General features: G+C 41.2%; 40 protein-coding genes (1 of these 40 running past the window's edge). 12 read left to right on the top strand and 28 right to left on the bottom strand.

Going from position 1 to position 57,671, the window contains the following annotated elements:
• The 3 genes in view from RM553_RS11620 to moaA are tightly spaced (each overlapping or abutting the next) and all read left to right on the top strand, a layout consistent with a single transcriptional unit that may run on beyond the window.
• Positions 1-245, top strand: partial view of a molybdenum cofactor biosynthesis protein MoaE gene (locus RM553_RS11620; protein ID WP_311535101.1) — the 3' portion only. It extends 196 nt beyond the left edge of the window; the window shows 245 of its 441 coding nt (coding positions 197-441); its start codon lies off the left edge, out of view; its stop codon occupies positions 243-245.
• Positions 246-1,160, top strand: coding sequence for a bifunctional molybdenum cofactor biosynthesis protein MoaC/MoaB (gene moaCB, locus RM553_RS11615; protein WP_311535100.1), 915 nt, complete (start codon positions 246-248; stop codon positions 1,158-1,160).
• Positions 1,153-2,160, top strand: a complete 1,008-nt coding sequence (moaA, locus tag RM553_RS11610; protein WP_311535099.1) for a GTP 3',8-cyclase MoaA — start codon at positions 1,153-1,155, stop codon at positions 2,158-2,160. The genes moaCB and moaA overlap by 8 nt, the downstream gene beginning before the upstream one ends.
• A gap of 740 nt (positions 2,161-2,900) precedes the next feature.
• Here moaA and RM553_RS11605 read toward each other — a convergent pair.
• The 17 genes from RM553_RS11605 to susR all read right to left on the bottom strand — a co-directional run bounded on the left by RM553_RS11605 (position 2,901) and on the right by susR (position 33,985).
• Positions 2,901-4,343 (bottom strand): rubredoxin, encoded by a 1,443-nt coding sequence (locus RM553_RS11605; protein ID WP_311535098.1) that lies wholly within the window; start codon positions 4,341-4,343, stop codon positions 2,901-2,903.
• Positions 4,340-7,861, bottom strand: coding sequence for a molybdopterin-dependent oxidoreductase (locus tag RM553_RS11600; protein ID WP_311535097.1), 3,522 nt, complete (start codon positions 7,859-7,861; stop codon positions 4,340-4,342). The genes RM553_RS11605 and RM553_RS11600 overlap by 4 nt, the downstream gene beginning before the upstream one ends.
• A gap of 127 nt (positions 7,862-7,988) precedes the next feature.
• On the bottom strand, positions 7,989-9,410 hold the full coding sequence (locus RM553_RS11595) for an MFS transporter (RefSeq protein WP_311535096.1): 1,422 nt from the start codon (positions 9,408-9,410) through the stop codon (positions 7,989-7,991).
• 370 nt (positions 9,411-9,780) lie between these two features.
• Entirely contained in the window at positions 9,781-10,437 is a 657-nt protein-coding gene (locus RM553_RS11590; protein ID WP_311535095.1) for a response regulator transcription factor, read from the bottom strand.
• 51 nt (positions 10,438-10,488) lie between these two features.
• Complete coding sequence (locus RM553_RS11585; RefSeq protein WP_311535094.1) at positions 10,489-12,291, bottom strand: sensor histidine kinase; 1,803 nt, start codon at positions 12,289-12,291, stop codon at positions 10,489-10,491.
• A 10-nt stretch (positions 12,292-12,301) separates the two neighbouring features.
• Positions 12,302-12,883 (bottom strand): DUF4202 domain-containing protein, encoded by a 582-nt coding sequence (locus tag RM553_RS11580; RefSeq protein ID WP_311535093.1) that lies wholly within the window; start codon positions 12,881-12,883, stop codon positions 12,302-12,304.
• Between the two features lie 12 nt (positions 12,884-12,895).
• On the bottom strand, positions 12,896-13,273 hold the full coding sequence (nirD, locus tag RM553_RS11575; RefSeq protein ID WP_311535092.1) for a nitrite reductase small subunit NirD: 378 nt from the start codon (positions 13,271-13,273) through the stop codon (positions 12,896-12,898).
• Positions 13,274-13,296: 23 nt separating this feature from the next.
• Entirely contained in the window at positions 13,297-15,807 is a 2,511-nt protein-coding gene (gene nirB, locus RM553_RS11570) for a nitrite reductase large subunit NirB (RefSeq protein ID WP_311535091.1), read from the bottom strand.
• Positions 15,808-15,944: 137 nt separating this feature from the next.
• Complete coding sequence (locus RM553_RS11565; RefSeq protein ID WP_311535090.1) at positions 15,945-18,266, bottom strand: GH92 family glycosyl hydrolase; 2,322 nt, start codon at positions 18,264-18,266, stop codon at positions 15,945-15,947.
• Between the two features lie 209 nt (positions 18,267-18,475).
• Positions 18,476-20,614: a glycoside hydrolase family 97 protein gene (locus tag RM553_RS11560; protein WP_311535089.1), complete on the bottom strand. Its 2,139-nt coding sequence runs from the start codon at positions 20,612-20,614 to the stop codon at positions 18,476-18,478.
• 9 nt (positions 20,615-20,623) lie between these two features.
• A complete protein-coding gene (locus tag RM553_RS11555; protein WP_311535088.1) occupies positions 20,624-22,744 on the bottom strand; it encodes a TIM-barrel domain-containing protein in 2,121 nt (706 codons plus the stop codon).
• A gap of 3 nt (positions 22,745-22,747) precedes the next feature.
• Entirely contained in the window at positions 22,748-24,604 is a 1,857-nt protein-coding gene (locus RM553_RS11550) for a glycoside hydrolase family 13 protein (protein WP_311535087.1), read from the bottom strand.
• A 79-nt stretch (positions 24,605-24,683) separates the two neighbouring features.
• Positions 24,684-26,141, bottom strand: a complete 1,458-nt coding sequence (locus tag RM553_RS11545) for an alpha-amylase (RefSeq protein WP_311535086.1) — start codon at positions 26,139-26,141, stop codon at positions 24,684-24,686.
• A 63-nt stretch (positions 26,142-26,204) separates the two neighbouring features.
• Complete coding sequence (locus RM553_RS11540; protein WP_311535085.1) at positions 26,205-27,344, bottom strand: SusE domain-containing protein; 1,140 nt, start codon at positions 27,342-27,344, stop codon at positions 26,205-26,207.
• 16 nt (positions 27,345-27,360) lie between these two features.
• Complete coding sequence (locus RM553_RS11535) at positions 27,361-28,986, bottom strand: RagB/SusD family nutrient uptake outer membrane protein (RefSeq protein ID WP_311535160.1); 1,626 nt, start codon at positions 28,984-28,986, stop codon at positions 27,361-27,363.
• A 10-nt stretch (positions 28,987-28,996) separates the two neighbouring features.
• The gene (locus tag RM553_RS11530; RefSeq protein ID WP_311535084.1) at positions 28,997-31,924 is read right to left on the bottom strand and encodes a SusC/RagA family TonB-linked outer membrane protein; all 2,928 of its coding nucleotides are present in this window, start codon (positions 31,922-31,924) and stop codon (positions 28,997-28,999) included.
• Positions 31,925-32,257: 333 nt separating this feature from the next.
• Complete coding sequence (susR, locus tag RM553_RS11525) at positions 32,258-33,985, bottom strand: SusR family glycan utilization regulator (protein ID WP_311535083.1); 1,728 nt, start codon at positions 33,983-33,985, stop codon at positions 32,258-32,260.
• A gap of 250 nt (positions 33,986-34,235) precedes the next feature.
• Between susR and RM553_RS11520 the strand changes: the two genes are divergently transcribed.
• Entirely contained in the window at positions 34,236-35,582 is a 1,347-nt protein-coding gene (locus RM553_RS11520) for a serine hydrolase domain-containing protein (RefSeq protein ID WP_311535082.1), read from the top strand.
• Between the two features lie 12 nt (positions 35,583-35,594).
• Here the strand turns inward: RM553_RS11520 and RM553_RS11515 are convergent, their stop codons facing one another.
• The gene (locus tag RM553_RS11515; RefSeq protein ID WP_311535081.1) at positions 35,595-36,857 is read right to left on the bottom strand and encodes a family 43 glycosylhydrolase; all 1,263 of its coding nucleotides are present in this window, start codon (positions 36,855-36,857) and stop codon (positions 35,595-35,597) included.
• A gap of 347 nt (positions 36,858-37,204) precedes the next feature.
• Here RM553_RS11515 and RM553_RS11510 point away from each other — a divergent pair, with 347 nt between their 5' ends.
• The 4 genes from RM553_RS11510 to RM553_RS11495 all read left to right on the top strand — a co-directional run bounded on the left by RM553_RS11510 (position 37,205) and on the right by RM553_RS11495 (position 43,564).
• Positions 37,205-37,624 (top strand): hypothetical protein, encoded by a 420-nt coding sequence (locus tag RM553_RS11510; protein WP_311535080.1) that lies wholly within the window; start codon positions 37,205-37,207, stop codon positions 37,622-37,624.
• Between the two features lie 156 nt (positions 37,625-37,780).
• Entirely contained in the window at positions 37,781-38,860 is a 1,080-nt protein-coding gene (locus tag RM553_RS11505; protein WP_311535159.1) for an efflux RND transporter periplasmic adaptor subunit, read from the top strand.
• A 23-nt stretch (positions 38,861-38,883) separates the two neighbouring features.
• A complete protein-coding gene (locus tag RM553_RS11500) occupies positions 38,884-42,120 on the top strand; it encodes an efflux RND transporter permease subunit (RefSeq protein ID WP_311535079.1) in 3,237 nt (1,078 codons plus the stop codon).
• Positions 42,113-43,564 carry a TolC family protein gene (locus RM553_RS11495; RefSeq protein ID WP_311535078.1) on the top strand — a complete coding sequence of 484 codons (1,452 nt, stop codon included), beginning with the start codon at positions 42,113-42,115 and terminating at the stop codon, positions 43,562-43,564. Before RM553_RS11500 ends, RM553_RS11495 begins: the two co-directional genes overlap by 8 nt.
• A 134-nt stretch (positions 43,565-43,698) precedes the next feature.
• On the opposite strand, the gene RM553_RS11490 is transcribed toward RM553_RS11495, so the two are convergent.
• Entirely contained in the window at positions 43,699-44,289 is a 591-nt protein-coding gene (locus RM553_RS11490; protein WP_311535077.1) for an HD domain-containing protein, read from the bottom strand.
• 479 nt (positions 44,290-44,768) lie between these two features.
• On the opposite strand from RM553_RS11490, the gene RM553_RS11485 reads away from it, so the two are divergent.
• Together RM553_RS11485 and RM553_RS11480 are read left to right on the top strand one after the other, a co-directional pair.
• Positions 44,769-46,565, top strand: a complete 1,797-nt coding sequence (locus RM553_RS11485; RefSeq protein ID WP_311535076.1) for an adenylate/guanylate cyclase domain-containing protein — start codon at positions 44,769-44,771, stop codon at positions 46,563-46,565.
• A 541-nt stretch (positions 46,566-47,106) separates the two neighbouring features.
• The gene (locus tag RM553_RS11480) at positions 47,107-48,513 is read left to right on the top strand and encodes a hypothetical protein (RefSeq protein ID WP_311535075.1); all 1,407 of its coding nucleotides are present in this window, start codon (positions 47,107-47,109) and stop codon (positions 48,511-48,513) included.
• A gap of 592 nt (positions 48,514-49,105) precedes the next feature.
• Here RM553_RS11480 and RM553_RS11475 read toward each other — a convergent pair.
• The 4 genes from RM553_RS11475 to RM553_RS11460 form a co-directional block, all read right to left on the bottom strand.
• A complete protein-coding gene (locus RM553_RS11475) occupies positions 49,106-49,411 on the bottom strand; it encodes a hypothetical protein (RefSeq protein ID WP_311535074.1) in 306 nt (101 codons plus the stop codon).
• Between the two features lie 422 nt (positions 49,412-49,833).
• Positions 49,834-52,011, bottom strand: coding sequence for a xanthine dehydrogenase family protein molybdopterin-binding subunit (locus tag RM553_RS11470; RefSeq protein WP_311535073.1), 2,178 nt, complete (start codon positions 52,009-52,011; stop codon positions 49,834-49,836).
• Between the two features lie 25 nt (positions 52,012-52,036).
• Positions 52,037-53,023, bottom strand: coding sequence for an FAD binding domain-containing protein (locus tag RM553_RS11465; RefSeq protein ID WP_311535072.1), 987 nt, complete (start codon positions 53,021-53,023; stop codon positions 52,037-52,039).
• A gap of 41 nt (positions 53,024-53,064) precedes the next feature.
• Positions 53,065-53,865 (bottom strand): 2Fe-2S iron-sulfur cluster-binding protein, encoded by an 801-nt coding sequence (locus tag RM553_RS11460; RefSeq protein WP_311535071.1) that lies wholly within the window; start codon positions 53,863-53,865, stop codon positions 53,065-53,067.
• Between the two features lie 133 nt (positions 53,866-53,998).
• Here RM553_RS11460 and RM553_RS11455 point away from each other — a divergent pair, with 133 nt between their 5' ends.
• Entirely contained in the window at positions 53,999-54,211 is a 213-nt protein-coding gene (locus tag RM553_RS11455; protein WP_311535070.1) for a hypothetical protein, read from the top strand.
• Positions 54,212-54,249: 38 nt separating this feature from the next.
• Positions 54,250-54,369, top strand: a complete 120-nt coding sequence (locus RM553_RS19740; RefSeq protein WP_432271461.1) for a hypothetical protein — start codon at positions 54,250-54,252, stop codon at positions 54,367-54,369.
• Between the two features lie 11 nt (positions 54,370-54,380).
• On the opposite strand, the gene RM553_RS11450 is transcribed toward RM553_RS19740, so the two are convergent.
• From RM553_RS11450 to RM553_RS11430, 5 genes are all read right to left on the bottom strand, one after another.
• Positions 54,381-54,995 carry a hypothetical protein gene (locus RM553_RS11450; protein WP_311535069.1) on the bottom strand — a complete coding sequence of 205 codons (615 nt, stop codon included), beginning with the start codon at positions 54,993-54,995 and terminating at the stop codon, positions 54,381-54,383.
• 475 nt (positions 54,996-55,470) lie between these two features.
• Positions 55,471-56,124 (bottom strand): nucleotidyl transferase AbiEii/AbiGii toxin family protein, encoded by a 654-nt coding sequence (locus RM553_RS11445; protein WP_311535068.1) that lies wholly within the window; start codon positions 56,122-56,124, stop codon positions 55,471-55,473.
• An 8-nt stretch (positions 56,125-56,132) separates the two neighbouring features.
• Positions 56,133-56,612, bottom strand: coding sequence for a helix-turn-helix transcriptional regulator (locus tag RM553_RS11440; protein WP_311535067.1), 480 nt, complete (start codon positions 56,610-56,612; stop codon positions 56,133-56,135).
• Between the two features lie 356 nt (positions 56,613-56,968).
• Entirely contained in the window at positions 56,969-57,283 is a 315-nt protein-coding gene (locus RM553_RS11435) for a hypothetical protein (RefSeq protein ID WP_311535066.1), read from the bottom strand.
• On the bottom strand, positions 57,276-57,617 hold the full coding sequence (locus tag RM553_RS11430) for a hypothetical protein (RefSeq protein WP_311535065.1): 342 nt from the start codon (positions 57,615-57,617) through the stop codon (positions 57,276-57,278). The genes RM553_RS11435 and RM553_RS11430 overlap by 8 nt, the downstream gene beginning before the upstream one ends.
• Positions 57,618-57,671 lie beyond the last annotated feature (54 nt).

Raw genomic sequence — 57,671 nt, 5'->3', positions numbered from 1 at the left:
AACTGGAAGAAATCAGGGAAAAAGCCTTCGAAAAATACGAGCTTACCTGTATGCATATTTACCACAGCCTGGGAACCATTAAAGCAGGCGAAATTTGCTTTTTTGTATTTATTTCTTCAAAAAGGCGCAAACAGGTATATGCCGCCACAGAAGAACTGGTGAATTTAGTAAAGGAGGAAGTGCCCATTTTTGGGAAAGAGATTTTTGAAAATGAAGAACACCAATGGAAGGTTAACACGCATTAAATGGTAGACATTACCCACAAAATTAAAACGCTGCGCACGGCAGTTGCCGAAGCTTTTGTACAGGTAAGCAAACAGGAAACCATCGATGCCATTAAAAATAAAACCGTACCTAAAGGCGATGTGTTGGAAATGGCAAAAACCGCCGGCCTTTTTGCTGTAAAAAATACTCACAATACCATTCCCGATTGCCATCCTTTGCCCGTGGAATTTACTTTGGTTAACTATGAAATTGAAGATCTAAAGATCAGGATTATTTTTACCGTAAAAACCGTTTATAAAACAGGAGTTGAAGTGGAAGCCATGCACGGCGCCTCGGTTGTTGCGCTTACCATGTATGATATGCTGAAACCTATCGACAAAAAGATCGAAATTCAGAATATCCGGCTGGTGGAGAAAAAAGGCGGAAAAAGCAGTTTTGGCAATCAGAGTAGAAACCTGAAGGCCAGCGTTATTGTTTGTTCCGATTCTATTTCTGAAGGAAAAAAAGAAGACCGTGCCGGGAAGGCAATTATTGAAAAACTGAAGAAAAGCGATGTAACTATACATTCCTACGAAATAATTCCGGATGAGCTTGAAATAATAAGGAATAAAGCCTTGGAATATGCTGAAAGTTGTAACCTTGTAATCTTTACAGGAGGAACAGGATTATCCTTTCGGGATGTAACCCCGGAAGCCCTGGAACCTATCCTGGAAAGGAGAATTCCGGGAATTGAAGAGGCAATTAGAAGTTATGGGCAGGAAAGGATGCCCTACGCGATGCTCTCCCGAAGTGTGGCGGGCACTATAGGCAATACGCTGCTGTTGGCATTGCCGGGATCCACTAAAGGAGCCAGCGAATCTATGGATGCTGTATTTCCTCATTTACTGCATATCTTTAAAATTTTAAGGGGGGCAAAACACGATGATAATGACTAAGACGACGAAGATATTACAGGATTCATTTGGACGGGAACATAATTACCTGCGCATTTCGCTTATCGAAAAATGCAATTTAAGGTGCGCCTATTGTATGCCGGCTGATGGCGTTCCGCTCACTCCAAAAAGTCAGTTAATGACGGCTGAAGAGATTTTTGAAATTGCAAAGACATTTGTGGCCCAGGGAGTGGATAAAATACGTCTTACCGGCGGGGAACCTTTGGTAAGAAAAGATTTTGCTGAAATTTTAAAAAACCTTGCTACACTACCGGTAAAGCTTTCCATTACCACCAACGCAGTGCTTACCGATAGGTTTATTGAAGATTTCAAGAAGTATGGATTAAATGATATAAACGTAAGCCTGGATACGCTGCTTCCGGAAAAGTTTAAGATGATTACCCGGCGGGACCAGTTTAAAAAAGCCTATGATAATATTCAGCTGCTTATAAAGGAAGGTTTTAATGTGAAAATCAACGCGGTTTTGATGCAGGATTTTAATAAAGATGAAATTGTGGATTTTGTGCTGTTCACCAAGAACCTGCCAATCACTGTACGATTTATCGAATTTATGCCATTTGACGGTAACCGCTGGAACAGGTCTAAACTGGTAACCGAAAAGGAAATTCTGGAGCAGGTGGAAAATTTCTTCGGAAGTAAATATTTACAAAAACTGGAGGACGAACAAAATTTTACCTCCCGTAATTATAAAATTGAAGGTTTTGAGGGCAGATTTGGAATTATAAGTTCGGTTAGTAATCCTTTTTGTGATGGTTGTAACCGTATAAGACTCACCGCAAATGGTAAGATTAAAAACTGTCTTTTTTCCAACCACGAAACAGATGTGTTGGGCGCGCTTCGGGAAGGGCAAAACCTGGAGGAATTAATCTCCAATTCTCTCTTTAAAAAGAAAGCCGTTCGCGCAGGTATGGACAATTTCGAAAAATTGAACGACCCTGAGAGGCATACCAAAAACAGGAGTATGATTACGATTGGGGGGTAAAGTTGATTCTTTAGAATGCATAAAGTTTAATACCTACAAGGTCTTAAAGACCTTGCAGGATCAAACCCAGTTTCCTGCAAGGTTTGTAAAACCTTGTAGGTCCTGCAATCCAAAATAAAACTAGAGGATAAAATAAAAAATTTATTAAACCGACTATCCCCGAGGCAAACCGTAGATGTATTTCGCCCGTTTCATTTTGGCCTCGGGCAAAAAACCGAAATTTTGTATTATCCCTCATCCGGAACTGCGAAAAGCAATTCCGACCTCTCCCCAGCGAGAGGTTAAGCGGGACCCGAGGTTCAAGCCGCCGGGGAATTTTGTAAATAAAATAACCTTGGCAAATAGCATTATCTTGAATAGCGGTAATTAATTCCCTTTCCCTTCAAATACACTTTTAAAAACTTCAATTACGACATGCCGGGACTAAAGCCAATATTGCTGTTAGTCTCTAAAGGTAGAAATACCAAATAATAAAAAATATTACAGCGACTATACCTACAAGGTCTTAAAGACCTTGCAGGATCAAACTCCCTTTCCTGCAAGGTTTGTAAAACCTTGGAGGTCTGCTGCAACTAGCAAATACGCTCACAGCGGATTGATGAATATTAAAAATGAAAAAGCATCAACTAATCAGCAGTGGTAGCTGTTAGTTCTTTTTTTCTTTTTTAAAATGGAACCTGAGTTACTGGTTTAAATTCCTTCCTTCAGCACAAATTACAAAACCTTCAGTTATAGTAAAATTAGTCTACCTGCCTGGTAAAAGTTTTGCTGATAAAATGGGACTTTGGGGCATCACAAACCGCACAAGTATACTCTTCAGCTAAATCCTTAAAAGCAACTCCGGGTGGAATTTCCTGTGTTTCATCCCCATAAGTTTCATCATATACCGTAAAACATTCGCGGCATTGATAAACCTGGGTTTCCACAATTTCTTTACGGCGATTTTCAGTTGTTTCCTCTTCTTTTTTATTACCCAGTTGTTCAAAATACATCTGGCTAAGTTCCATCAACAAACGGGGCAGTTCTACCTGGTCCACATCCTGAACATGGGTGATATATTCCCGGGTATTAGGATCAAAGTTTTTAGCGTAAAGCAAATTGTAAGTATCACGAATTTCAAATTTGCTCAGGTGCCCGGGAGTGGCATTTTTTTCTATAACCACAGACGTAAAATAATAAACCCGGCGGGTGTAATTGGCAATTCCGAAGGTTAGGCCGTAAGTGCTTATGTCGTTCTGGTCAAAATTGGCGACCAGGTATTTCTTAAGTTTCAGGGCCTCTTCGTTATCCACAGGCAAATGCCAGTTAAGTTCCAGCATAGAATGCCTTACATTTATCCCAAATTTACCAAGCAGCTTTTCCCACTGAAGTTTGGATTCTGCAGGAATTCCTTTCACTATAAAAGATTTCCAGGGAGTGATACAAATCCGGCCAATTTTGGATTCGGCGCAAAGGTCGCACATCGCTTTTAAGAATTCCAGGTCATATTTATTGTTTCTCCAATATAGCCCCAGCCAGTATTTGCCGGTAATTGTGCGGTTCATCCCCTCGTAATAAGGAAAAGGATAAAAAGGTACCTGCAAAGGTTTATCAACAGTGCGGTTTTCTGTCTCTACGGCATCGCTTACCAGGTCAAAGATCATTTCTACATCCTGGGGTTCCTCCTGAAGGATATTTTCTATAGCCTGCCCGGTTTTACCTATATCCCAGCTATAGATTAAGGCGGGATACATTTCGGCTTTGTCCCAATTGGGCAACCTTACATATAAGTACCAGTAATCTTCATGTTCTGAAGCAATAAAATTCAGGTGTCCGGTAAAAAGTGGTACAAGCCGCTGCTTGGGTTCGGTAATATTTATCTTCAGGGAAGGCTCGTACCTTATCTGTTCCAGGATATAAAGGTAACGGTCGCCGGTAATCCATGAGGTGGTTGGGAAAATATCTGTTGAAACATACGAGGAAACGATGTTTTCTATAGGCTCTGCCAGCGATTTAACAATACGCAGATTTTCAAACCTGCTCAATTCCTCTTCGTTTAAATGTTCCGGAAAAAGAATGTCCTGCCGGGAGCCGAAAGAAATGGTTTTTAAACCTGCCTTTTCTGCAGCATCTGCAATTTGCTTTAATTCTGCGGGAGAAAGCACTCCTCCTTTTATCAATATTCGTGGAAGGTTCTTTCTCATACCAGTTCTTTTGAAGTATTTAAAATTTCACGCACTTCGGTTTTGCAACTTCCGCAGCCAAGACCGGCTCCTGTTTGGTTGGAAAGTTCAGTGAAATTGGCACAACCGCCGGCAATAGCTTGCTCTATATTCCCGGCGCCCACCTGGCTACAGGAACAAACCAATTTCCCCACCACAGGTTTGGCGTTGCCCGAACTCCGGAGTAATTGTTCCCGTTTATCAGACAACTCTATTTTACTTTCAATCAGATTTTTGAATTCGGCAAATTCATTTTTATCGCCCATCAGCACCGCGCCTACAAGTAAATCGTCTTTTACAATACACTTTTTGTAGTAACGCTTCCGCAGATCTGTAAATATAATCTCCTCATAATTTTCATCATTTTCAGGAACATTTATTTCACCAATACTGCATACATCAAGATCGTTAAACTTCAGGATATTCATTAAAACAGAACCTCTGTAGGTACTGCTCACATCTCCTGCCATAAAATTTGCAAGAATTGCGGCCTGTTCTTCTGCCGCAGAAGTTATTCCGAAGAGCTGATTTTTAAATTCGGCAATTTCACCCAAAGCAAAAATATCTGGATTTGAGGATTGCATATGCTGATTTACTTTAACCCCGCGCCCGCAAACGACACCACTTTCTTTGGCAATTTCTATGTTGGGGCGCGTTCCTATTGCATATACAATGGCATGTGCCGAAAGATTCTTGCCACTTTTAAGGCTAATATTTAATTCCGCCGATTCTTCATCATTAAAAACCGTGCTTACCTCATTATCAAAATAAATCTGGATGCCCCTTTCCTGCACATCCTGCGCAAGCAGCTTACTTGAAGTAAGGTCCAGCTGCCGTTCCATTAACCGTGAAGAACGCTGCACAATGGTGACCTTCACATGTTTTTGTTTTAGTGCCGCAGCGAGTTCCAATCCCAGCAGGCCGCCGCCAACAATCACCACATGCTGTTGTGAAGGCGGTAATTTTGTATTTTCCAGGTAAGCCTTAAAACTATCGGCATCTTCCTTACTTCTCATGGTAAACCTGCCCGGAAGGTGCAATTGCGCATCTTTTGGAGCAAAGGCACGGCTGCCGGTGGCAAGAATAAGCTTATCGAAAGTATGAAAATTGCCATGATTATCTGTAACCGTTTTTTCTTCGGAATCTATTTTAGTAATAAAGCTGTTCCCATGCAGGCTTATGCGCAGCTTCTTTAGTTCTTTCTCTTTGATCTTTAAAAGCTGTTCCCAGCTCAGTTCTTCGGTGATATATTCCGGAAGCAAAACCCTGTTATAAAACGGATGGATTTCTTTTGAAAAAACATGCAGCTCATCACTGCTGTTATGCTCGCGATAATTCTGAATAAACCTGAAAGCAGCCGCCCCTGCCCCAATAATGATGATTTTTTCCTGTTGCTTTTTATATTTTGAAACTGCTACTGAAGTAAACTTAAAATCGGGTTCTTTTGAAACAGGGTCAACCAAAGTATTTGTCAGGTTATTTGCCCTGTTCAGATCGTTTTTTAACTGTTTTCCCCAATGCATAGGCAGAAAAACCACTCCTTTTCGCACATTTTCGGTAACTTTTGCCCTCACCCTAACAACTCCATTCGGGCTCCTTATTTCAGCAACATCCCCGTTTTTAATACCACTAAGGTAAGCGTCCACAAGATGAATTTCCAGCACCGGATCTGGATAATGGGTTTTTAACCGGGCAACTTTCCCGGTTCTGGTCATAGTATGCCACTGGTCCCTCACCCTTCCGGTAGTTAATATCAGTGGAAATTCCCCTGAAGGTTTAGGTGACTGATTTTCGATACTCTGCGGAACATTGAAAATGGCCTTTTTTGAAGGGGTATAAAATTGTTTATCCTCAAATAACCTGGCCGTACCGGAATGCCGGTATTCATTTACCGGCCATTGAAATGTACCCTCGCTTTTAAGCCTATCATAATTTAAATAGGAAATATCTATGTTAGTGCCTGCCGTCATGGCGGCATATTCATTATAAATTTCTGCGGTACTGGCATAATTGAAACCACGGAAGCCCATTTTTTTGGCGAAATCACAAAGAATTTCCACATCTGGCTTTGCTTCACCCGGCGCATGAACCTCTTTGTTTAAATAAGAAATGCGCCTTTCAGAATTGGTCATGGTACCTTCTTTTTCCAGCCAGCCTGCTGCAGGCAATACCAAATCGGCATAAGGCAGGGTATCAGATTTATGCGAGATATCCTGTACTACCACAAATTTGGCATTTTTCAGGGCCTTTTCAGCTTTCCTGGCATTTGGAAGACTCACCACGGGATTTGTACATACAATCCAAACGGCCTTCAGCTTTCCTTCTTCCAAAGCATCAAACATTTCTGTTGCCGTATAACCAGGTTTGGGAGAAATTTTATCTACTCCCCAAAACTGCGCAATTTCCTTACGGTGTTCAGGATTGGCAAGATCTTTATGCGCGGCAAGTAAATTGGCCATTCCGCCCACTTCACGCCCGCCCATGGCATTAGGCTGACCGGTTAGGGAAAAAGGGCCACAACCGGGTTTCCCCACCTGCCCCGTAACCAGAGATAAATTCAGTAAAGAGAAATTTTTATCAGAGCCTATAACGCTTTGATTGAGCCCCATGGCCCACATACTTATAAAAGCTTTGGAACGGCCTATAATATTCGCCGCTTTTTTAATATCTGCGGAAGGGACTCCGCAGAGTTTAGAAGCTTCATTTAAAGACATGGAAAGCACCTTATCTTTATATTCTTTAAAACCTTCAGTATGATTTTTTATAAAATTCTTGTCTATAAATCCTTTTTTCAGCAATTGCCTGCCTATGGCATTGTACAGAATTACATCTGTTCCTGGAATAAGCTGAAGGTGTAAATCGGCAAAATTAGCCGAATCGGTTTTACGGGGATCGGCAACAATAATTTTCACATTGGGATTTTCTTCCTTATGCTTTTCCAGCCGCCTGAAGAGAATAGGATGGCACCACGCGGGGTTTGCCCCGGCAATAAGGAAAGCATCGGCCAGTTCAATATCATCATAACAACCCGGCACAGAATCTTCTCCAAAAGTTTTTTTATAGCCAACAACCGCCGAGCTCATACAAAGCCTGGAATTGGTGTCGATATTGTTGGTTCCAAGGAAACCCTTGGTAAGTTTGTTGGCGATATAATATTCTTCAGTAAGGCATTGCCCGGAAACATAAAATCCAACGCTATCGGGTCCATGTTTCCTGATAATAGATTTAAAAACCCCGGCTGCTCTCTCCATCGCGGCGTCCCAGCTTACCCGTTCGCGGGGATGGGAGCGGCTCCAGCGCATTTCAGGATAAAGTATCCTGTCTGAAGTGTCATTAACCACATAATGCAGGTTCATCCCTTTGGAACAAAGCATACCTTTATTAACAGGATGATCTTTGTCCCCTTCAACAGTTACCCGGTTGCGGACATCTTTTTTCACCACCACTCCACATCCAACTCCACAGTATGAACAGGTACTTTTCACTTCTTTTTCCAGCATATGCCGAATATTTAATTACAAATTTGGCTTTTTTAAGCACATAAGAAAAGCGCCGGCTTCATTATTATGAAATCACCAAAAAAGCACTTTTCATTTTCTATTTTTCCTGATTTTAAGCAAGTCCTGTTTAAGCATTTGCAGGCACAGCATTTGCCATTGAACCTTCCAGCTCTTTCTGGGCCACTTTTTCATCTTTAACAGAAAAACGTATTGCCAGCGCCACAACACCGGTAAAAACCACGCTTACTCCTATTAAAAGATAACCTTCGGAAACTGCCTGTGCCGAAGCTGCTGCCTGTGCCGAGCGAATTACTTCTTCTCCCATGCCCTGATTTGCAGCGATAGCAACTTTCTCTGAAGCTGCCGATTTAAATTTAAGCAACATTGCAGCCAGAAAGGCCCCTACGTTTCCACCCGCACCAACAATTCCTGAAATAGAGCCAATAGCTTTTTTATTGATAAAAGGCACCACCGAAAAAGTAGCTCCTTCAGCCATTTGAACCGATAAACTGAAAAGAATAAGAAATGCTATGGCTACATAAAGGTTGGCCACCAGCGAAAAAGTGGAAAGCATTACTCCCTGTACCATCATGATAACTGCCAGAAAAATCACCCTGCCCCGAAGGCCGTTAAGTTTACCGAACCTGTCCCCAAAAAATCCTCCCAGGGTACGGGCAAAAATGTTCATAAGGGCAAAAGAAAGTACAATGTTACCCGCAGTTATCCTTTCCAGCTGAAAGGTATTCTGAAGGTAATCGTCCATAGTGCCGTAGACCGTTAACTCAATTCCAAAGCAGCCGGCATACACCATAAACAGGATCCATACGCGGTAGTCTTTTAATGCTGTAAGGAAGCCAACCTGGTCTTTCTTCATTTCCGGAAGATCATCGGTTTCGGCGAGTTCCCTAAAATTGCCTTCCGGAGTATCTTTGGTAAAGAAGAAATAAACCAGTCCCATTGTAAAACAAAGAATTCCCGCAATAATAAGGGAATACCTCCACGCTGAAGCTTCAGCTGCACCAAATCCTATAACCAATGCTGCAATTATTGGCATTCCAAGGCGGTTTGCCCCACCTCCAAGATTTCCCCAGCCTGCGGAAGTTGCGTTAGCGGTTCCTACCACGTTTGATGAAAACATGAGAGAAGTATGTACCTGGGTAATTACAAACGAAGCACCTATAAACCCTGTCAATAATCTACAGATAAGAAATTGCAGGGGCGTTTGCACAAAGCCGGTTAGAATTACCGGAATTGCACCAAGAATAAGCAGCCAGGTATAGCATAGCCTGGGACCGTAGCGGTCACATAATTTCCCTATAAGCAGCCGGGCGAATACAGTACCGGTAACGGCAAGTACTACAGAGTTCCATTTTTGTGCAGGTGTTAATCCCAGATCCTTTACTACATCTGGCATAAAAGGAACTACCCCAAACCAGGCAAAAAAGCAAAGGAAAAAGGCCAAAGACGTGATCCAAAAGGTACGAACAGGAATGCTTTTTAAATTACTAAGATCAAATTTTGTTGCTTTTGCAGAAGTTGAATTTTCCATAATGTCATATTTTATAAAAACTAAATTAAGTATAATTACTTAATTAATACTTATAAAAATACGTATTTATACAAAAATTACGTACTCCTTAATTTTGAAGCTATTCTTCCTGCCCAATTGCTGAAAATGAAAATTATTAGCCGTAGGAATAAAAAATTTCTTGAAACCGACTATCCTCTGGGCAAGCCGGAGGGATATATCGCAGGTTTCATTTTGGCCTCCGGTCAATAACCGAAATTTTGTGTTTCCCCTCACCCGGAACTGAGAAAAGCAGTTCCAACCTCTCCCAGGGAGAGATAAAGCAAAAAAACCCGAGGCTCAAGCCGTCAGGGAATTTTAGATTAAAATTACAAAAATCAGATGATGCTTTTTATGCCAGCTGATATTCCCTGGCTACGTTGGTAAGTTCTATAAGATTTTTGACATCCAGTTTTTTCATCAGGTTAAAACGGTGTACCTCAGCCGTTCTTTTACTAATTGACAGCTCCTCACCTATTTCTTTATTGCTTTTCCCCTGCAACACCAGAGCCAGTATCTGTTTTTCCCTTTTTGTAAGATTAAAAGGATCTTCTACAGGTTCCTGCTTTTTTGGAACGGCAGCTCCGTTGGTAAAATTGCTTATAAGGATGGAAGAAATATCCCCGGAAAAATACTTTCCACCTTCAGCAACTTTATGTAGTGCTTTAAGTAACTCTCCTTTACTGGCTCCTTTTAGCAAATAACCATCGGCACCTGCATGTATCGACTGGACTACGTATTCTTCGGAATCATGCATGGAGAGAACCAGCGTTTTCACCGGCCAGTTATTTTCGCGAATCTTACTTACCACTTCAATTCCATTCATCCCAGGCATACGTATATCTACCAGTAATAAATCAGCATCGGAATTCTTCAGCACTTCTATGGCTTCCAGGCCGTCTGAAGCTTCATCTATTACTTCTATATCGGCTTCATCTTCCAGTAACGCCTTAATTCCATCTCTAACCAGCACATGATCATCGGCAAGGACTATACGTATATTGCTCATCGTATTTTAGTTTTTAAGTACTAAATTAGTGATTTTTACTTAAGTGACGGGTTATTGCAGAGGAACATTAAGCGTGATCCTTGTTCCTTTACCAACTTCCGAAGTAATAAAAAGTCGGCCATTTATGTATTTAATCCTTTCCCGCATAAAGGTCATTCCCATGCCGCCGGTCTCACTTTTCCCCGCTTTTGCTTTTTGTGGGTCAAATCCTTTCCCATTGTCATCAATAATCACACTAAGTATACTGCTGCTATGGGAAACGCTGACAATAATATGAGTAGAATCGGCGTATTTTATGGCATTGTTTATCGCCTCCTGGGTAATACGGTAGATATTGATTTCAATAAGCGAATCCAGGCGCTCATTAAATCCGGTTTTATCGTACAACAAGATATTTTTGCCGGTTAATTTGCCAAGCTGCTGCGTAAGTTTGGTAAGTGCGGGTACAATCCCGTAATCTGAAAGTTCCGGCGGCATAAGATTAAAAGTAGCCGTTCGCACTCCTTTAATTATCTTCCCGGTGAGATCCTTCAGGTTTTCAATTTTCTGGGCGGCTTTTTCGGTTTTGGTAACGTCTATACTTTCAAGGTTAAAATTAAGACCGGTAAGCATTTGGCCAATTCCGTCATGAATATCTTTAGCTATACGGTTCTGCTCCTTTTCCTGGTTTTCAATAATTTTACTGGAAACAAGTTTCTGCTGATTCATTTTTTCCTCAAAACTCTTCTGCGTTAACCTTTCAATTTCCAGTTGCGCTTCCTTACGGGTGGTGATGTTGGAAGCGATCACTAAAATTTCCCATTTATCGTCTTCAGGATTAAAAGGAATAAGGGACATCTCCAGCCAGACAGTTGCATCTTCTTTTGTAGTAGCCTTCACTTCTCCCTGCCAGCCTTTTTTGGCATACTCGTCCAGCAATATTTCAATTTCCTTTTTCTCGTCTTCTTTTGTGGAAAGTAATTCTGAAAATCTTGTAAAATCGCTGTATTTTCTGAATTCGAACAGCCGTGAAAATTTCTCCCCAAAATTAATAATATTTCCATCTGAAGTAAGCCGGGCAAAAAGCAATGTCTGGTTCATCGCCTGGTTAAGTGCCCGCAGTTCTTTTACAGATTTTTCTTTCTCCTGGCTTAAAACATCTGCATCCCTTGCCATTTTTATCGCCTTCTTCTCAGCAACCAACAATCTTCTAATTGTTGTTTTCACCGCCCTTGCTGCAGGCAGAAAAACGAAAATCAATTCACTTAACAGAATGAGTAAAGTCACTGCCATCAGCAAATATTCCAGGTTGCTCAGGCGCTCCACTTTTTCACTGGCTTCCTGTTCAAACTGATTTACCAGCTGATCCATGCCACGCAGAAAAATTTCCTCATTTTGCTTAATTGAAGAAATCTCTGCATCAAGTTCTTCTGAAGATAGCGCCGGGTTTCGCACAATATTTAGAGCGGCATTCCTAATATTATTAAAAGAAGGATCCAGCTTTTTGAACATTTCAGCGACTGCATCGCTGTTATTCCCTGGAAGCCCCAGATTGTCACTTCCTTCCCGCAAGGCCTGGTTTGAAAAAGTCCAGAGTTCTACAGTTTCTTCTAAATCTTGCCTGATATTTGCCTTTTCCTGGGGTTCTTCAGCATTTAAAAGAAGTAGCGATTCCTTGGCTATTTTCTGGCTAAGCATACGCTGGCGCCCGGCGATATTTACCACGGTAGAATCGCTTTCCTGATCGTCAAGAAACCTGTGAATCAAAACCTGGCTCACCAGCACAGAAAGGGCAATTGCACTTAAGGCAATAATGTAAAGCCGGCTTAATTTTCTAAACGTCCTTTGATCCAGGGAAAATTCTTGGCCAGGCATGTAATAAAAGTTAAGAAAGGGCCTGCTTTACCAGGGATTGGGTTTTATTGGAAAGATTAAGCTTTAATGCCGCCTCATGGCCTTCAGGAGACATTTTTCCCCATGTTTTTCTAATGATATCCACTATTTTTTCGTCTTCGTGCTTGGCCGCAAAATCTTCAAAATAATGCTGAAGGAACACCAGGCAAATCACATCTTCCAGCGTTTGGGAACCATCATCTTTTTTAATCTTTTTCTTCTGAATTAAAAAAGTAACCCGGTCAATAAATGTTTTATCATAACCTACCTCTTCAAGAATACCGGCAGTAATTTCAGCATGCATTTTTTTAAGATCGTTTCTCCACTTCAAGTATCCAACCCTGTCCATAGGATAATCTTTCCTGGGCACCTGCCACCTGCAGATATGCTGGGCGCGGGCGGCAATTTGAAGTTCTTCGGAAGCATCCGGATCAAATTCCAGAAGCTGATTGTACATCCTTTCTGAATAAAGCAGTTCCTTTGGATAAGTTTTGCCCCCGTCTTCTTCTGTATGCGGATCTTTAGAATTTTTTTCGTCTATACGCCTTATGGCTTCTTCAAATTTATTTTCCATTGATGCTGTGCGTTAATCTGAAAAACCAATATACACATTTCCAGCTTCAATTTTGACAGGATACACCGCAATTTCCAGCTCATCACCGTTCAGATTATGGCCGTCTTCCAGGGAAAAAGTTTTTTTGTGCAGAGGACAGGCCACCTTGGGAATATTTTCTTCCTCTCCAATCATGCCTCTGGAAAGCACCATTTCCAGTTTATGCGGACAAAGATTCTGGCAGGCGTACCACTTTGACCTTCGGGTAAAATTAAAGACAGCAATTTGTTTGCTGCCATGTTTGATACATGCGCCGCCATCTTCAGGAAAATCGTTGGTTTTTCCGGCCAGGAACCAGTTTTTAACTGCTGTTTCGGGAACGGAATTATATTGAGTGATCAAATTTTGCATTTTTCAGGATTATAAGATTAGTACTACCAGGGCCTTGGCATTTTTTGTTCCCTCATTGGGACAAATTCCAGCGTATCATCAGAATCATCAGAATTCACAAAATGCTTAAAGCGCTTCATCATTTCAGGATCTTCTATTGCTTCTTTCCACTCGCATTTATATTTATTCACGAGTTCCTGCATTTCTGCTTCCAGCTCTTCAGCTATACCAAGAGAATCTTCCACCACCACTTCTTTTAGATAATCCATTCCGCCTTCCAGCTTATCCAGCCAGGGTGCAGTCCTGGTAAGTGGCGGTGCAGTCCTTATATAGTACATAAGGAACCTGTCCAGGTATTTAATACAGGTTTCATCGTCCAGCTGTTCCGCAAGAAGAATGGCATGTTTTGGAGTAGCGCCTCCGTTACCGCATACATAAAGGTTCCAGCCGCTTTCCACAGCAATAATCCCAAAATCCTTACCTCGTGCTTCAGCGCACTCCCTTATACAGCCGGAAACCCCGCCTTTTAATTTATGAGGAGACCTAAGGCCTTTATACCTTTCTTCTATTCTTATGGCGTAGCTCACACTTTCGTGCATTCCATAACGGCACCAGCTGGAACCCACACAACTTTTTACAGTTCTAAGGGATTTTCCATAGGCATGCCCGCTTTCAAAACCAGCATCTATAAGTTCGCGCCATATATGCGGAAGCTGATGCAATTCTGCTCCAAAAAGATCAATGCGCTGCCCGCCGGTTATTTTAGAATATAGATCATATTTCTTGGCTACACGGCCCAATACCATCAGTTTATCAGGAGTGATCTCCCCACCGGGAACCCGTGGCACTACGGAATATGTGCCATTCCGCTGAATATTTGCCAAAAACCGGTCATTAGAATCCTGAATGGCAACCTGTTTATTGGCAGTTTCCATGTAAATACTGGCAAAAATCGAAGATAGCGCGGGCTTGCAAATTTCGCAACCGTCTCCTTTTCCGAAGAGGTTCAGCGCCTCATTATAATCTTTGACTTTATTGATTTTTATAAGGTCATAAAGTTCCTGACGGCTAAAGCTGAAGTGCGCGCATAAAGTTTCCTTTACTTCTTTCCCCATGGATTTAAGTGAGCCTTTAACAAGATCTGCCACCATGGGCTTGCAACCACCACAACCGGTAGTGGCTTTGGTAGCTTTTATTACGCCCCCAAGGTTTTCACATTCCCCACTTTCTATGGAACCACAAATGGTCCCTTTCGTGACGCTCTCGCAGGAGCAAATTTGTGCAGTATCTGGAAAATCCATAGCGCTTCCTATAGCACTTCCTCTTTTTGGATCTTTGGAAGGAATGATAAGATCTTCAGGGTTTTCCGGCAATTTTATGCTGTTAATAAAAATCTGGAAGAGATTGTTATAATCTGAAGAATCACCAATCAATATGCCGCCTAATAACTTTTCACCCTTCTTACTTACGTTAATCCGCTTATAAATTCCGGAACGTTTATTTTCGTAAACAATAGTTGCTACTTCTTCATTATCGATAAAAGGATCTCCGAAACTCGCCACCTCGGTACCTATTAACTTTAACTGGGTAGACATATCTATTACCTCTGCCATAACTTTATCGCCGCCGGTGATTTGCTCCACCGCCACCTGGGCCATATCGTAGCCGGGAGCTACAAGGCCATAAACCCCATTATTATAAAGTGCAACCTCACCTATGGCATAAATATCCTTTTCTGAAGTCTGCATTTTGTTATCTACCCAAACCCCTCCTTTTTCACCGGTTTTGATACCTGCTTTTACAGCAAGTTCATCCCGGGGTCTTATTCCCGCTGAAATTATTAGCATATCTGTTTCCAGGGAAGTACCATCAGAAAATTCCATTTTCTCAATGTTTTCTTCTCCCGTAATTTCTATAGTCGCTTTTTCCAGATGTACATTTATGCCGAGCTCCTTTATTTTCGCCTTAAGCATATTACTCGCGGCCTGGTCCAACTGCCTTGGCATTAAACGCGGGGCAAATTCCACCACATCTGTTTCCAACCCGAGTTCCTTTGCTGCATTGGCAGCTTCCAGCCCCAGAAGTCCGCCTCCCAGAACGGCCGCTTTCTTTTTACCATCAGCTTTGATTTTGGACGCATAAACTTTCATGGCATCCAGATCTTCTATTGTGCGATACACAAAGACGCCAGATTTGTCCGATCCTTTAATGGGCGGCACAAAAGGATACGAGCCTGTAGCCAGAATAAGATAATCGTAGTTGTAGGCCTCCTGCTTATAGGTTACCACCTGTTTTTCCGCGGGTTTTATCTCACTTATAAGTTCTGAAGTATGTAATTCGATCTTGTTTTCGCCGTACCAGCTTACCGGCGCCAGCAAAAGCTCATCGGGAGACTGTCTGGAAAAATATTCGCTTAGATGAACCCTGTCATAAGCTGAACGTGGTTCTTCTCCAAACACCAGTACTTCATACTCTTCCCTGGAGGGATGGGACATCAACTTTTCACAGAATTTATGTCCTACCATTCCGTTTCCTACTACTATTATTCTTTTCATGACTACGTATTTAAAACAAATATAAGTAAAAATACTTAGTATAAATACGTAGAAATAAAATTTAGTAAAAAATATTACAGCATGTTGATAATTGGAATATGTTATTGCATAAATTCCTCAGGTTTAAAAACTGATCATTACTGGTACAACTTCCTATTTGGCCTGCTGCTCATCCAGAATTTCAATTCCCCGCCATTCATAATATCTTTATGCTGAATAAATGGCTCGGTTAATTCTTGTCCGTTGAGCTCAACTTTTTTGACGTAGACATTTTTATCACCCTGATTTTTAGCGATCACTTTAAAGGTGTTTCCGTTCTCAAGATTCAGCGTGGCTTCGCTGATGGCAGGGCTTCCAAGGGCATAATCTACCGAGCCCGGGGCAACTGGGTAAAAACCAAGCGTACTGAAGATATACCAGGCGCTCATCTGGCCAAAATCATCATTCCCGCTCAGCCCGTCTGCGCCATTCTTATACTTCATCTTCAGGATCATCCTGATCTTGTCCTGTGCTTTCCAGGCATCGTTGGTCCAGTCATATAAATACGCCACATGATGGGAAGGTTCATTCCCGTGCACATAATTCCCGATAATTCCTTCCCGTGAAATGTCCTCGGTATTTTCAAAATATTTATCTGGCAAATCCATTGTGAACAATGAATCCAGGTGTTGCGAAAACTGCTGCTTTCCACCCATCATCTTAATTAACGCTTCAGGCTCATGTGGTACATAAAGGCTGTAATTCCAGGAATTTCCTTCAATAAAACCCTGTCCATGCGTATTGAGTTCATCGAATTCTTTTTTGAAAGTTCCGTCGCTTAACTTCGGACGCATAAATCCTGATTTTGGATCGTAAACGTTTTTGTAATTTTCGGCACGTTTCATGAATTCTTCATAAACCTGAATATTCCCAATCTTCTTGGCAGCCTGTGCGATGGCCCAGTCATCATAGGCATATTCCAGGGTTTTGGAAACCGAAGCACCATTTTTGTCTTCCGGAACGTAACCCATATCCATGTAATATTGAAGTCCGTCATAATATCCTGTTTTAGCAGTGTTCACCGTTGCCTCCAGTGCGTGTTTCTGATCAAAATCCGCATTTCCCTTCACTATGGCATCAGCAATAACCGAAGCACTGTGATAACCGATCATACACCAGTTCTCATTTCCGTAATGCGACCAAACCGGCAACATGGAATGCACGCTCTGATCGTAATGCGCCATCATCGCCTGCACCATATCCTGATTTCTTTCGGGCTGTAACACATTGAAAAGCGGGTGCAGTGCACGGTAAGTATCCCAAAGTGAAAAGCTGGTATAATTGGCAAAACCTTCAGCCTGGTGGCGATTTCTGTCAATTCCCATATATTGCCCGTCAATATCCATATATACTGTAGGTCCTAAAAATGCATGGTACATCGCTGTATAAAAATTGACCTTTTCTTCCTGATCTTCTTCGGAAATGTCCACTTTTGAAAGTTCTCTATTCCAGGTATTTCTGGCCTGCTGGCGAACCTCGTCAAAATCCCAGCCGGGGATCTCTTTTTTCATATTCTGAACAGCCCCCTCGGCGCTAACCGGCGAAATTGCCAGTTTTACTTCCAGAGGTTCTGAAGTATCAAAATCGAACCACATTCTTATCTGTTCCCCGGCAATCTCCGGGAAATTATGAGCCTGGTCGAATTTTCCCCAAAACCCGTGATAAGGCTGTTTATCGTAACGCTCCCTTCCGTAGTTTTTGATGGGCTTATTGAAAGCCAAGGCAAAGTACACTTTTCTGGTCCTCGCCCAGCCATTGGTCTGCCGGTAACCGGTCACCAGCGTATCATTTTCAACCCGAACAAAGGTCCAGACGTTCTTATCTTCATAATTGTAAATACCATGCATCAGATCAAAAACCAGATGCGCCTCTTCTCCTTCCGGAAACGTATAGCGGTGCATTCCCACTCGGGTTGAAGTGGTCATTTCGGCCTTGATATTATAATCATCCAGCATCACGCTGTAATAACCGGCTTCAGCAGTTTCACGATCATGCGAGAACCTGCTGCGATACCCGCTTTCCGGATTGGATTCGGTTCCAGGGTTCAGTTTCAATTCTCCGGTAGTAGGCATAATGAGGAAATCCCCAAGATCGGAATGTCCTGTTCCGCTGAAATGGGTATGACTGAAGCCCACGATCGTATTATCGTCATACTGGTAACCCGCGCAATACTTATATACATCAGGGTTATAATGCCCATCCACGGCATATGGAATAGTATCGGTATCCGGACTTAGCTGAATGCTTCCAAACGGAACCGTAGCTCCCGGGTAGGTGTGCCCCATTTTGGCAGTTCCAATCATGGGATCTACATATTGAGCGAAATCCTGCGCATTGTCTTGTGAGAAAACTGAACTTCCGCCGAAAATAGCAGCAATAGATAAAAATAGTATGTATTGTAGAAATTGGTTGTGCTTCATAACATTAAAATATAGAAATCAAAACTCTCAAGCAGTTCCTTTATCAAGGCTTAGCTGCATATTCAAGTTTTCCTGTTAAAAAAGGTTTTGGAAAAATTGGATCATCGGGCGCAAAATAGGATTTTTTAAAATACCTGCCCCTGTATAATAAGAAAGGCAGCAATAAATAATTGCCACCTTTACTAATCTTATAATCACATAAATTTTATTTACAGTTTCTTCATCCCCCTCGTCTCCGATTTTTCTGCCGGAATAATGCTAATTGCGTAACCTCCGCCCGGGGCAGAAAATTGTGAAAGCTTAGATTTGTTATCAACAACCACTTTCCTTATTTCATAAGCCTGCGGATTTGTTTTATAATGCGCGTCTTTAGCATCGGAATATATAGTAGCGATGTATTTTTGTCCCTTGTCCAAAAAGTTAAATTTTATCTTAGAAGTACGCGGGGTTTCCCCATTTACATTTCCTAAAAACCAGTTGTCGCTTCCCTTTTCTTTCCTGGTGACGGTAACATAATCCCCGGGTTCGGCTTCCAGATAAATGCTCTCGTCCCAGTCTAAAGCCACATCTTTTATAAACTGAAAAGCATCCGGGAAACGCTTGTAATTTGCGGGAAGATCGGCTGCCATTTGTAACGGACTATACATTGTCACATAAAGGGCTAGCTGATTGGCTATGGTGCTGTTTACATGGGAATTATTTTCAGGATTCAGTTTGCTGAGGTCCATTTCAAAAATTCCGGGTGTGTAGTCCATCGGCCCACCAATCAATCTTGTAAAAGGCAACACTGTCACGTGATTTGGTTTTGAGCCTCCAAAAGCCTGGTATTCTGTTCCTCTTGCTGCTTCATTGGCAATAAGATTTGGCCAGGTACGGGCAAGGCCTGTAGGACGTACCGCTTCATGTGCGTTAACCATAATTTCATAATCTGCCGCCTCTTTGACCGCATATAAATAATGATTCACCAGCCACTGACTATAATGGTTCTCCCCACGCGGAAGAATGTCTCCTACATATCCACTTTTTACAGCATTGTAACCATACTCTTTCATAAACTGATAGGCTGTATCCAGATGGCGCTCATAATTACGCACTGATGCCGAAGTTTCATGGTGCATGATCATTTCCACTCCTTTGCTTTTAGCATATTCCTGAATTTCTTCCACATCAAAATCGGGGTATGGCGTTACAAAGTCAAAAACATAATCTTTGGAATTGCCAAACCAGTCTTCCCAGCCAACATTCCAGCCTTCAACCAATACCCCGTCAAACCCATTTTCAGCAGCAAAATCTATGTATTCTTTTACATGTTCTGTAGTTGCACCATGAGTACCATTTGGAGTGGCAGATTCATAATCGGTTTCGCCAAGCTTAACCGCAGAAAAATCGTTGGTATATGACCAGGTGCTTTTACCCGTAATCATCTCCCACCAAACCCCAACATATTTCATAGGTTTTATCCAGGAAGTATCATCAATTTTTGAAGGTTCGTTTAAATTATAGGTCATTTTTGAAGCCAGGATATCCCGCGCATCATCGCTTACAATTACAGTTCTCCATGGAGTGGTGGAAGGAGCGATCATATAGGCTTTATCTCCTTCAAAATTTGGAGTGAGCCAGGATTCAAAAACAAAATTTTCATCATCTAAATTTAAATGCATCACCGGATAATTCACCAAAGCCGCTTCATGTAAATTGATATACAAACCATCATCAGTTTTCATCATAAGCGCGGTCTGCACTCCTGTAGGTGAAAAGGAAGTTTGGGAAACATTTTCAGTAATCGAAGCTTCCATTAACTCCCTTATTTCCGAAAGTTTAGATTCAGTATAATCATACTCCTGGGTGTCATAATCTCCGGGAATCCAAAAAGCAGTATGGTCTCCCGTCATGGCGAATTCGGTCTTTTCATCTTCAATCACGAAATGACCCAGGTTTTTCTGCTGCGGAAATTCGTATCTGAAGCCAAGCCCGTCATTAAAAAGACGAAACCTGATTATCATTTCCCGCTCAGTCTCTTTTTGTTGAAGGTGTACCGCAAGCTCATTATAATGATTTCTGATTTCTTTTTGCTCGCCCCACACCGGTTCCCAGGTTTCATCAAAATTGGTATTTTTGACCTCTGAAATTTCAAAATCTTCCAGTAAATCATCTTCATCTTTTAACTCCAGGCCGAGTTCACTGGGTTTTATCACTGGTTTTCCCTTATAGGAAAGTTGGTAAACGGGGGTTCCGGAATTGTTTATGGAAAAGTGCATTTCCAACTCTCCGTCCGGTGATTCTAAATTTTGCGATTTTGCTATGCCCATACTACAGATGATTATGGCATATATTACAAATTTTTTCATATAAACAGGTTAATTAAACTTTAGTTCTAATTTTTTTGCTGAAGACCAGTCGGAATAAATAATCTTTCCGTCTTTGACCAATCCAATCCTGTACTGGCGGTTTACCTGACGTTCTCCTTCAGTTTGCTCAACTTTTATTTTCAACTTGTTTTTTGATGTTTTTGAAGCTGTAAATTTATGAATGGAATAATCTCCATTTTTATATCCAAAGCCTTCGCCGGCATCATCATATAAAGTTCCTGAAGCGTTTCCGTTTTTATCAGGATTTACCAACAGCGTGAGTTGCTTTGTACTGTAATCTTCGGTACTCTGAATTACCGGCCCCATTGGCACTATTGCCCCATCCCGTAATTTTACGGTAGCCTGGTAACCATCATCCTCTTTTTCAAATTGAACAGTTTTCCAGTCTCCTTCAGGCATTTCCGCATCTTCTGCCCACGCAGGAACAATTAAAAGGTCTTCACCTAAAAGAAAGGCCTGCTGCTCGTCCCGCAGATCTTCATCGGTAATATCAGCAAAAAAGACAGGCCGCATAATTGGCATTCCGGTAACCGAAGCTTCGTGAAACAAAGTGTACAAATAAGGCATTAAACGATACCTGCGGTTAATGGCTGTTCTGGAAACATTTTCAATCTTTTCACCAAAAGCCCAGGGTTCCTGGTCCTCCGTATCTTTGGAAGTATGGTTTCTTGAAAACGGATAATAAGCGCCCAGGGCAATCCAGTTTCCAAATAAATCGGCTGAAGGGCTTTCGGTAAAACCACCAATATCGGGGCCATTGAACGGCTGGCCGGAAAGGCTAAGGTTAAGCGACATCGGAATAGACATTTTCAGGTTATCCCAGGTAGCCGAGTTATCGCCCGTCCAGGTGGCGGCATATCGCTGCCCTCCTAAAAAGTTTGCCCTTGAAAGCACAAACGGCCTTTTTTCAGGATTTGCTTCCATAATGCCTTCCCGGCTGGAACGCACCATCAGTAAACCGTAAACATTGTGGTAACGCAGGTGGATATCTTCAGGCAAATCGCCACCGCCACGATGAATATTATCATCTGGCATAGAACCGCCTGGGCCGTCAAACACCGCGGGCTCGTTCATATCGTTCCAAACGCCGTCTATGCCAAGATTCATAAAATCCTTGTACAGGGAAGCCCACCATTTTTGAGTTTCCGGCCTCGTATAATCGGGAAAAGCAACCTGCCCGGGCCATACTTCGCCGTTGTACTCATTCCCTAACGAATCCAAGACCCAGTGATTTCCTTTGCTTCCCTGCTGATAAACAAAATAAGAAGAATCCTGTTTTACGCCGGGATCTATCATATAAACCGACTTAAAATCTTTGTTATGAAGATAATCATTTAATCCGGCAGGATCGGGAAATCCTTCATCATCAAAAGTGAATACGCGAAATCCTTCCATATAATCAATATCCATCCAGATTACATCGGCAGGAATTTTCCTGTCGCGGAATTCATCTGCCAGCTCTTTTACATTGGTATCCGGATAATAGGAATAACGGGATTGCTGATACCCCAGCGCCCATAATGGTGGCAAAGCCATTGTGCCGGTTAGGTCGGCAAGGCTTTTCATTACTTCCTGCGGACTTTCTTTTTCAATCACAATAACTCTGAAGGATGGCCCGTCGCTAATAATTTCAGCATCATCTTCAAGTACAATTTCCTGTCTCCAGGAATTATCGGCCAGAATTCCGAAAGAAGAACCATCTGGTCGTACTCCTAAAATCCAGGGATGGGACTGGTACAGCTGCTTACCTTCAAATTTGGCATATTCATAATTATCGGTATTCCATAAAGTCACGTCGGTTCCATTTCGGCGTAGATCGCCAATAACTTCCCCCGTTCCGTAAAGGTCTATTTCTTCATCTAAATTAAAGCGAACGGCATTTTTGCCTTCAATTTTAACAAAATTCGGCCTGACGCTCCAGTCCTGTGGCAACGAATCGCGTTTGGGCAATTCTTTGATTACCACCAGGGACGGCAGGGTTCTAATGGAATCGAATTCTGCCGGGTAAAATACGGCCACACCGGGTTCTGTAATGCTGGCCGATTGTGAAAAAACAGGTTGTAATCCTGCCATTATCGCCACCAGCCATACTAAAAAGTTCTTCTTCATCTTTTATTTATTCAATTCAATTATCATGGGAGTTTTAGCATCAATATGCAACTCGCCGGTTAAGTTTACTTGCTTTTCGCTTAAGATTTCCTTTCCTGAAGTATTCTGCTGAAGCTCTTCAGCAAACCTTTCCAGGTTTAAAGTTTGGTTTTCTTCACTATTGTTTAAAACCACCATCACTTTTTTATCATTTAAACTCCTGAAATAGACGTATACATTATTTTCAGGAATAAACTGCGTAAGCGTGCCTTTATGAACAACTTCTGAAGATTTCCTCCAGTTTAAAATTTTACTGGTAAAATTGTAAAATTCCTGCTGTTGTGCTGTTCTTTCTGAAGGATCAAAGGCATTTACCTCATCTTTAGCCCAGCCGCCGGGGAAATCACGGCGAATATCGCCATCACCTTTATCTTTGTTGCCGCGCATACCAATTTCTGACCCGTAGTACAACTGCGGAATACCCCTTGTTGTGGCTATAAGCGTTAGGGCGAGTTTGTAATCTTCAATGTTTTGATCATAAATTTCGTTGAACCTCCGGGTATCATGATTTTCCATAAATACCAGCAGGTTATCTGGATTGGGATAGAGAAAGTCGTTTACAAAATTGTCGTAGGCTTTATTCATTCCGCTGCCCCAGCCTCCATTTTCAGCAAACATCTCCTCCACAGCATTATGCAAAGTAAAATCCATTACCGAGGGTAAATAAGTATTGTAATTTTGAATCGCCCCAATTTTACTATCTTTCTGCCAGTAAGCAATTTGCGCCTGGTCGTGCAGCCATACCTCACCAACAATGTTGAAATTTGGATATTCTTCCATAATGGTTTTTGTCCATTTGGCGATGCCTTCTTTGTCGTTGTAGCTATAGGTATCAACCCGAAAGCCGTCCAGATTGGCATATTCAATCCACCAGATGGCATTCTGGATAAGGTAGTTAAGCACCAGCGGATTTTCCTGGTTTAAATCGGGCATCGTTCGTACAAACCAGCCTTCCACGCAGTATTTATGATCACGATGCGAACGGTGGGGATCGAACTGGGTTTCCATCCGGTAATTAGACTGGGCGTAACCGGGAAACTGGTTAATCCAATCGTAGATAGGCAAATCTTTAATCATCCAGTGCTCCCTTCCCCAATGGTTGGTTACGTAGTCCATAACCAACTTCATATCCCGTTTGTGCAATTCTGAAGCTAATTCTTTATAATCTTCATTGCTTCCAAAACGCGGATCGATTTTATAAACATCGCTCTGGGCATAGGTATGGTAAGAGTATCGCGGATCATTATCCTCCAAAAGTGGGGTACTCCAAACGGCCGTCACCCCCAAATTCTCCAGATAGTCAAGATGATCGATAATTCCCTGGATATCGCCGCCGTGCCTGCCACCTTTTTCTTTACGGTTCAGCTTATCCGTCAGCCCATCTACCGAATCATTATCAGGATTTCCATTGGCAAACCTGTCGGGCATTAAAAGATAGATCACATCGCTACTGTTGTAACCCTCGCGTGTTGCAGAATTTTTCCTTCTTTCCTTCAGCTGATATTCCCGGGTAAAGTTTTTCCCGTTTTTCTGCTGAAAATCGAAATGCAGCGTTCCCGGTGCCACACCTTTAGTCTCCACATTTACAAAAATGTAGTTCGGATTTTCGGTTTTAGTAATGCTGGTAACCGGGATTTCTTCCTGTAACGACACCTGATAATCGGCAATATTTTTTCCGTAGAAAAGAATCTGAATTTCAGATTTTTCCATTCCGGCCCACCAGAATGGTGGTTCTACCCTTTCAATTTGTGCCTGGGCATTTAGACCGAAAATCGTAAAAACTAATACTGAAAATAATATATTTTTTATGTTTCCTCTCATAATTGAAATAAAAGCCGAACACTTTTTATTGAAGTATCCGGCTGTTCTTTACACTTAATTTTCCTTTTTCATTAAAAATTTATTCTGCAGAAGTTTCCTCCATAATTGACCATACTGCATATCCATTGGCCGGTGCCTCAAGCATCACCCCACCTTCTTCATTAGTGGAAGCGCGGTAATCTGTATTTCCAGAATAATCCATGAGTTCCACGTTATTCCAGTTAGTGTTTACTTGCCTTCTCTTAATATTATCGTTGGTAGTGATATAAACAATTAATCCCGGATTATTGGCATTACCGCTTCTTTTGGCGATGTATTCATCATTATCCACATACAAAACTTCCAGGTCTCCTGTTGCAAGCGTATTGTGAATGCTGATAAGCCGTTTAATTTCTTCCTGAAATTCCTCATTTTCATAATCCAGATAAAATACTGTTGGATAACCGGGATGTGTCATTATAAAAGCATATGCCTTAAGTTTATTTTCAGCTTCGAGATAGTTATCAATATTGCCATCCTTTTCGGTATCATGATTTGCGGTAAAAGTAACCGCCTTATCAGGATTTGTTTGCCAAACCTGATCGCGGGTGAGGTAATTAAGATCTTCATACCTTTCAAAAGCCTGCTCCATCCTGTAGAATGCAGCAAAATCAAAAGCGCCGCTTCCTGTTGCTTCAATATGTTCTCTTATTAAATCTGCATCGGCATCCCAAAGTTCGCTTACAGAGAATCCACCAACTTCATCCAGCCAGTCTTTAATCACAAAAGATTCAAAACCCAGGACGTAATCAAACCTCCAGCCATCAAAACCCATGACGTTTTTGTAGTATTTAGCTACAGAATTTTCATCTTTCCAGAGCCAGTTTTGAACATATTCCCGGTGATGGTCTAGATTCTGCTCCGGATAAAACAAACTGCCATCGTCATAATCGCTCTCGCTGTTTGGATAGAAATATTCATAATTTCGGTTAAACATGCCTGAAGCGTTGCCGTGTTCTTCATCAAAAAGCGTATAAGTGTTTTTCCCGCGGTAAGGATTGTATTCTTCGCCCCCGCCACTGTTATGGTTTAGAACAATATCTGCAATTACCTCCACATCATTCTCATGCGCGGTAGCAATAAGGTTTTCCAGTTCGTCACGGCTTCCAAAACGGGTTTCCACAGTACCGTGCTGATCGTACTCGCCAAAATCGAAATAATCGGAAACATCGTATCCCATTGAATAGCCGCCAGACTGGCCTTTGGTTGCCGGCGGCAACCAGATTCGGTTAATACCGGCATCTGCCCATGCAGGTACCTGATCTGCTATGGTATTCCACCATTCAAACCTTGGCTCCACATCCCAGTAAAATGCCTGCATCATTACACGGCTGCCATTATCATAATCTGAAAGGTTAAGGGCCTTCACAGTATTTGGCTGTTCGGTTACGGTGCCATCGTCTGTTTCTGAAGTGATGGCATCATCATCCGAAGAGCAGCTGAAGAATATGATTAAAATAAGCAAATAGCTTAATGGATTTATTAATTTATATTTCATCCTAATAAAATTAGAAGAGTCCGTTTAAAAAGATTATTGCACTTTATAACGGACTCCTTATATTTAGTTTTTACTAATAGAATATTTATACTGTCGCGGATTGCTTAAATCCAGCGTAATAGTATAATTTCCATCTTCCGGAACGCCAATATTATCACCTGCAAACTCTAAAGAACCATCAGCATCGGTATCACCTAAATTAAGATCCCATGCGTCATTAGCCCTAAATTTAAATCCATTATCTGTTGCTTCCTGTTCAGTAAGATCTAAAGTCACGCTCCATGTTTGGGTATCCGAATCGTAAGTCATATCTGTATCACTGTCCCATCCTGTTGGAGTTGCATTACCAATGACGCCCCAGCTGGTTTCTGTAAGCTCATAAGTAAGCGCATCGGTATCTACATTCACCAAATAATACCCTCCGGTACCGTCTGGTGTTCCCGCATTCACACCAGGGCTTTCCAATATACCTGTATAAACACCATCAGTTTCCCCGGCATCTCCATAGTTATCATCAAAATTTTCGTTGGTCTGCAAAATTTTGAATTGTGGGGCATCAACGTTCATATAAACAAATCCTTCATAAGCAGTATTTCCTTCAGCTTCAGCAGCAATTGGCACCCCATCTGTCGCGGTCCAGTCGGTTCCGTAACCACTTGCTGAAAGGAAGTTTCCAACTACATATAATTTTGGAAGGTCCTCATCTTCCTCTTCAGATTGTTCAGGAAGGTTTACAGTTACCGATATCACGTCTGAAAATTGATCTACCACATTGCCTCCATTACTCCCAACATAGGCTCTAACCCTAAAGTAAATAATCCCGGTATTCGGCTCTGCTGTTGTAGGATCGTTGTCTAATCCTGCTTCTTCAGCAAGATCCATCATTTCACTTACCGTAACGGCCACATTAGTAGAGTTTCCTGCCGGTATTACTGTGATATTATCAAAAGATTCGGTCGCAGCACCCTGAAGCTCATAGCTTACCGGAGTTTGCACCCCAAAATCCACGGCATTCCACACAAAACGTTCGGCCATATTATCAGCGTTCGCGGCAGTAAGTGTGTAGCTGCCCGAAGGGGTATTGGCAAACGTCAATCCATCAGGATCTTCTTTCGCTATAAAGGTAAAGCCATCATCTTCGGTACAGGCATTCAAGCTAATGATTGCTACTAAAGCTATTCCTAATTTTATTAGTTTTTTCATATTTATCTGTGTTTGATTAGTAACCAGGATTTTGAGTTAAATTCGGATTGATGGAAATAATGTTGGACGGTAATGGGAATATCCTGCGGTAATTATCTACAGCTGTTCCTGTAGGTGCCCCTCCTTTAAATGGCCATAAATAATCGGCAGTTACAAAATCGGAATACCTGATAAGGTCTGTGCGACGCTGGCCTTCCCAGTACAATTCCCTGGCCCTTTCATTTAAAACGAACTGAAGGTCCAGATCTCCGGCAGAAATATTTCCGGATTCATCGCCAAAAGCTCTTTCTCTTAATTCGTTAATATAAGTAACGGCAGTACCGGCATCCCCACCGGAACCTCCTCTCAGAACAGCTTCGGCATAATTAAGATAGATTTCGGCCACACGGATGAGAGGCAAATCTGTATCTACAAAATCTCCACCTTCATCACTACCGGCTTCCCCGTTAGAATCGATATTAGTGAATTTTGTAACGGCATAACCATCAGTAAAAGTATTGGCGATGGTATTGATCTCCAGAGATTGCCCTTCTGTATAAAACATCGCCCTGGCGTCTGCCCAGGCTACCGGATTGCCGTCTTCATCTTCTTCTGTAACCGCGTAATCGAATTTATTAACCAGGGCTTTGGTTGTTCTTAAGCCTCCCCAGCCACCGTTAACGCCAAATGCCGAGGCATCCATAGAACCGCCAATTGCTGCGTGAACAAGAAAAGTTGTCCCACCGTAGGTCCTGGAGTTATTACCATCGAAATTTAAAGCGAAAATAAATTCATTCTGCGCTCCGTTAGTATCATTATCTGCAAGAAAGAGTTCGTCGTATGCAGAACCGTTCCCGTTGGCGTCATTGGTATTTATGGAATAAGAAGAATTGATAACCTGTTTGGCATAAGTAATGGCATCGGTATAGCGCTCTTCCCCGGTCCATACTTCCGCATTCAGGTAGAGTTTAGATAGTAGCGCCCATGCGGCAACACGATCTACACGACCGTAATCGTTGGCGCCACTTTCTTTTAGCTGATCCTGAATCCCAAGAAGCTCCGATTCTACAAAACTGAAAATTTCCTCTCTGGAATCCTGCTCCGGTAATTCTGTTGAAACAACGGTAACTAGTGGCACATTTCCAAAAAGATCGATAAGATTGTAATAGGCAAAAGCTCTTAGGAACCTTGCTTCAGCGATATAGTCCTGAACCTCTGTATTATCGCTTAAAGATTCGGCATTAGTAATAAAGGAGTTACAAAAAGAAACTTCCTGCGCCAAACGGTAGTACATTGCCGTGGTAAAATCGTTACCGGCTCCCCAGCTTAAGGCATGCAGCGCCGGAAGGCCCGGGTCTCCCCAACCTACCACGGCATTATCGGTAGTTAATTCGTTAAGGCTGAACAGCATTCTTGAATACTGGGAAGTACCTTCATCTATCCCGGTTATATCGGGTTGTCCTGCAGGCCCTTCCTGGCCGGTTAATGCCAAACTCACATATAATTTCGCGAGTGCGCCCCGGGCTTCATCAGCATTTGCAAAAACATCGGTTTCTGTAAAACTATCGGGATCGATAGGAGTTTGATCTAAATCATCATGGCAGGACACCAATAAAAGTGCAGGCACAATTAAGATCAATTTTTTTATATAATTCATTTTCATCATTCTTTTTTTAAAAGTTTAGACTTGCACCAACAGTGAAAATTCTGGGCCTTGGATAGAAATTATTATCAATTCCTCCGGTAATTTCAGGATCAAGACCATCGTAATCTGTAATGGTCAATACATTTTGTACAGAACCGAACAATCTCAGGTTAGAATCATTAACAATTTCCTCTATAGTATAGCCCAGGGTAATGTTATCCAGCTTAAAGAAGGAAGCATCCTGTATATAATAATCACTTTGCAGGTTTTCTTCTGTTAAAGACTGGAACCGGGTGTTAAAGTAATCGGTATGAAGATTTGTTAAGATGCTGTTTTCTGTAGTCCTGACTTCATAAGATTTACTGGATGCCATGTTGTTATAAGCATAATTCCCAAGGCTTGCTCTTGAAACCACAGCCAGATCCCAGTTTTTGAAATTCAGGTTCGTGTTTAATCCCATTGTAATGTCGGCATAAGGATCTTTATATAAATATTTGTCGTTCTCATTAATCTGCCCATCACCGTTCCTGTCTACATAAGCACCTTCAACCGGCCTCCCGGCTTCATTGTAAACCTGCTTGTACACCCAGTATGAGTAAGGACTATAACCTTCTTTGTGCAACTGGATGTTATTACCTGTACCTCCATTAATGCCTCCGGTTTCTACCTGATCGGGCAAATTGGTAATTTCATTCTCATTATAGGCAAGGTTATAACCTATGCTCCAGGTGAAATCTTCGGTTTGAACAGGAATTAAATTCAGCTCCAGTTCAAGCCCTTTATTCTCCATATCACCTATATTTTTAGGAATAGTGTTCGAGAAGTTTGTAAAAGGATCTACAGTCACGTAGGTGATCATATCTTCTGTATTTTTCAGATAGGCATTTACCGAACCGGAAATACGGCTTTCAAAAAGGGAATAATCCACCCCAAGGTTAAGGGTTTTCCCTACCTCCCATCTTAAATTTTCATTGATAGCTTCCGGACGATAAGTTTGATAGTAATTGGATCCAAACTGGTAATAGGCATTAGACCTACTGCCCGTATAATTGGTAAGAAACAAGTAATCCCCCAGGCCGTTAACATTAGCAATTTCACCATATCCTACCCTTAGTTTTAGCTGGTTTACGGTAGAAGAATTAAAGAAATCTTCGTTGTTGATGTTCCAGGCTACCGCGAAAGAAGGGAAATAACCCCAGCGGTCATCAGGATTTAATTTGGAAGAAGCATCTGCCCTTAAAGTTGCAGTAACTAAATACCTGTCGGCATAGTTGTAATTTGCCCTTCCAAAGTAAGAAAGCAACACGTTTTTAGATTTGTCTATAAATTCTGAATCGTTACCTTCTTCTTCAGCCTCACTATCAAAACTGTAATTATCGTATTCAAAGCTCTGATAAGAATATCCAACAACAGCGTTTAAACTATGGTCATTAAAATCGTTCTCATAAGTAAGGTAAGCATCAAAAAGCTTGTTGGTAGTCCTGTTGATGTAATTGGAATAAGACCCATTCCAGTCCAATTGGGAGGACGGCATATCTTCAGAAATGATATTCCTGCCGTGGCTGTTGGTTTTATCCAGTCCAACATTTACAGTAGCGGTTAATGCGGGGAAAAAATGAAGCTGATAATCTACCTTAGCGTTCCCTATAAACCTTCTAATTTCTGCCGTATCATCTCTTTCGTTAAGCAACGCCACAGGGTTAGTTGGTGCCAGGCTGTTTTGAATATACCTCTCTTCTTCAGCATTGTATGTAAGCCAGGTGTAGTAATTGGCAAACGGCGAATCTTCATCATAAATGGGCTGGGTAGGATCGTAATCTACCGCAGTCCCTATGGCATCACGATTAGCGAAAGTATTTTCGGTATACATCCCGCGGCCATTAAGTTCCATTTTTAAATGGCCTTTCATAAAGCTGGGACGTAAATTAATCGACCCTGTAGTTCTGGAAAAATTACCACCTTTCAGAATCCCATCCTGATTGGTATGCCCCACAGAGGCCCTGGTAGGCATAAAACCTCCGATATTTCCCGAAGTACTCAAATTATGCTCAAAACCTATAGCCTCGGTATATATTTGTTCCTGCCAGTTTGTGCTGGCATTTCCCAGTCTTGCTACCGCCTCATCATTTCCAACCTCGTTCACCAATTCCCTAAATTCATCAGCATCCAGCACATCTACATAGTCTGTGGGACGATAAAGCGTTGTTGAACCGGTATAATTAAAGGTAAATTCTTGGCCTTTTCCTTTTTTTGTAGTAATCAGGATTACGCCGTTAGCCGCACGGGAACCGTAAATAGCTGTAGAGGAAGCATCTTTTAAAACGGTTATGCTTTCGATATCATTTGGGTTAATAAAATCCAATGGATTCCTGGAGCCGCCTATACTGCCGTTATCTATAGGAATACCATCTATTACGTACAATGGAGAACTATTTAAGGAAATAGAACCAATACCACGAATATTAATATTCTGGCCTTCCCCGGGAGCACCACCACCCGAGGTAACATTCACGCCGGCGATCTTACCGGTAATTAACTGTTCAGCAGTAGTGACCTGGCCTTTGTTGAAATCTTCAGTAGATACCTGGCTTACCGCTCCTGTGGCATCTTTTTTTCGCACGGTTCCATAACCAACTACTACAACCTCATCCAAGGTTGCCTGGTCTTCTTCAAGTTGAACATTTATTGTTGTTTGATCCTGATAAGGAATTTCCTGAGTAGCAAAACCAAGGAATGAAAACGTCAACACGTCCCCTTCCTTTATCCCATCAATACTATAATTTCCATCAAAATCTGTTACAGTTCCATTGGTGGTTCCCTTAACTATAATATTTGCTCCGGGAATGGGCAGCCCCGTAGCACTTTCGGTTACCACCCCATTAACTACATTTTGGGCAAAAAAGCTCATTGGTAGCATAAAGAGTATCAACCATAAGCTTTTAAATAATTGTTTCATAGACTCTCTGTTCATTTAATAATTTTTGACGTTAATTTTTACTTATCCTAATGGTTTCTGTGCTGAAAACGTTTTCGCTTACATCCCAAAAGATGGATCTAAAGGGAATTTTTTCCTGCATAAGAAAAAATACATCAGGCTAAAAAGTATCTGAACGTGATAAATAATTACAGACAGTACAAATTTGAAGAATTTAAAAGCTCCTATAACTTATTACAAAAAGCATATAGAAAATTTAGTGCATATATTAAACTTAAGTATCTGATTTTAATATAATTAACTACAACATACACCATATCTATATATAGAAAATTATTCCCTATAATTGAAGATTTACAGCTTTAGACGGGTGTTTTCAAGAAGCATTCTATCAAAATCCTTCTTATCGAACATCGATTTCTTCCTGATTTTTGTTTTATATGCGTAGATAGAATTAACAGAATAGCCTAAAATTTGAGCAATAATTTCATTGTGGTTAATTCCCAATCTCATCAGGGCAAAAATGCGTAACTCCTTATTGAGGATTTGCCCCTCCTTCATTCTTATTTTTTCTTCATCTTTTAATAGGGAATTAAATTCTTCTGTAAAATTAGGGAACAGTTTAATGAAGGCTTCATCAAAATTCCTGAGTAATTTTTTCTTCTCCCGCTTTAAGTCATAACTATTAGCAAGATATTTTATACCATCCAGGTTCTCCTTTTTCAGGTTTTCCTCGATTCGTGTTTTAAACTCTTTAAATTTTTCAAAAATATCAGCATCCTGAGTAAAGAAAAAGCCGATATACTCTTCTTTAATCTTATTCGCTTCCAGTAATTTATTATTTACACTGTTCAGCTCAATATTTTTAAGGTTTATTTCTTCATTTACATGAATTACCTGCTCATTTTTTACCTGGAGGTCATGATGTGCTTCCACAAGGGCTCTTCGTGCCTTCTTTAACCGCCTCACCTGCAAATAGGTGACAATAGCCAATACCAACACAAAGACCAGCAAAACAGAAAGCATTATATTTTGCCTGTAAAGCCTTTGCCTTTGCGTCTCCACCTGCTCGATAATTTGTTCCTCAATTAGCGGTAATATTGCCCCAACCCTGATTTTTCGCTGTTGCGCGCCATAGCTTTCCGCATCCTGATTGGCTTTTTTTATAAATTCCGAAGCCAGTTTTATTTCTCCTTCTTTAAAAAGAAATTCTGCCAGGCGTATCATTGCCAAATTTTCTTTTGCTGATGATTTTATGTCTGCGATTGAGGCCCGGGATAAATGAAAAATGGTCTTTTCTTTATTGTCCATTTGTGCATAAATATCTCCCAGAACTGAGTTTATTACGGCCTGTGCCCTTATGTCCTGATTCTTTTCCAAAAGCGGAAGCAAATCATTAAGTGCCTCTTCCAGATTAGCATTTTTATATTCTAGGTAACCATGCAGCATTATATAATCCCATGTGCCGGGTAATGCAAGGGAAAGTGCTTTTTCATGATAATCTTCTGCTATTTCTTCATAACGCCTGGAAAAATAAGAGATACTGCTATATTCTGCCATATCCGTATAGCATCTTCCTAATAAACCAAAATACGTAAACCTTGTAGTCTCCGGAAGCCCCTCTAGCACAACGGTGTCCAGATATCCAAGGGCTTCCCTGAACATTCCGGCAGAAACACAAACATTGGCAAGATCTAGCGTGGTCTCTGCCAACAACTGTTCGCCTCCCAGTTTTTCTGCAAGTTCTTTGCTAATAAGGGCATATTTAAAAGCCGAATCCTGTTTAAAAATCCTATACTCATAAAATAAAGCCCTAGTGAGATCAAACCGCTGCCGGAATTCTCCCATTGGCTGCGCCTTCAGCTCAACCTTAAGTTCATTAATGCGTTGAATTTTGCCTGCATCGTATTCAGCGGTATTTTCTATGGTTTGAATAAGCTCCTGCAAAACTTCCTCTTGCTGTGCAGAGGCGCGGGAAAAAATAAGCAGAAAAAACAGCAGGAGAATAAAGCTCCTGCTCAACCCGGGATGTAAAATCATCTTAGTGCCTTGAGCTTCTAAAAATATTGTCGATAAATTCATAATATATAAGATTGGACTAGAGAAAAAGCCTGTACAACAAAATCAGGCCTGATGCAATGAGGTAAGCCAGTGCATCTTAAATTAAAAATCAACTTTTTGAAATTTGTGAAAATCCGGCGCAAAAATAAGGTTTTATTCCCGATACCGGTTTTTGCCTTTTTTCCGATACTAAAGATTCAGAAAAAATTATGAAGAGAATCTTATTACCAAAACTGTTTATGCTTAATTTTATAAGTGTAACCTCCCATAAATGAATAAAAAAGTAAAATACGGCCTGTTAGCAGGCATCCCTTCCTTAGCCTATTTTATATACAGGAATTATCCAAAGTTGAATATCCTTACCGGTTTCGCGGCAAAAAATGTTTGTTCCTGGACCTTTGAAGGAGGCCGGAGCCTGGAATCTATTGAAGCCGGAGACAATAATTTCTTACCGGTATATTATGCTAAGAATGAAGTCGATTTTGAAGAAAAGTCTGTTTCTTCCTCTATTCTGGGATTAAAAAAGAGGACCGCAGTTTTTAAAAAAGGAATTGGAAGCATTCTTTTACCCGATAATTTTAAGGGTGAAATACCTAAAATCCCGCAACCTGTCCGCAACTTTTCAGCAGCTAATAAGGGCTTCCCAAACGGGCAGCAGGTATATAACATTCCAACTTCTCCTGGCATAAATATTCCTGCTTTGCAATTAGCCGTGGATTCTGCCTTTGACCGTGAGAATGAAAATTCTAAAAAAACACGTGCCGTCCTTGTGCTACATAAAAACAAATTAGTAGCTGAAAAATATTCGCCGGGATTTTCGGAAAATTCCAAGTTCCTGGGCTGGTCCATGACTAAAAGTGTGACCAATGCTGTTTTGGGAATACTAGAGAAACAAGGCAGGATTTTCCTGGAGCAGAATAATTTATTTCCCGAATGGAAAAATGATGAACGTGCAAAAATTTCGCTGAACAATTTATTGCAGATGAACAGCGGCCTGGAATGGGAAGAAGATTATTCCACTTTATCTGATGTTAACAGGATGCTTTTTATGGAAAAAAACATGCCCCATGTCCAACTGGAAAAACCATTAAAAGGCAAGCCAAACGAAAGCTGGAATTATTCTTCGGGGACGACCAATCTGCTCTCCTGGTTCATCCGGAAGCAATTCGGCAGTCACCAGGAGTACATGGATTTCTGGTACCGGGAACTTATAGATAAAATAGGGATGAATTCCATGACTATTGAAACCGACCTGGAAGGCAATTACATTGGCTCATCCTACGCCTGGGCCACTGCAAGGGATTGGGCTAAATTCGGCCTGCTTTACCTGAATAAGGGAAAATGGAACGGAGAGCAGGTTTTAAATGAATCCTGGGTAGATTATTCGGCTAAACCAACCAATACTTCCAATGGAGAATACGGCGCACATTTCTGGTTAAATGCCGAAGGAAAATATCCCAATGTTCCCAGAGACATGTTCTCCTGCAATGGTTTCCAGGGACAGTATATTTTCATTATTCCTTCAAAAGAGATGGTGATCGTGAGGTTTGGCCTTACCGAAGATCCACAATTTAATATTGATGCTTTTCTAAAAGAGATCCTTGCTGCTGTGTCCTAAAGGTAAAGCGGCTTATTTACTAAAGCTTACCCAGTCTACTTTAGCAGCATTCTGCTTTACAACCACAACCAGATTATGCTTTCCAGGGGTGTAATTTTGAAGTTTTGCTTCAATTATAGTCCATCCCTTGTTTTCTGGAACAGTAATTTCAGAAATCACCGGCCCTTTTACATTCTTCAACCTTAATTGTAGAACACCTCCTGATCCTGAAGAGGCTCTTATTTTCACTTTTTTTAAACCCTCCGGGAATTCCACCTGGTTATATTGCACCCATTCATTACTATTAAGAGCAATATACCACCCCTTAAAAGTATCTTCAGGTTCAATAAAAGCAACAGAAGCGTCGGGGCTTTTCCCGGAGTACCTGTCAATTTCAATTTTTTGGGTGGCATCTGTCACTCCTACTCCGCGTAAACTGGGAATTACTTTCTGAATACTGCCATCCTTATTAAAGAAAAGGCTGTCAGCCTTTATAGACCTGTTTTTGTCAAAATCTGGAGAAAGATCATTATCATGATAAAATAAAATCCATTGATCCTTAAATTCTGTAATAGAATGATGATTGGTCCATGTACCAGAATCAGATTCATCCATAATTACTCCCTGCGGAGTAAAAGGGCCAAGAGGATCATTACCGGTGGCATATTCCAGCCTCTCAATTTTATTGGCCACATGAGGATAAGTCAAGTAATAAATACCTTCACGTTCAAAAACAAAAGGCCCTTCTATATGGCCCTCCTGTGGTAGTTCTCTAAAAATTATGGGATCTGACGCTAAACTAAGCATATTGCCTTGTAATCTCGCTCCATATATTTTGCCCTGTGACCAGTAAAGATATGCCTGCCCGTCTTTATCAATAAAAACATTTGGATCTATACCCGTTACTCCCTGTATGGGTTCTTCCTGCGGAATAAAAGGGCCTTCCGGTTTATCTGCTGTCGCTACGCCTATTGAAAAACCACCTTCTCCATTACCTGCTCCTTTCCCCCGCGTGGGGAAATAGAAATAATATTTTCCATTTTTTTCTACAGCATCTGGCGCCCACATACTGTAAGCATCTTTATCTGCCCATGGTACTTCTTTCTGGCTTAAAATTACACCATGATCTTCCCATGTTACCAGGTCTGCAGAAGAGAACACGTGATAATCTGCCATATTAAACCATCCTGCCCTGCCCTCCCCTTCAGGTGGCACAATATCGTGAGAAGGATACACATAAATTTTTCCGTTGAACAGCCTTGCAGTAGGATCTGCTGTGAACTGATCTTTGATCAAAGGGTTTTGTGCATTTGTAAAACCTGCTATCCCCAAAAGCAAACAAAACATGGCTTTTTTATACATATAGTAAGGCTAATCATGAATTTTTTTATATTTCAGTGTAATCAGAACAATCTCTGTTCGCTCCTAAAACTTTAAGATTACAAAGTAGGCAAATTCTTCAGAAAATTTTTCGATTAATAGAAACAGGAAGAGTTTAAACTTTACCTGCGCACTAAATAATTGTCTATCAGATATTAACACAAGCTCCCGGATTTAAAGGGCAAATTTTATAAAAATTAGTTAAACTTTCTTGAATATCTTCTTGTTCTTATTTAGAACATTATATAGTTTTGCCGACGCATATGAAGTTGCTCCTCAGATTTTTTATAGCGTTTTTTATTCTGCTGTTTAGCGGATTAGCCCAGGTCTCTGCCCTCAACCTGCACAAACAGGCTACAACTTATCTTTCCCAGGCCAAAAACCATTCAGCACAGGCCAACAGCGCTCTGGAAAATAACAATGCTTTCTTCAGGCATTGCAACTCTTCAGAAACAAAAAAGAAATTCGCTGAGCCTGAAGAAACAGAAATTGAAGAATCTCAGGAAGAATCAAATGCCTTCAATAAAAACTTTGATAACAGCAATTTAGAAACTCTTTTTTACGCTGTATTATCAAAATACCTATTATGCTATCCCAGCAATCGCTTCTCCCTTAGCGAACAAACCAGCTTATTTTCATCCAACAGTCCTGCATATATCAGGTTCTGTGTCCTTAGATTATGATTCTAAATTAGGCGGGCTGTTTTAAGTAACTGCCTGCTTCTTTTATGCTGCCGCGTTTTCTTCAGCAATTCTTCTGAAGACAGCTTCCGGCAAAGCATCTTTTTGTCCTATCCGGAACAATTCAACAATTATATTTTATTTAAAACCTTAATGATGATGAGGAAAATTCTCATGCTAGTGGCCTTGTGTATGCTGTTTTGTGGCACAAGCTGTAAATCGGAAAAAGAAAAAAAGGAAGTGGAAACCAAATTCCTTGTTACCAGTCCGATAGAAAAAGACACCATAATCACCAAAGATTATGTTGCGCAAATTAACTCTATAAGAAACATCGAGATAAGGGCCCAGGAGAAAGGTTACCTTCAAAAAATTTATGTGGATGAAGGTGAAAAAGTAAAAGAAGGGCAGCTTTTATTTAAGATCACTCCCAGCCTCTACCAGGCCGAATTGCAAAAGGCCAAAGCAGAAGCCGATTTTGCTGAAATCGAGTACCAGAATACCAAGAAACTGGCCGATAATGATGTGGTTGCCCCTAATGAACTTGCCATGGCCAAAGCACAGTATGACAAAGCTAAAGCTGAAATGGCGCTGGCGCAGGTACACCTGAATTTTACTGAAATACGTGCGCCTTTTGATGGGATTGTGGACCGGCTTCATTTAAAACTTGGAAGCCTTGTAGAAGAAGGCGAGCTGCTCACCACCCTTTCAGACAACAGCAAAATGTGGGTTTACTATAATGTGCCGGAAGCAGAATACCTCAACTATGCCTCTACCGGAAGTAAAGAAAATACGCAGGTAGACCTGCTAATGGCGAATAATAAAGAGTACGATCAACATGGCGTGGTGGAAACCATTGAAGGGGAATTTAACAATGAAACCGGGAACATTGCCTTTCGTGCTGTTTTTGACAATCCAAACGAACTGCTAAGACATGGGGAAACAGGAAGTATCCTGATGAAAATCCCTTTGGACGATGCCCTGCTCATCCCGCAAAAAGCAACCTTTGAAGTTCTTGATAAGCATTATGTGTTTGTAATTGGAGAAGACCATGTGGTGCATCAGAAAGAAGTGAAGGTAGGAGCAGAAATGCCGCACTTGTTTGCAGTTGAAAATGGATTATCTGAAAATGACAAAATATTGCTTGAGGGCATACGAATGGTGAAGGATAATGAGAAGATCAATTATGAGTTTGAAGAGCCGGAAGAGGTTTTAGCCGGCCTGGATATGTATGCCGAATAGTAATCTAATAATCATTAAACAAAATGTTTAAAAAATTTATTCATAGACCGGTATTGGCCATTGTAATCTCGGTAATCATTGTCTTTACGGGATTACTCGCGATAAAACAACTGCCAATATCACAGTTCCCACAAATTGCCCCAACCACGGTCAATATTTTTATTGCGTATCCCGGGGCAAGTGCAGACGTACTTGTAAAATCCACCCTTATCCCGCTGGAAACCTCAATAAACGGGGTGCAGGGAATGCGCTATATCGCTTCCGATGCCACCAGTGCGGGGGAAGGAACAGTTCGTGTAATTTTTGAGCCCGGAACAGACCCCAATGAGGCGGTGGTAAGGGTAAAAACACGCGTAGACCAGGTAATGCCCTTGCTGCCGGAACTGGTGCAACGAGAAGGGGTAACCATTACTCCTGTACAGCCAAGTATGCTTATGTATGTGAACCTGTACAGCAAAGACAAGAACAACGACGAAAAATTCCTGTATAATTACGCCTATACGAGGATAGTCCCCGAAATTCAGCGGATTAACGGTATTGCCAGCGCCAAGATCCTGGGAAGCCGGAAGTATGCCATGCGCGTTTGGCTGAAACCGGACAGGATGCGCGCTTATAATATTTCTGCGGAAGAAGTGCTGGAAGCCATGGACGAGCAGAGCATCCTGGCAAGGCCTGGGAGGCTTGGTAGAAGCTCCGGAAAAAAAGCCCAGTCCCTGGAATATGTGCTAAGCTACCGCTCCAGGTATAGTGAACCTGAAGAATACAAGGACATTATCCTGCGCGCCAATGAAGAAGGAGAAATTATAAAACTTGGAGATGTCGCCGATGTGGAACTTGGTAGCGAATTCTTTGATATTTATTCCAACCTGGATGGCAAACCCTCGGCTTCCATTGTGCTTAAACAAACTTTTGGAAGTAATGGTAGTGATGTAATAAAGGATGTAAAAGATAAACTTAAAGAGTTAAAAGCAGATTTGCCCCCGGGAGTTGATTACCAGATAAGCTATGATGTTTCCAACTTTTTGGACGCTTCTATAGAGCAGGTGCTGCACACGCTAAGAGATGCCTTTATCCTGGTGGCCATTGTGGTTTTCCTCTTCCTTGGAGACTGGCGCTCCACGCTTATTCCAATTATCGCGGTGCCCGTTTCGTTGGTTGGCGCTTTCTTTATCATGCAGATTTTCGGGTTATCTATAAACCTCATCACGCTCTTTGCGCTGGTATTGGCCATTGGTATTGTGGTAGATAATGCCATTGTGGTGGTGGAAGCAGTGCACGTGAAGATGGAAGAAGAAAACTTATCCCCATATAAGGCTTCCCAGGAGGTACTTGGTGAAATAGGTGGTGCCATTGTCGCCATAACTTTGGTTATGGTATCGGTGTTTATACCAATCTCCTTTATGTCTGGCCCGGTTGGAGTATTTTACCGGCAGTTTTCGATTACCATGGCCGGTTCAATTGTAATTTCCGCAGTGGTGGCCCTTACCCTTACCCCTGTGCTGTGCGCCATGCTTTTGAAGAACAACCATGGAAAGAAAAAGAAAAAATCACCGGCAGCCAGGTTTATTGACTGGTTCAACAGAGGTTTTGAAAGGCTTACCGGAAGATATGTTGGCTTTTTGAGATATATCGTAAACAGGCGGGTACTCACCTTCGGAATTTTACTGGCCTTTTGTGCCGGTATCTTCCTCACAAATCAGGTATTGCCGGCAGGATTTATCCCAAGTGAAGACCAGGGGATGATCTATGCTATTATTCAAACGCCTCCGGGAGCTACTTTGGAGAGGACCAATGAAGTGGCTAAAAAGCTTCAGAAAATTTCTGAAGAAATTGAAGGTGTGGAATCTGTTTCTTCCCTGGCTGGTTACGAGATCATGACAGAAGGCCGCGGTTCCAATGCCGGAACCTGTCTCATCAACCTCAAGCCATGGTCTGAAAGGGAACATTCTGTACATGAAATCATGGAAGAGCTGGAAGAGGAAACCAGGGATTTAGGCGCCGTTATAGAATATTTTGAACCACCAGCGGTTCCCGGTTTTGGTTCTTCGGGAGGATTTTCCATGCGTTTGCTGGATAAAACGAATTCTACAGATTACCATGAATTCGAAAAGATAAACAATGAATTCCTGGAAGAATTAGGGAAACGTAAAGAACTTTCAGGCTTATTCACCTTTTTTGCTGCCAATTATCCGCAGTATGAGCTGAGCATAAACAATAAAGCAGCCATGAAAAAAGGAGTTTCCATAAGCAAAGCCATGGAAAACCTGAACATTCTTATTGGTAGTACCTATGAACAGGGATTCATCAGGTTTGGAAGGTTCTTTAAAGTTTATACCCAGGCTGCACCCGAATATCGCCGCATTCCTTCAGATTTAGAGAAATTGTATGTAAAAAATGAAGAAGGTGAAATGGTGCCTTATTCGGCTTTCATGAAAATGGAGAAAAAGCTGGGCCCTAACGAGATCACCAGGTATAATTTATACAATTCCGCAGCCATCAGGGGGCTTCCCGCACCTGGCTATACCAGTGGCGACGCTATAAACGCTATTCGCGAAGTGGCCAAAGAAAAACTACCCCACGGCTATGACATTGCCTGGGAAGGGCTTTCGTATGACGAGGCAAACAGGGGGAACGATGCGTTGTACATCTTTATTATCGTTCTTGTATTTGTGTACTTTGTGCTTGCGGCACAGTATGAAAGTTTTTTATTACCATTTGTGGTGCTTCTTTCCCTGCCTGTTGGGGTATTTGGCTCCTTCCTGCTGCTCAAAATAATGGGGCTTTCCAACGATGTTTACGCCCAAATTGGAGTAATTATGCTGGTTGGGCTTCTTGGTAAAAACGCCGTGTTAATTGTTGAATTTGCCGTGCAAAAGCACAGGCAGGGCGCTACCGTTCTTGAAGCTGCCATAGAAGGTGCCAGGATGCGTTTCAGGCCAATTTTAATGACCTCATTCGCTTTTGTTGCCGGGCTAATCCCACTTGTTATTGCAACAGGTGCCGGGGCAATAGGAAACAGGACCATTGGTGGATCTGCAATGGGAGGAATGCTTATAGGTACCCTCTTTGGGGTAATACTCATTCCCGGGCTGTATTTTATCTTCGGAAAAATGGCAGAAGGCCGCAGCCTAATTAAGGATGAACATGACGAACCAATGTCTGAAGAGTTTATGCGCACCAGTGAAAGCAGCATAAGGCTGAAGTTGCGCAAAATGAACAAGCAATTGAAAAAATTAATGAAAAGAAAAGGAGATGAATAAAAAAGCATTCTTCATATTTAAGAACAAAAGGTCATGGCTATTGGGCGTTCTTGTAACAGTTGCGCTCTATAGCTGTGTCCCCACCAGGGAGATAAAGGAAGAAAATCCACCACTCCCTGAGAATTATAAGACTGCTGCGGAAAATGACAGCGTAAATTCCGCGGTAATTGAATGGAAAGAATTTTTTAGCGACCCTTACCTGAATAACCTCATAACCAAAGCTCTTGAAAACAACCAGGAACTTAATATGACCTTGCAGGAGCTGCAGATTGCCAAGAATGAAGTTAGGGTGAGAAAAGGCGAATATCTTCCTTCTATTGGATTAAAAGCCGGGGCCGGTGTGGAAAAATCAGGGAAATATACCAGGGCCGGTGCCGTGGAAGAAAACCTTGAAGTTGAAGGGGAAGAATTTCCCGATCCCCTGCCCGATTATATGATTGGCCTGCAGGCGAAGTGGGAAGTAGATATCTGGAATAAATTACATAATGCGAAAAAAGCAGCCGTATTAAGGTATCTCTCTACTGTTGAAGGCAGGAATTTTATGGTGACTAATCTAGTTGCTGAAATTGCCAATTCTTATTTCGAATTGCTGGCGCTGGACAACCAGCTGGAAATCGTTAAGAGAAATGTAGATATCCAGAGCAATGCTTTAAGAATTGTAAAACTTCAGAAGGAAGCTGCAAGGGTTACTGAACTTGCCGTGAGCAAATTTCAGGCTGAAGTTTTGCATACCAGGAGCCTTCAGTATGAAATTCAGCAGAAGATCACAGAAACCGAAAACAGGATAAATTTCCTTGTGGGCCGTTATCCGCAGCATGTGGAGCGGGATGCATTAGCATTTGTAGATTTGGTGCCCAAGGCCATCAACGCCGGTCTTCCTTCACAACTCCTGGCAAACCGCCCCGATATTAAACAGGCAGAACTGGACCTTGCGGCGTCTAAGCTGGATGTAAAAGTAGCCAGGGCCAGGTTTTATCCTTCACTGGGAATTTCAGCCAATATAGGTTACCAGGCTTTTAATCCTGATTACCTGCTGGACACGCCACAGTCTTTGCTTTATTCCATAGCAGGCGATATCGCTGCCCCACTTATTAACAGGAATGCCATAAAGGCAGAATATAGCAGTGCAAATGCAGAACAGATTAAGGCGGTGTACAATTATGAGCAAACAATTCTGAATGCTTATATTGAAGTAAGCAACCAGCTTTCTAGGATCACCAATCTTGAAAAAAGTTATGATCTAAAGAAAGAAGAAGTAGAAGCGCTAAACCGCTCTATTAATATTTCTAACGATTTGTTCCGGTCTGCCCGGGCAGATTATATGGAGGTTTTACTTACCCAGCGCGATGCCCTGGAGTCTAAATTCGATTTAGTTGAAACCAGGATGCAGCAAATGAATGCAATGGTGAATATGTACCAGGCTCTAGGTGGCGGCTGGAATTAATTTTTTCTTTATTGTTTGATTTGAGAACCCCCTGAAGTCTTAGGATTTTTGGGGGTTTCTTTTTTAGCATTATTAGCAAAAATCTCTCCTGCTTCCCATGAACATCCAGGAGGAGACCTTAAGGAACTAAAACTTCAGCTTTGCTTACGCACTTCCTTTTTAATATGTTCAAGATTCGCCAGTTTGCCGGGTTCACGGTTCTGCTTACAGTAGTTGGTATGGTAGCTGTGTTTTGAAATAAAATCAATCTGGATTTCGTTCCACTGCTCCCTGCTCATATTTGGATGATAATGAAGCAGTTCCTTATACAACCTGTTGCTTATTGCATTAAACTGAGGAGTACCCAGGTATTCCAAATCGGCATCTGCAATAATATTTTCCAGTTTTGTTTCAGGCTTTTGAGGTATTCTGGTAGCCAGGATCATTTTGCAAACCTTATCCACATCCTCCTTCTCCAGCCCATCATTTACAAGCTCCTTATGCGCAATACTGCAACTTATTTCTTCATGTTTTTCCCGGCTTTTCATAAACCCGGTGTCATGATACAAGGCCGCAAGCTTTAATAAAAACAGGTCTTCTCCCTTTACATGTTCCTTTCCGGCAATAAAAATTGTCTGGTCCAATACATGCCTGGTATGGGCGGCACTGTGATAATGGAGCCAGGAGGGTAGGTTTTTCTCCAGGTTGGAAATCACTCTGGCATAAATCTTATGGAATTGGTCCATTAAAGAAGGTTTAAGTTGTACCGTGACGGATTTTAAAATAAAGTCAAAAAGGATAACCCGCGAAAGAAAAACGAAATTATCTCATAAATCCTACCAGGTTATTCATAATTGCGCAATTTGCATTGAAATAATGAAATCCATTCCTCTAACTTACCAATTTTTTGCGGATTTTTCATACCTTCAACATGCTTTTATACAGATAGTTACAGAGGCCCCACATCAGAAGACAGGAAAAAGGAAAGAAATCTAAGGATTAAAAGGGGAATACATCAAGATAGGTAAACTTTTTTTCGAAGGCTAATTGTTGAAAATAATCTAAATCGCAAGCTTTTTTTTATGCTGAAGCCGAGAACCAGAGCTTGATGAGTATGATTTTTTTCAGAATTGACAGATGAGATTCCGGCGAGCAATTTAAGAATTACCTCTTTTAGTTCCAGGTTACCAACAACCTGGGTAAATAATAACCATTACCTAATACAATGCATTTAAAGGAAATTATTTGCTTCATCGTATTTTGCCTTTTCTGTTCTGCAGGAATTTGCCAGGATCAGAAGAAGGCAGATAGCCTGAAGAATGAATATAATTCCGGCAATGCACAAAGTGATGATCTTAAACTGCTAAGAGACATTGCAAAAAATGAGACCAAACCAGATAGTAGCCTGAAATATTCTGAAATACTCATCACGCATGCCCTGGCAGATTCCAATAATATCATGATTTATGACGGCTTTATGCAAAAAGGGGCTGCATTGAATATGAAAGGGGATTACGACCGCGCTTTGGAAGCTTTTTTCCGGGCTATGGATTACGCTAAAAAAAGTGAAAACAAGAATAATGAAGCATCCTGTTATATCGCGATTGGGAATGTATATTCCCTAAATGAAAATGCTTCTAACGCCGGGTATTATTATAAAAAAGGACTGGAAATTTTCAGGAAAGGAAAAGATTCGCTGTTGCTGGGAAAAGCTTTGTACAATGCCGGCGACGAATTTTTAAGGATCAATGAGCTGGAAACAGCAAGGGAATATACCAGGGAAGCTGCGGCAATATTCGAAAATAAGCAATTTTTTATGGGCAGGGCTTACTGTCTTGGGAACCTGGGAAGGATTTTCGCAAAATCGGGCAATGATGTAGAAGCGGAGAAATATCTAAATAGTGCTATTAACCTGCTGGAGGATTTTGGGGATTATAATGCCATCTCCGAATTTCTTACGTATATGGCCGACATTTATCTTGAAAAAGGTAATAAAGAAAGAGCGCTGGAATATGCCGCAAGAAGCCTGGACCTCGCGAAGAGGTATGGTTTAAAAGACCAGATCTCTGAGTCAAATTTGAAATTATCGCAGTTATATGAGGCCACCGGCGATTCAGCTAAATCTTATAAATACTTCAAAAATTACGTGACTTTCAGGGATAGCGTTACCAACCTCGAATCTGTTCGGAAAATGGCCGATTTGCGTACCAATTTTGAAGTTTCCCAAAAACAGGCTGAAGTAGACCTGCTGCACCAGCAAAGGCGCTATCAAAAAAATATTGTTATTGCAGCATGTATCGCTCTTATCCTGTTTATGTTACTGGCAGTTGGCCTGTACCGCCGCAACATTTTTATCCGCAGGACAAATTTAATTATTGAAAGGGAGAAAAACAGGTCAGACCATCTGCTGCTGAATATACTTCCTGAAGAAACCGCGGCAGAACTAAAAAACAGCGGTAAGGTAAAAGCCAAAAAGTTTGAAAAGGTAAGTGTGCTCTTTACAGACTTTAAAGGTTTTACCAATTATGCCGAGCACCTGTCCCCGGAAGAACTTGTGGAAAGTGTAGATTTCTACTTTTCCCATTTCGACAAAATAATTGAAAAACACGGACTGGAAAAAATAAAGACGCTGGGAGATTCATATATGTGTGCTGCCGGGGTTCCTTTTCCTGTAGAAGACCACGCTGAAAAACTTATAGCAGCGGGCCTGGAAATGTTGGATTTTGTATCAAAAGTTAAACAAGAAAATCCTAAAGGAGGAACCTGGTTTGAGATGCGCGTAGGCATTAACAGCGGCCCTGTGATCGCGGGAGTGGTGGGCAGGAAAAAATTTGCCTACGATATATGGGGCGATACGGTAAATATTGCCTCCCGGATGGAGGCTTGTTCTGAAGCGGGTAAACTCAATATTTCCGAAAACACCTATAACCTGATTAAAGACAGGTATAATTGTGAATACAGAGGAGAAATTGAGGTTAAAAATAAAGGCCGCATGAAGATGTATTTTGTAAAAAAAGGATAGAAATCTTTTATACCGGATAAATTCTCCGGGACGAATTTTAGTCTGTGAGAGCTAAATTTTCCTACTAACAACCTTATTTTTCTGACACTACCTATTCAATAACAGTATTTTAGCGAATTTGCAGGAAGTTAATCTAAAAGAATTTTTTCCTGGCTTCTTCTTGTTTACATTAGCAGTACCATAACATAAGTAGGTTAAGTTCATGGTAGATTTGGGGCAAAAAAAGGTGGATGAATGTCCACCTTTTTTTAATGGAAAAAACGTCGATTATTTCTTTCCCACCCTAACCAGATTAAACAAAAAACGGAGAAGCTCCTTACCTCTCTTTACCTATACACCCCCCATAGAATTTCTGAAAACACCCCTGGTGTTGTTCATAAAGGTTAGAATAATGCATTTGCAATTGTTCTTTATGTTCTTCAGCTTTAGCAGGGCAGCTATGCCATGTATGGAAACATTTGCCAGCAATTGCATTTCTATAAAACAAGAGCGAAAAGATTAATAGAAATACCATTTAATAACTAATCCAAAACCAGAAATTATGAAAAAATTTAAAGTCTTTTTTACCTCCCTGGCGGTGTTCGTGCTTTTTTTTACTTCCTGCGATAAAGACGAAACTGCCACCGAAGAGCCCGAAGTGTCCACCGACATTGCGTATTTATCTTTTGGGCCTGTTTTAAACAGTATGTTAAACAGAGCTGCCTTAAGGCAGGAAGTTTCTGATCTCCCTGTTTGTTCAGATGCAGCCCCGGCCTACGTACAACTTTCCCTTACCTATGGGGATTCCAACATTCCCGTTGAGGTTACTGTAGGTGTCCTGAGTGATGAAAATGGTTTTTTTACCGCCTACGATGATGAACTGGAAATTCCAGTACCTTCAGGTTCCACAACAGTCGCTGTAACCCTTACAGATTTCCTTGTGCTGAGTGACAACGGAGGTTCTCCCGGAGATATCATCTGGGCCGCGCCAAAAACAGGGAGCACCTACGCCGCGTTTGTGGACCAGCCGCTTCCAATGAGCTGGGACCTGAGAGCTGGTTCAAAAACTTATATGGATATTCCTGTATTGTGTTTCGATAACAGGCAGGTAAACCTTTATGGATATCTTTTCTTTGATATCATCCCTTCCCAGGTTTCCACACTTTGTTTCTTTGCAAACTACTGTACACCTGCAGGAAGGCATTATACTGCCAATTATAGCCTGGATCTTTATCTGGGAACTTCAGCGGCAGGCATACCTCTATATCTTGATCAAATGCCGGCTACCGGGATGGATGAGGATAATTATGCAGATCCGGTTTGCCTGGGGGTTCCTGCCCCGGCAGATGGTATAGGGGATGATGATCCTTATTTGTATTATGAAATCACTTTAATGGACTGGCCCGGGAACTACGGAACAGCCGGAGATTATGTAGAAACCGGGACCCTAAGCTGGAACGAGGTAGAGGCTTTGCTTAACGAAGATGGAACCACCGCAGAATATGAGCACGTTTTTATTAATTGCGGGGAATCAGAGGAACCCGGGCAGGACACCTATGTTTTACTCACTATAGATACTGAAAATATTACGGAAAATAACATGAATACAACAGTAGTGTTTACAGATGACAGAAGTGATATCTCAGAAAATCCGGGGGATCCAGACAGCCATGTAGCACTGGTAGATAAGGGCATGAAAATCTACTGGATGGGCCAGCCGCTTAATAGCAACAGCGATGTTACCATTCAAATTCTGGATGCATACCGCAAACCCGAAGGAGGGCCGGTAATCTTAACAGATGTATATACCTCTTCCAGCCTTGAAGGTGTCCTTATAGGCCAGATTAGGGAAGATTATGTGAGTGAGCCGGAATCTTATAGCATCGTTTTCAGGATAAATGACGGAGAAACCCAGCACACTTATACAATTGATCCTAAACTGAAAATGAGCAGTTCCACTACGCAATAGATTGTTGTTTTGTTAATAATCTGAAAGCTACTATCCAAAAAAGAAAGCCGGTGTTTTAATTAACTACCGGCTTTTATTATTTAAGAGAGAATCCTTCGTTCCTGATTCCAGGAATACCTTTTAAAGTATTTCTCCTGGAGGTTATCTTTAGGAAAAGAGTATTTGATGTTTTTTCATTTATGCATGTGTTGTCAACGGCGGGTGCCGTGGTTGCAGAAAAACGGATTCTGTAAAGACTTTTTTTGAATTTTAAAAAAATTGCTCGTTTTATTCAATTTTAAAAACTTCAGAATTTCAACACATTCGCCCATTTAAAAAGGTACATAATCAGGAAGGTACCCCCGGTACCAACGAATATTGCACCTTGCCAGTAGAAAGTTCTAGTCCCGCTGGTCATCTTTCAGAAAAGAAAAGTAATTATTAAAAAAACAGCTATAGCCATTAGCCATATTTCCTCCATTTTTCAGCCTTTTATTTTATATACTCAGTTGTAGCCAGGTTTAATGTTCTTAACAATAAATGGGATTAGAGACAAGACTTTCCGGCTTGAGCGTTTTGTTCATGATTTTAAAATTACACCTTTTAGTTCTTTTTAACTTGTAAGGCCAAAACATTGATCAAGATAGAGTTTGAGATAGTAGACAAAAATCAAAGTGATGACTATAGATACAGCCAGGACTTTGAGTTCCTTGATGAATTCCCTCCTTGCCTTTAGCCTTATTTGGGCAAGCACCTTCTTTAATTCATTTTCATTAACACGTTTATAATATAACCCGTCATTTCTAATTTTATCAACATAAATATTCTCCCGAAGATCCTCTTTAAACTTCGGACGATTAGAATATAGTAAGGATTTGTTATGTTCGTGAAGGCTTTTTGGCCCCCTATCTACAGACATCGTTTTTTCTTCTTATTTGTATAAAATTGATCTTCAGAACATTAATGAAGTATTTAAAGTTAAGGAATAAATTTGTAAAGTTCGATATTCCTGTAAACTCCAGGCTTAACAGGATTTTAAAACAATTTGCTGAAGATCCGGGAGCTAAAATTACTTCCCTCTGAAGTAACCAAAAAAGGAAATATTTCATCTATACTACCTCAACAAGTGTATCATCAAGATTAGTAGAAAGAAAGTCAGGTTTGGAAAGCTTTAGGATGATTGCAGTCAAATTATATTTATTTCCGGGGTTATAAAACACAATCCTAAAAGATGAAAATGCCGGGAAGAAATTACTTAAAGCTATTAACCTGCTTTACCGGGATCTATCCTGCAAATTATAAATTTTCCCACCTCATTGAATCCTGTCGAAGATAATTTTTTTAGGAAACCACCCCCGATTCCACAGGAGCCACCACTAATTTCTCAGGTGTTATGGGTAAATCCCGCATTCGCTTTCCTGTAGCATTGAAAATGGCATTGGCAATAGAAGCCGCCACACTGGTAATCCCCAGTTCTCCTATCCCCTTCACCCCCATTTTGTTGGCTATTTTATCTTCTTCTGGTAAGAATATAACGTCTATATTAGCCATATCAAGGTTTACCGGCACGTGATAATCAGCAAAAGAACGGGTAATAAAATTACCAAAATTCGGTTCTACTTTTGTCTGTTCGGCAATTACCATTCCTGCCCCCATGGTTAAGCCGCCGATAATCTGACCATATGCGGTTTTAGGATTGATAATTTTCCCTGCAGAACCTACATTTACCATCCGCTTTATTCGGTACATCCCGGTGTCTTTATCTACCCATACTTCCGAGAAATTGGCCCCGAAAGAGAAAACTGAATGATTTTTAAATTCTTCAGATGGGGCTGCGGTACCTTCTGCTTCAAACCTGGCCAACTTGTTCTGCCTGAGCAAATCTGCCACAGCTACCTCCTCGTCCTCTGCTATATTACGGTTCCTTTTTAATTCAGATATAGCGTTCTCACAGGCTGCACGGGCACCATTACAATACGATGCCGCTCCCCAGGATCCTCCCGAACCTGGAGTTACCGGAAAATTAGAATCTCCCAGTTCCACCGTTACCTGTTCTACAGGAATTCCCAGGTATTCTGCTGCGGTTTGGGCTATAATGGTATAACTTCCCGTTCCAATATCGGTCGCATCCATCTGGACAGTGGCATGCACCTGTCCCTTTTCCATTTCCAAAATCACCCGGGCAGATGTTTCCCTGTAAGGCGCCCTTCGGGAAGCCGCACTTACTCCATAGCCAATAAGCCAGTTTCCCTCCTGTTTGGAACGGGGCTCCATATTTCTGTTTTCCCATCCAAATTTATCGGCACCAATACGCAGGCATTCTTTCAGGAGGCGGGATGAAAACGGCCTGTCTGTACTTAAATCTATTTGAGTGTCATTTTTAATCCGAAATTCAACAGGATCCATTTTTAATTTCCATGCCATTTCATCCATTGCAGATTCCAGCGCAAAACTTCCGGTGGCCTCTCCAGGTGCCCTCATGGCAAAAGGGGTTTGGAAATTCATGGGTATCAAACGATATTTGATCTGATTATTGGGAACATCATAAAGCATTTTAGATATCATTCCGCAGGGCTCCTGGTACTCCTGATAAGTAGAGGTATGGGATAATGTTTCATGGGAAAGTGCCGTAAGGGTACCATCCCTTTTAGCTCCAATCTGCATTCGCTGTTCATTATGCTGCCTCATCCCGGTATTGGTAAACATCTGATGCCGTGTGACCGTTACCTGTACAGGGCGGTTAACCATTTTTGAAGCCATTACGGCCAGTGTCGCATGGCGTTCCACATTTAGTTTTGAGCCAAAGCCTCCACCAACATAAGCGGCGATAACCCTTACATCTTTCTTCGGAATTTGAAAAGTATCCGAAATTGCTATCGTGGCATTTTCCACCATTTGCTGGCTCGCATAAGCTGTGACTTTGCCATTTTCCCAGGAGGCGATAATCGCGTGCAGCTCCATTGGGTGGTGATGTTCTAGAGGCGTATTATAGGTGGCATCCAGGGTTTCATCGGCTTCAGCCATTCCTGCAGCCATATCTCCACGGGAATAGTCTGGATTTCCCGAGGGTTTATAAGCTTTTGCCTGTGATTCATCAAAATGTATGGTTGGATCCGGATCTTTTTTATATTCAAATTTGACTAATCTGGCCGCATATTGTGCCTGTTCAAAAGTTTCAGCTATAACCACACCAACATATTCCCCGTAATAATTGATCTTTGGACTTTGCAAAACCGGGGCAATAGTGGTTGTGGAAAGTTGTGGCATCTCCTCATCAAAGCTATTCAATTTTTCAGCATTCTTATAGGTGATTACCGCAAGCACCCCGTCTAATTTTTCTGCTTCGGAAGTATCTACAGAGACAATCTCGCCCTTGGCAATGGTACTGTTGATCCCTTGCGCATACACTTTATTTTCTACAGGAAACTCAGAAGCATATTTTGCCATTCCCATTACTTTTAACCGGCCTTCTACCCTGTTAATGGGATTTCCTACTCCAGATGCGTTTAATGTCTCCATAATGCTTTTTTAGTTTTCAGATTGCTCAGGCTTTTCTTTCGTAAGCCTGGCTTAAGGCTCTTACAATAGCCTTTTTTCCCATTTCTACTTTATACTTATTATCCTCCAAAGGTTTCGCATCCTTTATGGCAAGCTCTGCAGCAGTTTCAAAATTTGCCTGGTTCGGTTTTTTTCCTGAAAGGAATTTTTCAGCTTCAAATAATTTCCAGGGCTTATGGGCAACCCCTCCCATCGCAAGTCCGGCTTCAGCAATTACGCCACCTTTGATGTTTAATCCCGCTGCAACCGAGACCAGGGCAAAGGCATAACTGGCGCGTTCGCGAATTTTCAGGTAATAATAATGATCTGAAAAAACAGGTTTTGAAAGATGTATAGCCGTGATCAATTCCCCCGGCATAAGGTTGGTATCTTTTTCAGGATGGTCTCCCGGCAAGCGGTGAAAATCGGTAAATTCAATCATCCTGGAGGACCCATCGGGTTGCTGAACTTCTACTGTTGCCCCAATTGCTGCCAATGCCACACACATATCTGAAGGATGAACGGCCACGCAGTCCTCACTCCACCCGAAAATAGCATGTGTGGCATTCATGCCATGAAGGGCGCCGCATCCTGTGCCAGGTTCGCGTTTGTTGCAAGGCATAGATGTTTCGTAAAAATAAGGACAACGGGTGCGCTGTAGCAGGTTTCCACCATTGGTAGCCATATTGCGAATTTGTGCCGTGGCCGCCGAAAGCATTGCCATAGATAATAAAGGATACCGCGTCCTGATATCGGGATGGTTTGCCGTATCTGAATTACTTAGCATCGCGCCCAGTTTTAAACCCCCGTCTTCGTTTGGGGTAATTCTTTTATAATCCAGGCTGGCAACTTCTATTAGCTGCCCGGGACGCTCCACATCCTCTTTCATCAAATCTATCAGGTTTGTTCCGCCCCCTAAGTAGTGGGAATCTGAATTTGCTGCCCGGAGTGCTTCTTCTGTACTTTTTGCTCCTGTGTAAGTGAATGGCCTCATGCTAATGTTGCTTTTTGTTTTCCGAAAAGAAAGTTGACTGCCTAAGCGTTTTTCGCTTTTTCCATTTGTTCCCGGGTGGCAAACTCCCAGGTTGGCATTTCATCATCCCCGGAATGTACTTCCTTAAATGCCTGGACGATGTTATTATAAGTCCCACAGCGGCAAATATTTCCCGACATTCTTTCCCTTATTTCTTCTTCGGAAAGTTTTAAATTGGTCTCAATATTTTTGAAGTTTTCTGTTACATAACTCGCCTCACCGTTCTTGGCTTCTTCGAGCAATGCCACGGAAGAGCAAATTTGCCCGGGTGTGCAATAGCCACACTGGAAGCCATCGTGTTTCAAAAATGCCTCCTGCATAGGGTGGAGCCTGCCATCTTCAGCTAAACCTTCAATAGTCGTGATTTCCTTATCCTCACAGGTTGCCGCTAAGGTAAGGCAGGACAGCTTTCGCTTGCCATCAATCATCACCGTACAGGCACCACACTGGCCGTGGTCACAACCTTTTTTGGACCCGGTAAGGGCCAGGCGTTCACGCAAGGCATCAAGCAGCGTAACCCTGGAATCCAGTGTTAAAGGTTTTACCATCTTGTTTACCCGAAGATTTACTTTCACTTCGTTAAGAAGAACTTTTACCTCGTCGGGAAGATTTTCTGCGGTTTGCGCGAACAGCTCTGAAGTAAAATAAGGAGAAGCCCAGATGCTTAAACTGGCCGCGGAGATTTGCTTTAAGAACTTTCTACGGGAGGACCCGTTTAAACCAATTTCATCGAAAATTCTTTCTTCGTCTTCAGTAAAATTATCAGAATCTCTTTTACTTTCCCATTTTTCCAAATCTTTCATAAGCATTTTTTTAGGGGGTAAGCGGAAACAATAAATTTAAAGATTTTAATTTCTTAAAGCGTTATCATTATGTTAATCAGCTATGTCTTATAGAAATGGTGATTATAGAATGATTGATTTTTATTAAAATTTATTGAAGCAGAAAGTTTATGCAGCACCAAATAGGGCTAATTTAAAAGGGGATAGTACTTATCACTTGTCTTTATTTGAAGATTCAGTAGAAATTACGGGAGTGGTAAATATAGTCGTAGATATAACCGATTTTAAAACTGCTAAAAAACATCTCTCAGAAAGTGAAAAAAGGTACCGGCAGATTGTGGAAACCTCGCAGGAAGGATCTGGGTGATCGCTGAAAATAACATTACCACTTTCGTCAACCAGCGTATGGCAGAGCTCCTAAAGTATTCCAGGAAGGAGATCATTGGAAAAGATATTTCCTATTTTATGAATCATAAAAGCGGTCCAGGATCCATTCTTTCCGGCATTCTAAATGCATATTGCTAATCCGGCTCCAGCTATTCACAGGTTGGTTTTAAAAATGGAACACCATCTCTGGTTTCCATTACATATCCATTGTCCAGCATAGGTTTAAAGCTCTTATCCAAAGAGAAATGCCATAACAAAAAACCATAGTCACACTGATTAATACGGCCTGCCCGGTATTCTTTTTTCATCAGTTTTTTTAATTTTTTCCAATACTTTTGAGGAGCATACTGCAGGAGAAAAAAAGGATTAAAATCGGGTTCACTAAATTCCTTATCAGTGTACTGCCTGATCCTTTTTATGGTAGGAAAACCATACTTTTTGGTAATGCTTATCATCCTTTTCGTATGTTCCGCATCTTTGGGATAAATATAATTGTTGTAAATGTGGTTCCTTAGATCGCCATCACCAAAGTCCAGCTTAGGCAGCTCCGGCAGCCCCAGGCTGTCCAGTAGGTTTTCTGGCAGCTCGTTTTCACGCCCGCCAGTAGTTTTAAGACTTGCGTAATTCCGCAGAAGCTTATCATACCTGTACATCAATTCCATTTCTTCCACCAACACCGCGAAATCCTGCTTAAAAAGTTTTTCTTTAGACTGGGAAAAGCCTGCTGAGCAGACAAACAAAAAGAGAAGTAAAAAAAATTTCATCAGATTTTAAATAATTAGTTGTGCCTTCATAACGGTCTGCGGCAAAGATATGCTTCTATACAAATTCTTCAAACTGCTGACCTTTCTTAAATGATTCGGGGGTACCCCGAAGGAGTGAAGAAAAGGACAGAGTTTAAATTACACTCCCAGGCACTTGTTTTCAAATATTTCCAAAATGATCTTTTATGAGGACTTTCCCAGCGGGAACCCTCCAATTTGCACGCTTAGAACGGCTATCCCAACAGGTAACCGAAATGGATCTCTTTAAACTGAGCCCGGCACGTTTTTATCAACCGTCTTTATTAGGTCCTAATCTTTTAGAATTGCGTTCTCTTTTAATCCTGCAATTTGTTTATCCACAGCTCTTTCTGAAATATTTATTACTTCAGCCATTGCCGAAGCTGAGATAATACTAAATGGAAGATCTTCTCAGAACTTTTTCCCACTCGTGTGAGGCACCCGTAATACCTAAAAATCAGCGGCTGGTGCTCCTGTAGGCATAAATAATTTGTTCAATATCATCCTTAATGAACTCCCAGTATTTTCCTAACAAACATATAGGATCAAAATCATCATCGGCTTCAGTAAAATTTATAAAGTTTTGTAGTATAGCTTCTTTGTCGTGACTATAAGGATAGCGCTTTTCGTGCAATTGTAACATTTGATCCAAACTATATGAAGCAAAAAGAGCATGAAGGTCCCAAAAGTCCTTTTTGCGCCCTCCACGTTGGACTACATCTACCTTCATAGCAATAATTTCTTCAGTAGAAGCCATTCGAATTGTATCTTCCATAAATGGAGGCTGAATAAATTCATCAGTATAAAAAACATCCAGTTTTATATAATTATTCTCATCCTCTCCAATGATAAATGATTTTCCCATAGCAGGAGGAATAGCCAAATAATCTACATGCTGAAAATTAGCTTTAAGATATGCAGTTATTTTGTCAAAATCAATGCTGCCATAATCCGCATCAGTAAACAGATCAATATCAATGGATTTTCGGTGTCCAATCTTTAAACTTAAAGCGGTACCACCAACTAACCTGAAGTCCCTGAACTCCTCAACAACCATCAATTTTAGCAAACTTTCGTGAAGTAATTTATTTATGCTGTTGTAATGAAGCATATTGAGGATTAGCTTATATCTGAATGAGCTTTACGATCTATGGCATGTAATACAGCATCCACTTTTTGACTGCCATAAAAACGCAGGATTTCTTTTTTTTCAGATTCATTTCCGCGCTCAAATACCCTTTTTATGACTGCTTTATATTGTTTCCTCCAGTCAATACCATTAATGTCCGTATCCCAGAATAATGATCTTCTTAAAACAGAAAGCTTAGGTGCTTCGGTTTCCCGTTTTTCTTTTTCCTTGTCAATATCATAATACGTTTGCAGAACAGCCAGTGTCCCTTCTTCCAGGTTGAGCTTATTCTCAATTTTTAATGCCAGAGCCGTGTTCAGGTTTCTTTTGCCTTTGGTAATTGTATTTAAAGTTTGCGGATGCTCGTTTATGCTCAAAGCAAAAGGACGTTGTTTTAAAGAACGCTTTTTTAACTCACGCCCTAAAACAATTCCTGGATGAATGCCTTTATATTTTAATAAATTATCCATAATTTAAATATAAACAAAATTGCTTATAAATATTTATATTTTCCTATAGAAATCGTATATAGACCAATTAATAGCTGTTTTTCAGACACTTAATTCAAATAGTTCTCTGCAACCTCCGGGCGCAAAGCAAGATTTGTCATGACAATGACACATCTTGCTTTGACATCAATTTATTCTTTTACTGGCCTAGTAAAATTTACTTGGCGCATGATGATGCTATCATTTTTTATTTCATCTACATCAATTATAAATATTATAACATCTTCTTCCCAACTATCATCTTCTTCAAATGTTTTAGCAACTTTTATATAAGGTGTATTTCTAAAAAAATTGATGTCAAGTAATATTTTATCCTTTCAAAAAGAACTGTGCTTTTGTAAAATTATAGGTGGTTTACCACCAAACATTTCATATGCTTTTTTGCTTTGATTGAAATGACCAAATTGAAATTTAGTATCACCGTATGTATCCTTTTCCGCCTGCCTAATTCGAAATTTTATTGAATTTTTTAATTTTTCATCAGGTTCTCCTGCCTGAACTGCTTCTGTAAAATCTAGTTTTTCCATTTCATCATATTGATTATCAAATAAGATATAAACTGTGTCTTTTTCCTGAGACAACAATAAAGTTGGAAATAAAATCAATAGAAAAGTTGAGAAAATCTTATTCATTACAATTAGGTGTTGTTGTAGAGTTTCCTTCTGCTCCGTATTTATAAAGACTTATTTTTTCTGCATCTGCATTATCAGAATAATCATCACCAGCAACCGTCCCATCTAAACCTCTATACGATACATATTCATAAAATTTATCCCAATCCCAAATAGAGTTGTCGTCATAACCATTTAAAAAACTGCTATCATTTAATTTTGGATGCACTTCTTTTAGTGCTTTTTGCATTATATTAGTATAACCAGCAGCCATTATTTCCTGAGACCACTCTTCATGTTTGTCTCCTCCAGGACTAAACCCTCCACCGCCAACGGGACCACATTGCACTCTCATAATTTAAGATGTATGACAGCTCCAATCTGCGAGACTATTTTGACCACCAATACC

Origin of the sequence: Autumnicola tepida (assembly GCF_031846485.1) — a bacterium.
Taxonomy (GTDB): domain Bacteria; phylum Bacteroidota; class Bacteroidia; order Flavobacteriales; family Flavobacteriaceae; genus Autumnicola; species Autumnicola tepida.
Note: the sequence above shows the minus strand (reverse complement) of the source record. Positions and strands in the feature narration are given on the sequence as shown.

What these genes read in the sequence shown, in the direction of transcription:
- moaCB (WP_311535100.1), top strand. Translation starts at nt 246, where the DNA reads ATGGTAGACATTACCCACAAAATTAAAACGCTGCGCACGGCAGTTGCC.
- moaA (WP_311535099.1), top strand. Translation starts at nt 1,153, where the DNA reads ATGACTAAGACGACGAAGATATTACAGGATTCATTTGGACGGGAACAT.
- RM553_RS11605 (WP_311535098.1), bottom strand. Translation starts at nt 4,343, where the DNA reads ATGAGAAAGAACCTTCCACGAATATTGATAAAAGGAGGAGTGCTTTCT.
- RM553_RS11600 (WP_311535097.1), bottom strand. Translation starts at nt 7,861, where the DNA reads ATGCTGGAAAAAGAAGTGAAAAGTACCTGTTCATACTGTGGAGTTGGA.
- RM553_RS11595 (WP_311535096.1), bottom strand. Translation starts at nt 9,410, where the DNA reads ATGGAAAATTCAACTTCTGCAAAAGCAACAAAATTTGATCTTAGTAAT.
- RM553_RS11590 (WP_311535095.1), bottom strand. Translation starts at nt 10,437, where the DNA reads ATGAGCAATATACGTATAGTCCTTGCCGATGATCATGTGCTGGTTAGA.
- RM553_RS11585 (WP_311535094.1), bottom strand. Translation starts at nt 12,291, where the DNA reads ATGCCTGGCCAAGAATTTTCCCTGGATCAAAGGACGTTTAGAAAATTA.
- RM553_RS11580 (WP_311535093.1), bottom strand. Translation starts at nt 12,883, where the DNA reads ATGGAAAATAAATTTGAAGAAGCCATAAGGCGTATAGACGAAAAAAAT.
- nirD (WP_311535092.1), bottom strand. Translation starts at nt 13,273, where the DNA reads ATGCAAAATTTGATCACTCAATATAATTCCGTTCCCGAAACAGCAGTT.
- nirB (WP_311535091.1), bottom strand. Translation starts at nt 15,807, where the DNA reads ATGAAAAGAATAATAGTAGTAGGAAACGGAATGGTAGGACATAAATTC.
- RM553_RS11565 (WP_311535090.1), bottom strand. Translation starts at nt 18,266, where the DNA reads ATGAAGCACAACCAATTTCTACAATACATACTATTTTTATCTATTGCT.
- RM553_RS11560 (WP_311535089.1), bottom strand. Translation starts at nt 20,614, where the DNA reads ATGAAAAAATTTGTAATATATGCCATAATCATCTGTAGTATGGGCATA.
- RM553_RS11555 (WP_311535088.1), bottom strand. Translation starts at nt 22,744, where the DNA reads ATGAAGAAGAACTTTTTAGTATGGCTGGTGGCGATAATGGCAGGATTA.
- RM553_RS11550 (WP_311535087.1), bottom strand. Translation starts at nt 24,604, where the DNA reads ATGAGAGGAAACATAAAAAATATATTATTTTCAGTATTAGTTTTTACG.
- RM553_RS11545 (WP_311535086.1), bottom strand. Translation starts at nt 26,141, where the DNA reads ATGAAATATAAATTAATAAATCCATTAAGCTATTTGCTTATTTTAATC.
- RM553_RS11540 (WP_311535085.1), bottom strand. Translation starts at nt 27,344, where the DNA reads ATGAAAAAACTAATAAAATTAGGAATAGCTTTAGTAGCAATCATTAGC.
- RM553_RS11535 (WP_311535160.1), bottom strand. Translation starts at nt 28,986, where the DNA reads ATGAAAATGAATTATATAAAAAAATTGATCTTAATTGTGCCTGCACTT.
- RM553_RS11530 (WP_311535084.1), bottom strand. Translation starts at nt 31,924, where the DNA reads ATGAAACAATTATTTAAAAGCTTATGGTTGATACTCTTTATGCTACCA.
- susR (WP_311535083.1), bottom strand. Translation starts at nt 33,985, where the DNA reads ATGAATTTATCGACAATATTTTTAGAAGCTCAAGGCACTAAGATGATT.
- RM553_RS11520 (WP_311535082.1), top strand. Translation starts at nt 34,236, where the DNA reads ATGAATAAAAAAGTAAAATACGGCCTGTTAGCAGGCATCCCTTCCTTA.
- RM553_RS11510 (WP_311535080.1), top strand. Translation starts at nt 37,205, where the DNA reads ATGAAGTTGCTCCTCAGATTTTTTATAGCGTTTTTTATTCTGCTGTTT.
- RM553_RS11505 (WP_311535159.1), top strand. Translation starts at nt 37,781, where the DNA reads ATGAGGAAAATTCTCATGCTAGTGGCCTTGTGTATGCTGTTTTGTGGC.
- RM553_RS11500 (WP_311535079.1), top strand. Translation starts at nt 38,884, where the DNA reads ATGTTTAAAAAATTTATTCATAGACCGGTATTGGCCATTGTAATCTCG.
- RM553_RS11495 (WP_311535078.1), top strand. Translation starts at nt 42,113, where the DNA reads ATGAATAAAAAAGCATTCTTCATATTTAAGAACAAAAGGTCATGGCTA.
- RM553_RS11490 (WP_311535077.1), bottom strand. Translation starts at nt 44,289, where the DNA reads ATGGACCAATTCCATAAGATTTATGCCAGAGTGATTTCCAACCTGGAG.
- RM553_RS11485 (WP_311535076.1), top strand. Translation starts at nt 44,769, where the DNA reads ATGCATTTAAAGGAAATTATTTGCTTCATCGTATTTTGCCTTTTCTGT.
- RM553_RS11480 (WP_311535075.1), top strand. Translation starts at nt 47,107, where the DNA reads ATGAAAAAATTTAAAGTCTTTTTTACCTCCCTGGCGGTGTTCGTGCTT.
- RM553_RS11475 (WP_311535074.1), bottom strand. Translation starts at nt 49,411, where the DNA reads ATGTCTGTAGATAGGGGGCCAAAAAGCCTTCACGAACATAACAAATCC.
- RM553_RS11470 (WP_311535073.1), bottom strand. Translation starts at nt 52,011, where the DNA reads ATGGAGACATTAAACGCATCTGGAGTAGGAAATCCCATTAACAGGGTA.
- RM553_RS11465 (WP_311535072.1), bottom strand. Translation starts at nt 53,023, where the DNA reads ATGAGGCCATTCACTTACACAGGAGCAAAAAGTACAGAAGAAGCACTC.
- RM553_RS11460 (WP_311535071.1), bottom strand. Translation starts at nt 53,865, where the DNA reads ATGAAAGATTTGGAAAAATGGGAAAGTAAAAGAGATTCTGATAATTTT.
- RM553_RS19740 (WP_432271461.1), top strand. Translation starts at nt 54,250, where the DNA reads ATGGCAGAGCTCCTAAAGTATTCCAGGAAGGAGATCATTGGAAAAGAT.
- RM553_RS11450 (WP_311535069.1), bottom strand. Translation starts at nt 54,995, where the DNA reads ATGAAATTTTTTTTACTTCTCTTTTTGTTTGTCTGCTCAGCAGGCTTT.
- RM553_RS11445 (WP_311535068.1), bottom strand. Translation starts at nt 56,124, where the DNA reads ATGCTTCATTACAACAGCATAAATAAATTACTTCACGAAAGTTTGCTA.
- RM553_RS11440 (WP_311535067.1), bottom strand. Translation starts at nt 56,612, where the DNA reads ATGGATAATTTATTAAAATATAAAGGCATTCATCCAGGAATTGTTTTA.
- RM553_RS11435 (WP_311535066.1), bottom strand. Translation starts at nt 57,283, where the DNA reads ATGAATAAGATTTTCTCAACTTTTCTATTGATTTTATTTCCAACTTTA.
- RM553_RS11430 (WP_311535065.1), bottom strand. Translation starts at nt 57,617, where the DNA reads ATGAGAGTGCAATGTGGTCCCGTTGGCGGTGGAGGGTTTAGTCCTGGA.